This window comes from Bacillus sp. 22190, assembly GCF_052045575.1.
Taxonomy (GTDB): Bacteria; Bacillota; Bacilli; order Bacillales; family Bacillaceae; genus Bacillus; species Bacillus altitudinis.
Genome location: NZ_JBQEPF010000020.1, coordinates 1 through 55,428 on the forward strand (window position 1 = coordinate 1; position 55,428 = coordinate 55,428).

Annotated in this window: 58 protein-coding genes, 2 tRNA genes and 1 pseudogene; 60 read left to right on the forward strand and 1 reads right to left on the reverse strand. The window is 41.6% G+C overall.

Features of this window, described 5'->3' with window-relative positions:
* Positions 1 to 227: 227 nt before the first annotated feature.
* The 13 genes from ACTJKA_RS18070 (at position 228) to rsmI (ending at position 9,366) form a co-directional block, all read left to right on the forward strand.
* Positions 228 to 419 (forward strand): sigma factor G inhibitor Gin, encoded by a 192-nt coding sequence (locus ACTJKA_RS18070; RefSeq protein ID WP_017359334.1) that lies wholly within the window; start codon positions 228 to 230, stop codon positions 417 to 419.
* Between the two features lie 128 nt (positions 420 to 547).
* Positions 548 to 1,162, forward strand: coding sequence for a 5-bromo-4-chloroindolyl phosphate hydrolysis family protein (locus ACTJKA_RS18075; protein ID WP_017359333.1), 615 nt, complete (start codon positions 548 to 550; stop codon positions 1,160 to 1,162).
* A gap of 21 nt (positions 1,163 to 1,183) precedes the next feature.
* Complete coding sequence (locus tag ACTJKA_RS18080; protein WP_440607881.1) at positions 1,184 to 2,245, forward strand: toxic anion resistance protein; 1,062 nt, start codon at positions 1,184 to 1,186, stop codon at positions 2,243 to 2,245.
* A gap of 77 nt (positions 2,246 to 2,322) precedes the next feature.
* Positions 2,323 to 3,729: an aminotransferase class I/II-fold pyridoxal phosphate-dependent enzyme gene (locus ACTJKA_RS18085; protein WP_322536152.1), complete on the forward strand. Its 1,407-nt coding sequence runs from the start codon at positions 2,323 to 2,325 to the stop codon at positions 3,727 to 3,729.
* The gene (gene tmk / locus ACTJKA_RS18090) at positions 3,726 to 4,364 is read left to right on the forward strand and encodes a dTMP kinase (protein ID WP_007496237.1); all 639 of its coding nucleotides are present in this window, start codon (positions 3,726 to 3,728) and stop codon (positions 4,362 to 4,364) included. The genes ACTJKA_RS18085 and tmk overlap by 4 nt, the downstream gene beginning before the upstream one ends.
* A 79-nt stretch (positions 4,365 to 4,443) precedes the next feature.
* Positions 4,444 to 4,773, forward strand: coding sequence for a cyclic-di-AMP receptor (locus ACTJKA_RS18095; RefSeq protein ID WP_012008640.1), 330 nt, complete (start codon positions 4,444 to 4,446; stop codon positions 4,771 to 4,773).
* A gap of 12 nt (positions 4,774 to 4,785) precedes the next feature.
* Positions 4,786 to 5,226: a YaaR family protein gene (locus tag ACTJKA_RS18100; protein WP_035391564.1), complete on the forward strand. Its 441-nt coding sequence runs from the start codon at positions 4,786 to 4,788 to the stop codon at positions 5,224 to 5,226.
* An 11-nt stretch (positions 5,227 to 5,237) separates the two neighbouring features.
* Entirely contained in the window at positions 5,238 to 6,227 is a 990-nt protein-coding gene (holB, locus tag ACTJKA_RS18105) for a DNA polymerase III subunit delta' (protein WP_345911663.1), read from the forward strand.
* A 2-nt stretch (positions 6,228 to 6,229) separates the two neighbouring features.
* On the forward strand, positions 6,230 to 7,057 hold the full coding sequence (locus tag ACTJKA_RS18110) for a PSP1 domain-containing protein (RefSeq protein WP_007496230.1): 828 nt from the start codon (positions 6,230 to 6,232) through the stop codon (positions 7,055 to 7,057).
* A gap of 14 nt (positions 7,058 to 7,071) precedes the next feature.
* Entirely contained in the window at positions 7,072 to 7,425 is a 354-nt protein-coding gene (yabA, locus tag ACTJKA_RS18115) for a DNA replication initiation control protein YabA (RefSeq protein WP_007496228.1), read from the forward strand.
* Positions 7,426 to 7,480: 55 nt separating this feature from the next.
* The gene (locus ACTJKA_RS18120; protein ID WP_039962495.1) at positions 7,481 to 8,224 is read left to right on the forward strand and encodes a tRNA1(Val) (adenine(37)-N6)-methyltransferase; all 744 of its coding nucleotides are present in this window, start codon (positions 7,481 to 7,483) and stop codon (positions 8,222 to 8,224) included.
* Positions 8,211 to 8,510 (forward strand): GIY-YIG nuclease family protein, encoded by a 300-nt coding sequence (locus ACTJKA_RS18125; protein WP_019744059.1) that lies wholly within the window; start codon positions 8,211 to 8,213, stop codon positions 8,508 to 8,510. Before ACTJKA_RS18120 ends, ACTJKA_RS18125 begins: the two co-directional genes overlap by 14 nt.
* Positions 8,485 to 9,366 carry a 16S rRNA (cytidine(1402)-2'-O)-methyltransferase gene (gene rsmI, locus ACTJKA_RS18130; protein WP_008341890.1) on the forward strand — a complete coding sequence of 294 codons (882 nt, stop codon included), beginning with the start codon at positions 8,485 to 8,487 and terminating at the stop codon, positions 9,364 to 9,366. Before ACTJKA_RS18125 ends, rsmI begins: the two co-directional genes overlap by 26 nt.
* A gap of 44 nt (positions 9,367 to 9,410) precedes the next feature.
* Here rsmI and ACTJKA_RS18135 read toward each other — a convergent pair whose 3' ends face one another.
* Positions 9,411 to 9,701 carry an AbrB/MazE/SpoVT family DNA-binding domain-containing protein gene (locus ACTJKA_RS18135; protein ID WP_087975202.1) on the reverse strand — a complete coding sequence of 97 codons (291 nt, stop codon included), beginning with the start codon at positions 9,699 to 9,701 and terminating at the stop codon, positions 9,411 to 9,413.
* A 519-nt stretch (positions 9,702 to 10,220) separates the two neighbouring features.
* Between ACTJKA_RS18135 and metG the strand changes: the two genes are divergently transcribed.
* From metG to lysS, 47 genes and pseudogenes are all read left to right on the forward strand, one after another.
* Positions 10,221 to 12,221, forward strand: coding sequence for a methionine--tRNA ligase (gene metG, locus ACTJKA_RS18140; protein ID WP_322536154.1), 2,001 nt, complete (start codon positions 10,221 to 10,223; stop codon positions 12,219 to 12,221).
* An 81-nt stretch (positions 12,222 to 12,302) separates the two neighbouring features.
* A complete protein-coding gene (locus ACTJKA_RS18145; RefSeq protein WP_217816660.1) occupies positions 12,303 to 13,070 on the forward strand; it encodes a TatD family hydrolase in 768 nt (255 codons plus the stop codon).
* A 244-nt stretch (positions 13,071 to 13,314) separates the two neighbouring features.
* Entirely contained in the window at positions 13,315 to 14,517 is a 1,203-nt protein-coding gene (locus tag ACTJKA_RS18150; protein WP_322536155.1) for a ubiquitin-like domain-containing protein, read from the forward strand.
* Positions 14,518 to 14,677: 160 nt separating this feature from the next.
* Positions 14,678 to 15,238: a ribonuclease M5 gene (rnmV, locus tag ACTJKA_RS18155; RefSeq protein WP_008341876.1), complete on the forward strand. Its 561-nt coding sequence runs from the start codon at positions 14,678 to 14,680 to the stop codon at positions 15,236 to 15,238.
* Positions 15,231 to 16,109, forward strand: a complete 879-nt coding sequence (rsmA, locus tag ACTJKA_RS18160; protein WP_008341873.1) for a 16S rRNA (adenine(1518)-N(6)/adenine(1519)-N(6))-dimethyltransferase RsmA — start codon at positions 15,231 to 15,233, stop codon at positions 16,107 to 16,109. The genes rnmV and rsmA overlap by 8 nt, the downstream gene beginning before the upstream one ends.
* 287 nt (positions 16,110 to 16,396) lie before the next feature.
* Positions 16,397 to 17,281, forward strand: a complete 885-nt coding sequence (yabG, locus tag ACTJKA_RS18165; protein WP_007496216.1) for a sporulation peptidase YabG — start codon at positions 16,397 to 16,399, stop codon at positions 17,279 to 17,281.
* A gap of 213 nt (positions 17,282 to 17,494) precedes the next feature.
* Entirely contained in the window at positions 17,495 to 17,752 is a 258-nt protein-coding gene (gene veg, locus ACTJKA_RS18170) for a biofilm formation stimulator Veg (protein WP_003217979.1), read from the forward strand.
* Positions 17,753 to 17,914: 162 nt separating this feature from the next.
* Positions 17,915 to 18,100 (forward strand): small, acid-soluble spore protein, alpha/beta type, encoded by a 186-nt coding sequence (locus ACTJKA_RS18175; RefSeq protein WP_017366434.1) that lies wholly within the window; start codon positions 17,915 to 17,917, stop codon positions 18,098 to 18,100.
* 147 nt (positions 18,101 to 18,247) lie between these two features.
* On the forward strand, positions 18,248 to 19,117 hold the full coding sequence (gene ispE, locus ACTJKA_RS18180) for a 4-(cytidine 5'-diphospho)-2-C-methyl-D-erythritol kinase (RefSeq protein ID WP_440607882.1): 870 nt from the start codon (positions 18,248 to 18,250) through the stop codon (positions 19,115 to 19,117).
* A gap of 55 nt (positions 19,118 to 19,172) precedes the next feature.
* Positions 19,173 to 20,006, forward strand: coding sequence for a pur operon repressor (gene purR, locus ACTJKA_RS18185; RefSeq protein WP_007496210.1), 834 nt, complete (start codon positions 19,173 to 19,175; stop codon positions 20,004 to 20,006).
* Positions 20,007 to 20,044: 38 nt separating this feature from the next.
* A complete protein-coding gene (ridA, locus tag ACTJKA_RS18190) occupies positions 20,045 to 20,422 on the forward strand; it encodes a 2-iminobutanoate/2-iminopropanoate deaminase (protein WP_008341860.1) in 378 nt (125 codons plus the stop codon).
* Between the two features lie 224 nt (positions 20,423 to 20,646).
* Entirely contained in the window at positions 20,647 to 20,943 is a 297-nt protein-coding gene (gene spoVG / locus ACTJKA_RS18195; RefSeq protein WP_008357439.1) for a septation regulator SpoVG, read from the forward strand.
* A 198-nt stretch (positions 20,944 to 21,141) separates the two neighbouring features.
* Positions 21,142 to 22,512 (forward strand): bifunctional UDP-N-acetylglucosamine diphosphorylase/glucosamine-1-phosphate N-acetyltransferase GlmU, encoded by a 1,371-nt coding sequence (gene glmU / locus ACTJKA_RS18200; RefSeq protein WP_061417624.1) that lies wholly within the window; start codon positions 21,142 to 21,144, stop codon positions 22,510 to 22,512.
* A gap of 22 nt (positions 22,513 to 22,534) precedes the next feature.
* The gene (locus tag ACTJKA_RS18205) at positions 22,535 to 23,488 is read left to right on the forward strand and encodes a ribose-phosphate diphosphokinase (protein ID WP_003217907.1); all 954 of its coding nucleotides are present in this window, start codon (positions 22,535 to 22,537) and stop codon (positions 23,486 to 23,488) included.
* Between the two features lie 138 nt (positions 23,489 to 23,626).
* Positions 23,627 to 24,253: a 50S ribosomal protein L25/general stress protein Ctc gene (locus tag ACTJKA_RS18210; RefSeq protein ID WP_008341853.1), complete on the forward strand. Its 627-nt coding sequence runs from the start codon at positions 23,627 to 23,629 to the stop codon at positions 24,251 to 24,253.
* 140 nt (positions 24,254 to 24,393) lie between these two features.
* Entirely contained in the window at positions 24,394 to 24,960 is a 567-nt protein-coding gene (gene pth, locus ACTJKA_RS18215; protein ID WP_007496201.1) for an aminoacyl-tRNA hydrolase, read from the forward strand.
* 55 nt (positions 24,961 to 25,015) lie between these two features.
* On the forward strand, positions 25,016 to 25,246 hold the full coding sequence (locus ACTJKA_RS18220) for an anti-sigma-F factor Fin family protein (protein WP_003217967.1): 231 nt from the start codon (positions 25,016 to 25,018) through the stop codon (positions 25,244 to 25,246).
* Between the two features lie 67 nt (positions 25,247 to 25,313).
* A complete protein-coding gene (mfd, locus tag ACTJKA_RS18225) occupies positions 25,314 to 28,847 on the forward strand; it encodes a transcription-repair coupling factor (RefSeq protein WP_019743557.1) in 3,534 nt (1,177 codons plus the stop codon).
* Between the two features lie 139 nt (positions 28,848 to 28,986).
* Positions 28,987 to 29,523 carry a stage V sporulation protein T gene (spoVT, locus tag ACTJKA_RS18230; RefSeq protein ID WP_007496196.1) on the forward strand — a complete coding sequence of 179 codons (537 nt, stop codon included), beginning with the start codon at positions 28,987 to 28,989 and terminating at the stop codon, positions 29,521 to 29,523.
* A gap of 204 nt (positions 29,524 to 29,727) precedes the next feature.
* On the forward strand, positions 29,728 to 31,332 hold the full coding sequence (locus ACTJKA_RS18235; protein WP_440607883.1) for a putative polysaccharide biosynthesis protein: 1,605 nt from the start codon (positions 29,728 to 29,730) through the stop codon (positions 31,330 to 31,332).
* Positions 31,322 to 32,806, forward strand: a complete 1,485-nt coding sequence (mazG, locus tag ACTJKA_RS18240) for a nucleoside triphosphate pyrophosphohydrolase (protein ID WP_440607884.1) — start codon at positions 31,322 to 31,324, stop codon at positions 32,804 to 32,806. Before ACTJKA_RS18235 ends, mazG begins: the two co-directional genes overlap by 11 nt.
* Positions 32,803 to 33,063 (forward strand): RNA-binding S4 domain-containing protein, encoded by a 261-nt coding sequence (locus ACTJKA_RS18245; RefSeq protein ID WP_099496229.1) that lies wholly within the window; start codon positions 32,803 to 32,805, stop codon positions 33,061 to 33,063. Before mazG ends, ACTJKA_RS18245 begins: the two co-directional genes overlap by 4 nt.
* A gap of 74 nt (positions 33,064 to 33,137) precedes the next feature.
* Entirely contained in the window at positions 33,138 to 33,446 is a 309-nt protein-coding gene (gene yabP, locus ACTJKA_RS18250; protein WP_007496190.1) for a sporulation protein YabP, read from the forward strand.
* Positions 33,443 to 34,081 (forward strand): spore cortex biosynthesis protein YabQ, encoded by a 639-nt coding sequence (yabQ, locus tag ACTJKA_RS18255; RefSeq protein WP_007496188.1) that lies wholly within the window; start codon positions 33,443 to 33,445, stop codon positions 34,079 to 34,081. The genes yabP and yabQ overlap by 4 nt, the downstream gene beginning before the upstream one ends.
* An 18-nt stretch (positions 34,082 to 34,099) precedes the next feature.
* Positions 34,100 to 34,474, forward strand: coding sequence for an FtsB family cell division protein (locus tag ACTJKA_RS18260; protein ID WP_007496186.1), 375 nt, complete (start codon positions 34,100 to 34,102; stop codon positions 34,472 to 34,474).
* 82 nt (positions 34,475 to 34,556) lie between these two features.
* Positions 34,557 to 34,955, forward strand: coding sequence for a S1 domain-containing RNA-binding protein (locus ACTJKA_RS18265; RefSeq protein ID WP_003217901.1), 399 nt, complete (start codon positions 34,557 to 34,559; stop codon positions 34,953 to 34,955).
* Between the two features lie 179 nt (positions 34,956 to 35,134).
* Positions 35,135 to 35,208 (forward strand) — tRNA-Met (locus ACTJKA_RS18270).
* Between the two features lie 25 nt (positions 35,209 to 35,233).
* A tRNA-Glu gene (locus tag ACTJKA_RS18275) sits at positions 35,234 to 35,305 on the forward strand.
* 203 nt (positions 35,306 to 35,508) lie between these two features.
* A complete protein-coding gene (spoIIE, locus tag ACTJKA_RS18280) occupies positions 35,509 to 37,992 on the forward strand; it encodes a stage II sporulation protein E (RefSeq protein ID WP_108611679.1) in 2,484 nt (827 codons plus the stop codon).
* 76 nt (positions 37,993 to 38,068) lie between these two features.
* On the forward strand, positions 38,069 to 38,803 hold the full coding sequence (locus ACTJKA_RS18285; RefSeq protein WP_008341829.1) for a vWA domain-containing protein: 735 nt from the start codon (positions 38,069 to 38,071) through the stop codon (positions 38,801 to 38,803).
* Positions 38,787 to 39,797, forward strand: coding sequence for a protein kinase domain-containing protein (locus ACTJKA_RS18290; RefSeq protein WP_138824871.1), 1,011 nt, complete (start codon positions 38,787 to 38,789; stop codon positions 39,795 to 39,797). Before ACTJKA_RS18285 ends, ACTJKA_RS18290 begins: the two co-directional genes overlap by 17 nt.
* A 96-nt stretch (positions 39,798 to 39,893) precedes the next feature.
* Positions 39,894 to 41,316, forward strand: a pseudogene (gene tilS, locus ACTJKA_RS18295) (tRNA lysidine(34) synthetase TilS).
* Positions 41,313 to 41,852 carry a hypoxanthine phosphoribosyltransferase gene (gene hpt, locus ACTJKA_RS18300; RefSeq protein WP_007496175.1) on the forward strand — a complete coding sequence of 180 codons (540 nt, stop codon included), beginning with the start codon at positions 41,313 to 41,315 and terminating at the stop codon, positions 41,850 to 41,852. Before tilS ends, hpt begins: the two are co-directional and overlap by 4 nt.
* A 95-nt stretch (positions 41,853 to 41,947) precedes the next feature.
* Positions 41,948 to 43,852, forward strand: coding sequence for an ATP-dependent zinc metalloprotease FtsH (ftsH, locus tag ACTJKA_RS18305; RefSeq protein WP_440607885.1), 1,905 nt, complete (start codon positions 41,948 to 41,950; stop codon positions 43,850 to 43,852).
* Positions 43,853 to 44,015: 163 nt separating this feature from the next.
* Positions 44,016 to 44,792 carry a type III pantothenate kinase gene (locus ACTJKA_RS18310; RefSeq protein WP_008341820.1) on the forward strand — a complete coding sequence of 259 codons (777 nt, stop codon included), beginning with the start codon at positions 44,016 to 44,018 and terminating at the stop codon, positions 44,790 to 44,792.
* A 15-nt stretch (positions 44,793 to 44,807) separates the two neighbouring features.
* On the forward strand, positions 44,808 to 45,683 hold the full coding sequence (gene hslO, locus ACTJKA_RS18315) for an Hsp33 family molecular chaperone HslO (protein WP_007496169.1): 876 nt from the start codon (positions 44,808 to 44,810) through the stop codon (positions 45,681 to 45,683).
* Between the two features lie 52 nt (positions 45,684 to 45,735).
* Complete coding sequence (locus tag ACTJKA_RS18320) at positions 45,736 to 46,638, forward strand: peptidyl-prolyl cis-trans isomerase (protein ID WP_025206605.1); 903 nt, start codon at positions 45,736 to 45,738, stop codon at positions 46,636 to 46,638.
* Positions 46,639 to 46,715: 77 nt separating this feature from the next.
* On the forward strand, positions 46,716 to 47,639 hold the full coding sequence (gene cysK / locus ACTJKA_RS18325; RefSeq protein ID WP_008341814.1) for a cysteine synthase A: 924 nt from the start codon (positions 46,716 to 46,718) through the stop codon (positions 47,637 to 47,639).
* A gap of 124 nt (positions 47,640 to 47,763) precedes the next feature.
* Positions 47,764 to 49,182, forward strand: a complete 1,419-nt coding sequence (locus ACTJKA_RS18330) for an anthranilate synthase component I family protein (RefSeq protein WP_345911687.1) — start codon at positions 47,764 to 47,766, stop codon at positions 49,180 to 49,182.
* Between the two features lie 13 nt (positions 49,183 to 49,195).
* A complete protein-coding gene (gene pabA, locus ACTJKA_RS18335) occupies positions 49,196 to 49,789 on the forward strand; it encodes an aminodeoxychorismate/anthranilate synthase component II (RefSeq protein WP_008341810.1) in 594 nt (197 codons plus the stop codon).
* The gene (gene pabC, locus ACTJKA_RS18340; RefSeq protein ID WP_440607886.1) at positions 49,786 to 50,634 is read left to right on the forward strand and encodes an aminodeoxychorismate lyase; all 849 of its coding nucleotides are present in this window, start codon (positions 49,786 to 49,788) and stop codon (positions 50,632 to 50,634) included. Before pabA ends, pabC begins: the two co-directional genes overlap by 4 nt.
* 9 nt (positions 50,635 to 50,643) lie before the next feature.
* A complete protein-coding gene (gene folP / locus ACTJKA_RS18345; RefSeq protein ID WP_440607887.1) occupies positions 50,644 to 51,501 on the forward strand; it encodes a dihydropteroate synthase in 858 nt (285 codons plus the stop codon).
* Positions 51,494 to 51,856, forward strand: a complete 363-nt coding sequence (gene folB / locus ACTJKA_RS18350) for a dihydroneopterin aldolase (protein ID WP_024719372.1) — start codon at positions 51,494 to 51,496, stop codon at positions 51,854 to 51,856. Before folP ends, folB begins: the two co-directional genes overlap by 8 nt.
* Positions 51,853 to 52,356 carry a 2-amino-4-hydroxy-6-hydroxymethyldihydropteridine diphosphokinase gene (gene folK, locus ACTJKA_RS18355; protein ID WP_007496156.1) on the forward strand — a complete coding sequence of 168 codons (504 nt, stop codon included), beginning with the start codon at positions 51,853 to 51,855 and terminating at the stop codon, positions 52,354 to 52,356. The genes folB and folK overlap by 4 nt, the downstream gene beginning before the upstream one ends.
* Positions 52,308 to 52,541 carry a helix-turn-helix domain-containing protein gene (locus tag ACTJKA_RS18360; RefSeq protein WP_017366448.1) on the forward strand — a complete coding sequence of 78 codons (234 nt, stop codon included), beginning with the start codon at positions 52,308 to 52,310 and terminating at the stop codon, positions 52,539 to 52,541. The genes folK and ACTJKA_RS18360 overlap by 49 nt, the downstream gene beginning before the upstream one ends.
* The gene (gene dusB, locus ACTJKA_RS18365; RefSeq protein WP_008341796.1) at positions 52,534 to 53,535 is read left to right on the forward strand and encodes a tRNA dihydrouridine synthase DusB; all 1,002 of its coding nucleotides are present in this window, start codon (positions 52,534 to 52,536) and stop codon (positions 53,533 to 53,535) included. Before ACTJKA_RS18360 ends, dusB begins: the two co-directional genes overlap by 8 nt.
* A 90-nt stretch (positions 53,536 to 53,625) precedes the next feature.
* Positions 53,626 to 55,125, forward strand: a complete 1,500-nt coding sequence (gene lysS, locus ACTJKA_RS18370; RefSeq protein WP_017366450.1) for a lysine--tRNA ligase — start codon at positions 53,626 to 53,628, stop codon at positions 55,123 to 55,125.
* The last annotated feature ends 303 nt before the right edge of the window (positions 55,126 to 55,428 follow it).

Genomic DNA, 55,428 nt, shown 5'->3' on the forward strand with positions numbered 1-55,428 from the left:
CTTCAGCGCCGATGGTAGTTGGGGGTTTCCCCCTGTGAGAGTAGGACGCCGCCAAGCTTTTCAAAGGATCAGTTCCAATCGGAACTGGTCTTTTTTGTATTTTAAAAAAGGAACAAACACTCGATCTGGCATGGATACATATACTAAACTATCATCTAAAACATTCTTAATTTTGTATACAATTGAAAGCGCTAGGGCATACTGAAGCTATAAGTGGAGGTGTCACAATGAGCAAAAAAGAGCGAGAAGCAATTTGTTTGATTTGTGAAGAGAAAAAAACAAAGGGAATTTATTTATATCATCAGTTTTTATGCCGAGATTGTGAACGGAAGTTAATTTCTACATCAACCTCGGATCCTAGTTATGCTGATTATGTAAGAAAGCTTAAAAATCTTCATACGCCGCCTTTGTATTCATAGACCATTAGATGGTCTTTTTTTATGGGCAATCGGGGATTGGGCCTGTTTTTTGGAACTTAGTTTGGACATCAACCGTAATAAATAATAAGATAAACAGAGAGCCTGATTATTCATAGGAGTCGATGAACATGAAATCAATTTTTTACACATTTGTATGGGCCGTTCTCTCTACTCTTTTTTCGCTGGTGATTTTAACTGTCAGTATTGGTGTTTTCCATCATCATGTTGGATTGTCGATACTGTATGCGATGATTGGGTGGGGTGTGATGTTTGCAGGAAGCCGATGGGCTGCCTTCCAGTTGTTTTTGAAGAAACACGGACTGTCTCGCAGTGATTATGTATATATTAAACAGCATTTAAAAGAAGCCGGGCAAAAGCTGGTTCGTTTGAAGAAAGCTTTATTTGCTGTGAAGAACGTACAGACGATCAAGCATAATTATGAAATTCTTCGGCTTGCACGACGCATCTATACGATAACAAAAAAGGAACCGAACCGGTTTTATGATGCACAGCGGTTTTATTTTGAGAGTTTGGATTCTGTTGTTGAATTAACTGAGAAATATGCACTGCTGTATAATCAGCCGAATCGTAGCCATGAGCTTGAAATGACATTAAGCCAAACTCGAGTCACGCTGACTGAACTGCAAAAGCAATTAACGAATGATTTACAGCAAGTTTTAGGAAGAGATATAGAAGCACTTCATATTGAACTTGAAGTGGCCGATAAAATGATTAAAAAATAGACATGAAAGGAGTCAAACTCGATGAAACCAGAAGATCCAGTCATACCACCAGCCCCATCTACTACAGATCTTCCGTTTCGGGTGTTTGATACCTTATCTGATGAGGAAAAGCAGGAGGCGCTACAGCGAGCTGAGAAGATCCCTGGCCATCCACAAAAACTGCTTTTCTATGGCACACGTGTGCAGGAACGATTGTTAGAACAATCAAAACAAATGATGCAATATGTGGAGAAAAAAGATATTGAGCAAATCGGAGATGTTCTCGAGTCCTTTTTACAGCAACTGCATTTAGTGGAGCCAGAGGATTTATTGCCAAAGAAGCGGGGCTTTTTTTCAAGGTTGTTTCAGCGAGAAAAGCGTTCGACTCAGGAGATCATATCTCGTTTTAAACAAGCGGAAGCACAGATAGAAAGATTGTCAGCAAGGCTTCGTTACGCAAGAGGCGTGTTAATTTCGGACCATAAGTTATTGGAGCGTTTATTTGAAGAAAATCAATCATACTTTCAAGAGATGACGTTACAGGTTGCAGCAGTTGAAGCAAAATTGTCGCTGTTAGAGCAAAATGCCCTAACAGAATCACAGTCACATGATCGGACATTAGAGGAACAATTGATGAGTCGGGAAGTCGATGAAGAAGAATATATGGAGAGATTAAAAGAACGGAAGTATGATTTGTTGTTGAGCCGTCAAATCGCACTGCAATGTAATGCCCAAATTCGAATGATTCAGCATACAAACCATACATTAGCCAATCATATTCAATCAACTGTTTCCGCATCAATTCCTTTATGGATCAACCAAATGTCGATTGCGTTCAATCATATTCAGCAGCGAGCCAATTCAGCGCTTGAGCAGCGTATCCAGCAAACATATGAACAGGTATCGAAGCAGCAAGGACAGCTGCTTGAAGATGCATCCTTAACGCCTATAGATACGTTGAAAAAGGTTCAGCGTCAATTGGCCGAAACATTGCAGGAAACGTTGCAGGTAAAAGAACATGGGAGCCAAGAACGAGCTCAATTAAAAAGTAGCATGCATGAGGCAGAGCAGAAGCTGGTGAATCATAAACCAATAAAGGAATGAGAATCCATCTTTCAGTTCACTTGTTTGAACGTTATAATAGATATAAGATATCGTTTAAGTGAAAAGGGTCGATTTGTTTGAAAACACCTTTATATACAGCATTATCACAACATGCGGAAAAGAAGCCCTATTCTTTTCACGTTCCGGGACATCACAATGGAGATGTCTTTTTTGATGAGGCACGGTCCTATTATGCATCCATTCTTCAGCTGGATGTGACAGAACTTGAAGGTCTAGATGATCTTCACCATCCGACTGGGGTGATTCAAGAGGCAGAGGATTTATTGGCAAAGCTATATGGAGCTAAACAAAGTTTTTTCCTTGTGAATGGCACAACCGTTGGCAATTTGGCAATGGTGATGTCTGCGTGTCAGGCTGGGGAGGGCATTTTCGTTCAGCGAAATTGTCATAAGTCTGTGTTCCATGCGATTGAGCTTGCGGGAGCGACGCCTATTATGTTAGAAACTGAGAGTGATCCGTACTTGCACGTCCCAACCCATGTGACGGAGGAAACAGTCAAACAAGCTATGGAGACACATCCTAACTGTCGGGCAATCGTTTTGACATATCCGAACTACTACGGACATGCAGCTGATTTATCAGGGCTCATTCAAATGTGTCATGAAGCTGGCATCATTGTATTAGTTGATGAGGCACATGGTGCTCATTTTGTATTAGGCGGTGCCTTTCCTCCATCTGCCCTTTCCTATGGAGCAGACGTGGTGGTACAATCAGCACATAAAACCCTTCCGGCAATGACGATGGGGTCTTATCTCCATCTTCAAGGAGACCGAATGGATGTGAAGCGGATAAAGACGTTATTAACGATGCTTCAAAGCAGTTCACCTTCCTATCCAATTATGGCTTCGTTAGATGTGGCGAGAGCTTATGTGGAGGAGTTGAAGGGAAAAGGGTTAATGGACGAAATCATGAGAGACTTGGCAAAGCTGAAAGCACAGTTCAATATGATCTCCAATCTCGAAGTGGTTGAGTCTGACTCTTTACCTATGGATCCATTAAAATGTGTCATTCGTTCAACAAAAGGGCTGACAGGCTATGAACTCAAAAAGGTGCTTGAGTCGGTGGAGGTTCACCCAGAACTTGCGGATGAACATCAAGTGTTACTCGTTTTTGGTCTAAGACAGACAAAGGACATTCCTTATACAGCTATAGAGCAGGCTCTTCAGCAAAGTGATTCATTGCTTGTAAAAAAAGAGCCTCAAACGGGATCGCTCTTCTTAGAGGACGATCAGCAAAAGCGAGATGTAGAAGCTGTTCCATTCGAAAAAGCAGTTGGCCGGATTAGTGCAGAATCGGTCATTCCCTATCCGCCCGGCATTCCTTTGATGATTAAAGGAGAACCGATTGAATCAGATCAAATTGCGACGTTAAGCCGTTTGCTTGGGCATCAAGTTCATGTGCAAGCAAGTCAGGTGATTCACCAGAGAAAATTATATGTTTATATAGAAGAGGAGACACTATGAGCGGTATGTTTATTACGTTTGAAGGACCTGAGGGTGCTGGAAAAACGACAGTGATTCGAAAAGTGTACGAAGAAATGGAACGTCAAGGCTATGCAGTGATGGCGACACGTGAGCCCGGAGGCATTGACATTGCAGAGCAAATTCGTGAAGTCATTTTAAATGAAAAAAATACAAAAATGGACGCAAAAACAGAGGCATTGCTTTATGCAGCAGCTAGAAGGCAGCATTTGGCTGAGAAAGTAGAACCGGCATTGAAGCGGGGGGAAACTGTTTTATGTGATCGTTTTGTCGACAGCTCCCTTGCTTATCAGGGCTATGCGAGAGGGCTTGGGATTGAAGAAGTCAAATCCATTAATGATTTTGCCATTGATGGCACGATGCCGCAAATGACCATTTACTTTTCCATTACACCAGAGGAAGGTCTAAAGCGAATTGATGCCAATCAAGGAAGAGAAAAAAATCGATTAGACATGGAAACACTGAATTTTCATCAAATGGTCAGAGAAGGATATGAGCTTCTGATTGCGCAATCACCAGAACGATTCCGTGTAGTAGATGCGTCTCAGCCTGTACAGGATGTCTTTAATGAAGTGTTTCAACTGATTCAGGACACATTAAAGAAAAATCAAATATGACCTCATTCCCAATCGTTGTTATAATATAGAGGAAGACATCGGCATGTCACCTGTGCCTAAAATGAAGGAGGCCATTCAAATGAAATTAATTGTTGCCGTTGTACAGGATCAAGATAGCAGCAAGTTATTGAAAATATTGACCGAACATCAATTCGGCGTGACAAAATTAGCTTCGACTGGTGGATTTCTAAAGTCTGGGAATACGACTTTTATCATTGGTTGCGATGATGTCCGAGTGGATAAAGCGTTACAGCTAATCAAGGAAAATTGCCGTAAACGTGATCAAATGATCGCGCCTGTATCACCAATGGGTGGAAATGCAGATTCATATGTACCATACCCTGTTGAGGTTGAAGTTGGTGGAGCTACCGTCTTTATTCTGCCAGTTGAACAATTTCATCAATTTTAAGGATGGGTTGCTGTGAAAATTAATCAAGATATGCGGCTGCTTTTAGAAAAGCGTGAACTTCAAGCGATGAAAGGAAGCCAAACTTCAGCATCGTTTAAATCATCGATGGAGACACAAAGCGGTAAACTGCGTTTAGAGCAGCTGACAGTCATGCTGAGCGATATCGAAGTCTTCGGCAAGAAACTGACAAAGTCACGAAACCTTAAAGATTTGGCTAGGTTTAAAGGACTTGTGAAACGCTTTGTAAAAGAAACAGTCGATAATGGATTAAATATAGAGACATCAAGGAGCTTTGACATTTATGGCAACACGCGAACACTCGCTTTAGTCAAAGCATTAGATGAAAAGCTGATTGAGTTAACAGAGGATATGATGAATCAGGAGAAACCCTCGATTGATTTGCTTGAACGTATTGGAGAAATAAAAGGTTTATTGATTAACCTTTACACATAGAGAGTGATAACATGGCAATTAGCTGGGATGACATGAATGAGTTGCAGCCGCGCGTCATGCGGCTGATTTTTAATAGTATTGATAAAGACCGACTGGCTCATGCTTATTTATTTGAAGGAAAAAAAGGGACAGGAAAGCTAGATGCTGCGATGCTTTTAGCGAAGAGCTTTTTTTGTTTGGAAGCAGGAGTGAAACCATGTGAGTCCTGTCAAAACTGCAAAAGAATTCAGTCTGGCAACCATCCAGATTTACATCTAGTGCAGCCTGACGGTCAATCAATTAAGAAGGCACAAGTGCAGGCTTTGCAGGAGGAATTTACAAAAGCAGGCGTAGAATCGCATCGGAAAATGTATATCATTCTCCATGCGGACAAAATGACGGTCAATGCTGCGAACAGTTTATTAAAGTTCCTAGAGGAGCCCAACCGGGAAACGATGGCAGTTTTAATCACTGAACAATCGCATAAAATGCTGGATACGATTATTTCAAGATGTCAGATGCTTAGCTTTAAGCTGCTGCAGCCGCAATCTTTGGAGCAGCAGCTTTTACAAGAAGGCGTGTCTCAGGATCTTGCAAGGCTTTTGTCGAATTTAACCAATAATTTAGCAGAAGCACTCGAATTAAGTCGAAATGATCAGTTTGCAGAGTCTAGAGCGAAAGTGATAAAATTGTATGAAGTCTTACACCAGCGAAAAGAACATGCATTTTTTTATATACAAGATCAATGGATGCCTTTTTTCAAAGAGAAAGACCTTCAAGAAACTGGTCTTGATATGCTTTTATTTATATATCGTGATGTATTGTCGATTCAAATAGGAAATGAAGATAAAGTCATTTATCAAGACTTATTCCAGACAATGAAGCAGCACGCGCTGCATTCCACACAGCAGATGGTGACGAATCAGATCCTTGCTGTATTAGAAGCGAAAAAGAGACTTCAATCCAACGTGAATGCCCAAGGGCTAATGGAGCAATTGGTGTTGATGTTGCAGGAGGGATAAGCTTGTACAACGTAATTGGTGTTCGCTTTAAAAAAGCGGGCAAAATCTATTATTTCGATCCTAATGGATTTCATATAGAAAATGATAGTTGTGTCATTGTAGAAACAGTCAGAGGTGTTGAGTACGGGCAAGTGGTCATCGCCAATAAAAAAGTAGATGAACACGATGTGGTTCTCCCTTTGCGTAAGGTGATTCGCGTCGCAGACGAACGAGACCGGCTCATCGTTGAGGAGAACAAAGAAGCAGCGATGGCAGCCTTTGACACATGTCTTCAGAAAGTAAGTGAACACGGCCTGGAAATGAAGCTGGTCGATGTCGAATTTACATTCGACCGCAACAAGGTCATCTTCTATTTTACAGCGGATGGCAGAGTAGATTTCCGTGAGCTGGTCAAGGATCTTGCATCTATTTTTAAGACGAGAATTGAACTTCGTCAAATCGGTGTAAGAGACGAGGCAAAAATGCTAGGCGGCATTGGTCCATGTGGACGTATGCTTTGCTGTTCAACTTTCTTAGGAGATTTTGAACCTGTGTCCATTAAAATGGCAAAAGATCAAAACCTCTCGTTAAACCCTACCAAAATTTCAGGGCTTTGCGGCCGTTTAATGTGCTGCTTGAAATATGAGAATGATGAGTACGAAACAGCAAAAGAACAATTACCGGACATCGGTGAAACGATTCAGACGTCTAATGGCTCTGCAAAGGTAGTAGGGCTTAATATTTTAGAACGAATTTTGCAAGTTGAATTAACCGGGCAAGAAAAAGTGATAGAATATACTTGGGAAGAATTATTACAAGAAGGCGTTGTATCTGCACAAACAACTGAGTAACGAGGTGTGCCACCTTGGATAAAAAGGAACTATTTGATACGGTGATTAATTTAGAAGAACAAATCGGTTCTCTTTATCGCCAGCTAGGTGATTTGAAAAATCATATCGGTGAAGTGATTGAAGAAAATCATCAGCTGCAGATGGAGAATCAGCACTTGCGTGAACGTCTGGATCAATCCGATCGAGATAAATCGTCTGAGGCAGAGCATGATTCTGCCCAGAAGCCAAGTCATTCTGATATAGGAGAAGGTCATGATAACCTAGCTCGTTTATATCAGGAGGGCTTCCATATTTGTAATGTACATTATGGGAGCATTCGGAAAGAGGGAGACTGTTTGTTCTGTCTGTCATTTTTAAATAAAAAATGAGAAAAGGCTTCCGCTGAATCGGGAGCCTTTTTCACAGGAAAAGAAAGGATACATCATGGTTTCGTTAAGAGAAGATGAACGTTTAGACTACTTGCTTGCAGAAGATATGAAAATTATTCAAAGTAAAACGGTGTTCGCCTTTTCATTGGATGCAGTGTTATTAGCAAAATTTGCGTATGTGCCGATTCAAAAAGGGGAGATTATTGATCTTTGTACGGGAAATGGCATCGTTCCATTGCTGCTTTCGACGAGATCTAAAGCCTCTATTACAGGGGTTGAAATTCAAGAACGCCTGTTTGATATGGCAAAGAGAAGTGTGGCGCATAATCAACTGGAGCAGCAGATTGAGCTCATCCATGGTGATTTAAATGATATGCCTAAACGGTACGGAAACCACAAAGTAGACGTGATTACTTGTAATCCGCCATATTTTAAGACTCCTTCTAAGGATGAAATCAATGAAAATGAGTATTTGGCGATCGCACGTCATGAGATTCATTGTACATTAGAAGATGTCATTCGTGTTTCTTCCACTTTGCTAAAGCAAGGAGGCAAACTGGCAATGGTTCACCGCCCTGGGCGTTTGCTTGAGATAATTGAAATGATGAAGAAATACCGAATTGAGCCAAAACGAATTCAATTTGTATATCCGAAACAAGGAAAAGAAGCGAATACCATTTTAGTGGAAGGGATGAAAGATGGAAAGCCGGATTTGAAAATCCTCCCGCCGCTTTTTGTTTATGGAGAAGACCAAGAGTATACAAAAGAAATCAGGACGATACTGTATGGAGAAGCATAGTCATTATTTCTATGTATTGAAATGTGCAGATGGCAGTTTGTACGCTGGGTATACAAATGACTTACAAAAAAGGCTGACTGCCCATAATAGTGGGAAGGGTGCAAAGTATACGAGAGCTAGACGGCCGGTGGAACTCTATTACCACGAATGCTTTTTAACCAAAAGAGAAGCCATGCAACAGGAATATCGTTTCAAAACGTGGACACGTCGAAAAAAGGACATGTATATAGAAGAAAAGCGAATCAAAAAGGAGGCGGCACATGAAAAAGACACAGAAAAGCTTTGATGGTCAATCAGAAATGGGTATTCTTTATCTCGTACCAACCCCGATTGGAAACTTAGAAGATATGACATTTCGAGCGATACAAACGTTAAAAGATGTAGACTATATTGCCGCAGAAGATACGAGACAAACGAAAAAGCTTTGTCATGTCTATGAAATTGATACCCCATTAACGAGTTATCATGAACATAACAAAGATAGCAGTGGTCACAAGTTAATCGAATGGTTAAAAGAAGGAAAGAACATTGCACTCGTGAGCGATGCCGGTTTACCGACGATCTCTGATCCAGGAGCCGAAGTGGTTCGAGACTTTACGAACATCGGAGGCTATGTCATTCCGTTACCTGGTGCAAACGCAGCACTTACGGCGCTCATTGCGTCAGGAATCGCACCACAGCCATTTTTCTTTTACGGTTTTCTTGATCGTCAAAAAAAGGAAAAGAAAAAACAGCTGGAAGCATTGAAGAAACGCCAAGAAACAATTATTTTCTATGAAGCGCCCCATCGGTTAAAGGAAACGCTGACTGTGATGAAAGAAGTGTGGGGGAACCGGAATATTGCCATTACGAGAGAACTGACAAAGAAATTTGAAGAGTTTATTCGTGGAGATTTAGAATACGCGCTGACTTGGGTGACAGAACAACAAATCCGTGGTGAGTTCTGTCTCGTCGTACAAGGAAATGATCAGGATGAAGAAGAACTGAATGAAGAAGCTTGGTGGAATTCTTTATCTGAAAAAGAGCACGTGATCCATTACATAGAGGAAGGGTTAACGTCAAAAGAGGCTATTAAACGTACTGCGGTCGAACGTGGTGTGCCAAAGCGGACGATCTATGATGCGTATCATATTGAACAATAAAGAAAGGTTCTTGCAAACGGTGCAAGAACCTTTTTATATAAAACTTATTTTTGTGATTGAAGTTGGTTTTGGATTTCGTTAATGATTTGCTCTGCACCTTCACGGCTAAGAACTAATTTACCATTAGCAAGTTTAAGGTTATCGTCTGATACTTCACCTGTTACTTGGCAAGTCATGTTTGGTTTATATTTTTTTAGGATAATTTTTTCATCATCAACATAAATTTCCAAAGCGTCTTTTTCTGCGATTCCTAACGTACGGCGAAGCTCGATTGGAATCACCACGCGTCCTAATTCGTCAACTTTACGTACAATACCTGTAGATTTCATCTTCATTCTCCTCCCAAAAAGTTCTTATTCTTAATATAATATTATCTTCGTCATTATTCGACAAATTCCTTACATTCCTAGCATAACAAGGTTTCCATAAATCGTCAATCATTTTGTTTACTATTGTTTGTAAAATATGACTCTTAAAGTCAAAGGACCTTGAAACTACCGGTGTATAAGGATTTTTCAGAATTTATCTATAAAAATATGAAAAATGACGATAACAGATTAACAAGACTTTTGCCCTAATTTAGCCAATTGTAAATCTGGAAATAGATTTCATACGACAATATTCGACAAAATGTCGAGCGGTTTGTCGTTTTTTTCGAAAAACTCATCTTTTTCGTTCATTTCAATCTGTTCTATGTATATATGCTTGATCTTAAAGGCTAAGATGGTATCATAGAGAAAGCACAAGTGCAAAACATAATGAAATGATCTGACACATTTTAATGAAGTATGATGACCGCTCTCGTCCATTGGGCGGGAGTTTTTGACATTTACACACAAGCAGGAGGTTCCGACATGCCGGAAAAGAAAAAAACGTTTTATCTGACTACACCAATTTACTATCCGAGCGGAAAATTACATATTGGACATGCTTATACGACAGTGGCAGGGGATGCCATGGCTCGATATAAACGTCTGCAAGGCTATGATGTGATGTATTTAACGGGTACAGATGAGCACGGACAAAAAATTCAGCAAAAAGCTGAAGAACAAAATATTACACCGATTGAGTATTTAGATCCGGTCGTTGCTGACATTAAATCATTATGGAAGAAACTCGACATTTCCAACGATGATTTCATTCGTACAACGGAAAAAAGACATACGAAAATCATTGAACAAGTCTTTCAAAAGCTGCTTGATCAAGGAGATATTTATTTAGATCAATATGAGGGATGGTACAGTATTCCTGATGAAACATTCTATACGGAAACACAGCTTGTTGATGTTGAGCGAAATGAGAAAGGGGAAGTCATTGGAGGGAAAAGCCCAGATAGTGGACACCCTGTTGAATTGATTAAAGAGGAATCATATTTCTTCCGTATGAGTAAGTATGCTGATCGCTTACTAGACTATTACGAAAAGAACCCGTCGTTCATTCAGCCTGAATCAAGAAAGAATGAAATGATTAATAACTTCATTAAACCGGGGTTAGAGGATTTAGCTGTATCAAGAACAACCTTTGATTGGGGCATTAAAGTACCTAATAATCCGAAGCACGTCATCTATGTATGGATTGATGCGTTATTCAACTACTTAACAGCGATTGGCTACGGAACCGATCAAGATGAAAAATATAAAAAATATTGGCCTGCCAACGTACATCTAGTTGGGAAAGAAATTGTACGATTCCATACAATTTACTGGCCAATTATGCTGATGGCACTTGATCTGCCGTTGCCAAAACAAATTTTTGCACATGGCTGGCTACTCATGAAAGATGGCAAAATGTCTAAATCAAAAGGGAACGTAGTAGATCCTGTTACGTTAATTGATCGCTATGGTCTTGATGCTCTTCGTTATTACCTGCTACGCGAAGTACCATTTGGTGCAGACGGTGTGTTTACACCAGAAGGATTCGTGGAACGTGTAAACTATGACCTTGCCAATGATTTAGGAAACTTGCTTAATCGTACAGTGGCGATGGTGCAAAAATACTTCGACGGTACATTAAGCAGCTATAAGGGACCAGTCAATGAGTTTGATGAGGAACTAAAAGCTGTAGCTGAACAAACGGTGAAAGCCTATGAAGAAGCGATGGAAAACCTCGAATTCTCGGTGGCTCTTTCAAATGTTTGGACATTAATCAGCAGAACGAATAAATATATTGATCAAACAGCTCCTTGGGTGTTAGCAAAGGATGAAACAAAACGAAAAGAACTGCATTCTGTGATGTACCATTTAGCAGAATCACTTCGAATCACAGCTGTATTGTTAACACCATTCTTAACAAAAACACCTGAGAAAATCTTCTTCCAGCTTGGAATTGAAGAAGAGAAACTCAAAAGCTGGGAAAGTATTCTTTCTTACGGTGCGATCCAAAAAGCGACGGTACAAAAAGGTGAGCCATTGTTCCCTCGTTTAGAGGTTGAAGAAGAAGTGGCATACATTAAAGAGAAGATGCAGGGAAGTGCGCCTAAGGTAGAAGAAGAGACAGTTGAAATAGAAGAAACTGAATTACCTGAGCTGGGTGCCGAAATCGCCTTCGATGATTTTTCGAAAGTTGACCTTCGTGTAGCACAAGTATTGGAAGCAGCACCAGTGAAAAAAGCTGACCGTCTCTTAAAGCTTCAGCTTGATTTTGGATTTGAAAAGAGACAAATTGTCTCAGGGATTGCCAAGCACTATCAACCAGAAGAATTGGTAGGGAAGAAGCTCGTCTGCGTAGCGAATCTCACACCAGTTAAACTAAGAGGGGAAATTTCCCAGGGAATGATTTTAACTGGAGAAACTAGTGGTAAATTGCAGGTTCTTGAAGTAGATCAATCTCTAGCAAATGGAACGAAAATTTTATAATTTAACAAAGGTGTTCCACGTGTAACATTTCGTCGAACACCTTTTGTTTTTCAGAAGAATTGTCGAAAGGAGCAATCAACCATGTTATTTGACACACATGCCCATTTAAATGCTGAACAATATAATGAAGACTTAGAGCAGGTGATTGAAAGAGCCAAAAGTGAAAAGGTAGAGAAGATTGTGGTGGTCGGGTTTGATCGTCCAACCATTACGAGAGCGATGGAGCTAATTGAAGCATATGATTTTATGTATGCGGCCATCGGCTGGCATCCTGTTGATGCCATAGATATGACAGATGAAGATTTGGCTTGGATCAAAGAATTATCTCAGCATGAAAAGGTTGTTGCCATTGGAGAAATGGGTCTAGATTACTATTGGGACAAGTCGCCAAAAGATGTGCAAAAAGAAGTCTTTAGACGTCAAATTGCTCTTGCAAAAGAAGTGAATCTGCCAATCATCATTCATAACCGTGACGCTACGGAAGATGTAGTGACGATCTTAAAAGAAGAAGGAGCGGCAGAAGTCGGAGGAATTATGCACTGCTTTACTGGCAGCCTCGAAATTGCAAAAGCGTGTATGGAAATGAACTTTTATATCTCATTCGGTGGACCTGTGACATTTAAAAATGCGAAAAAACCGAAAGAAGTTGTAAAGGATATTCCAAGTGATCGTCTTCTGATTGAGACAGACTGCCCGTATTTAACTCCAGCGCCATTTAGAGGGAAACGAAATGAGCCGAGCTATGTGAAATATATCGCAGAACAAATTGCTGAATTGCGAGAAATGAGCTTTGAAGAGCTTGCTGAATTGACAACAGAAAATGCGAAAAAAGTTTTCCGTATAAACTGACAGTATATGATGTCAATCCTTGTTTAAGCTTGTCCAATTGTGAAACATAACGAAAAAGTTCTACACGTTTGCGCCTCCTCATAGGATAAGTTGTCGATAAGTCTTTCTTCCCTTCCTTCCAAAAATCTCCCATAATAGGTTTACAATCGAGCATTTTTGTACAGTGGGTGGAAGGGTTGACAGGTTTTGAGATACTCTATATAATCTCTCCGAGGAGAAGGAGGCGTTTTTCATCGTACAAAAAATGAAAAATCTGTTTTCTGTCAAGCTAGGAAAAGGCAAGGTTTTATTTCTAGTCGCTTGCTTGCTTTTAGCTGGAACTGGGACGGCTTACGGTGCGCATGAGCTCACCAAGCAGTCTATTACCATTTCAATCAATGGCAAAGAGAAGACAATTCGTACACATGAAGAGACAGTAGCACAGCTGCTTTCAGACCTTGGAATAAGTACCAGGGCGGAGGATCATATCTCTCCAAGTCTAAATACAAAGATTCAAGACAACATGAACATTGTGTATGATGCGGCTATACCGGTTCATCTCACCCTAGATGGGAAAGAGAAAACGATATGGACAACAGATCAGACGGTTGGAGCATTATTGAAGAATGAGAAGATAGATATTGGGAAGCACGATCAAGTAACTCCAGGAAAGAATGACAAGATTAAAAAGAATATGGATCTTGTGGTTCAGCAGGCCTTCCAGGTCAGCTTAAACGATGGAGGAAAGGATAAGAAAGTGTGGACCACTTCGACTACGGTCGTTGACTTTTTAAAGCAACAAGAGCTGAAGCTCAAGAAGCACGATAAGATCAAACCTGCGTTACATAGTCACCTTTCTAAAAAAAGCGCAGATGTGAAGATCACTCGGGTGGAAAAAGTCACCGATGTAGTGGAAGAGAAAATTGCTTTTGATACCAAACATAAAAAGGATCGATCTCTTGAAAAAGGAAAAGAGAAGGTGCTTGAAAAAGGTGAAGAAGGTAAATTAAAGAAGCACTATGCCATTGTGAAAGAAAACGGCAAAGTGGTGTCTAAAGAATTAATTAAAGAGGTTACTGCAAAAGACAGCAAGGATCGTTTAGTGGCAGTTGGTACACAAGTGTCCAAGAAGGAACCTAAAGCGTCACCTGCGGTTTCAAGAAGTAATGAATCGTCAGGAAAAGAGTTCTATGTGACGTCTACAGCCTATACAGCGAGCTGTGCTGGATGTACAGGTAGAACGTCTACAGGCTTTAATTTAAAAGCAAATCCGGGTGCAAAGGTCATAGCAGTAGATCCGAGTGTCATTCCGCTGGGCTCTAAAGTGTATGTGGAAGGCTATGGGTATGCCGTTGCATCAGACACTGGATCTGCTATAAAAGGGAATAAAATTGATGTGTTCGTCCCAAGTAAGTCAGCAGCTTATCAATGGGGAAATAAACGAGTGAAAATTAGAGTGCTCAAATAAACACATCAAATCATTTATATGAACAGAGGGCTTTGCGCACCCTCTGTTTTTTTGGTTATAATAGAAGCACTGTTTTCTAATTAATTAGACGCAAAAACAGCATGGAAGGTTTCATTTTTTGACAAAAAAATGTAGATTGTTTTTGCAAGCGGAGGAATACATGAAAATCAAAGAAATCATTGTGGTGGAGGGTCGTGACGACACTGCTAGAGTAAAAATGGCAGTTGATGCAGATACGATTGAAACGAATGGATCTGCCATTGGCGATACAGTCATTCAACAAGTGCGTCTTGCTCAGGAGACGAGGGGGGTTATCATTTTAACTGATCCTGATTTCCCTGGGGAAAAGATCCGTAAAACCATCGCAGAGGCTGTCCCTGGCTGTAAGCACGCCTTTTTACCAAAACACCTTGCGAAAGCGAAGCGGGACAAAGGAATTGGTGTCGAGCATGCTTCCTTGGATAGTATTCGAGAATGCCTTGCACATGTCCATGAGGAAATGGAAGAATCAGAAAGCGAGATTACGTTAGACGATTTATTTGACGCAGGCCTTATCGGAGGCGAAGCATCAAAACGCCGCCGCGAACGATTAGGTGTGCTTTTAAATATAGGATATACAAATGCGAAGCAGCTGCAAAAGCGTCTTCACATGTTCCAAATAACGAAAGAGGATTTTATTGCGGCCTTAAAGACCGTCATGCAGGAGGAAGCCGATGAATAAAGATATTGCGACGCCCATCAGAACGAAGGAAATACTGAAGAAGTACGGTTTCTCTTTTAAAAAGAGCTTAGGGCAAAACTTTTTAATTGATACGAATATTTTAGATCGCATTGTTGATCATGCAGAGATTACGGATGAGACAGGTGTGATTGAAATTGGCCCTGGTATCGGTGCGTTGACTGAACAGCTCGCCAAAAGGGCAAAGAAAGTCACGGCTTTTGAAATCGACCAGCGCCTATTGCCGATTTTAAACGATACGCTATCTCCATATGATAATGTTACCATTATTCATCAAGACGTATTGAAGGCAGATGTAAGAAAGGTGATTGAAGAACAATTTGCTGACTGTAAAGAGGTAATGGTCGTAGCAAACCTTCCTTATTATGTGACGACACCAATTATTATGAAATTGCTTGAAGAAAACCTTCCATTGAAAGGAATCGTTGTCATGCTTCAAAAAGAAGTAGCAGATCGCATGGCTGCTGTTCCTTCATCAAAAGAATACAACTCTTTGTCGATTGCAGTGCAATTTTATACAGAAGCGAAGACGGTCATGGTTGTGCCGAAAACGGTTTTCGTCCCACAACCAAATGTGGATTCAGCGGTAATCAAACTAACTGTTCGTGAAACGCCTGCGGTCTCAGTAGACAATGATACGTTTTTCTTTCAACTGATTCGTGCGAGTTTTGGCCAGCGCCGGAAGACATTGATGAATAATTTGATGAACAATCTGCCAGATGGCAAGAAACATAAAGCCATCATTGAAGAAGCCCTTGTAACAGCTGAGGTTGATGGGAAACGCCGTGGTGAATCATTATCAATCGATGAATTTGCCCGTTTGTCCAATGTTTTACACAAAGCCCTTTCATAAGGGCTTTTCAGCGTGTAGACAAACCCTCGCATTCTTTGTCAGTCCTGCGCTCTGGTGCTCACGAATGCCAAATTCGCTCCGCTCCAGTGCTCGTCCTTCCTAGACTGCAAAGGTTTTCTATCACGCTGAAAAGAAGACAAAGCCCTTTCATAAGGGCTTTTTTCTTTTGGTTTTCACCACTTCACCTGTTCAGGCATAGGCTAGAAAGAACAACACACCTGAAAGAAGAACAAGTGTAGCGTAAGACGATACCAACAGGATAAGAGCCTGATTGTGGAGTGAAAAGCATGCAATTTCAAATAGGAGATATGGTGACGAGGGCATCCTATCAGATGGATATTATGTTTCGTATCATTCGAATTGATGAGACAGACCAGCACGAAGCCACCGCCATTTTGCATGGGAATGAAGTGAGGCTGATCGCCGATGCGAAGATGTCAGATTTGGTCTTGATTCAAAAAGAGGAGCAACTGACAAGAGAGAAAGACGATGAACGGAAAATTAACGAATCGCTCGACTTACTCAGGCAAGATTATCAGCTGCTTCGTGAAAAACAAGAGTATTATACGTCTGGACAATATCAGCATCAGGAGCAGTATTTTCATATGCCCGGAAAGGTTCTGCATTTAGATGGAGATGCTTCATACTTAAAGAAATGCTTAGATGTATATGAAAGAATTGGTGTACCTGTGTATGGTGTGCATTGCCACGAGAAGAAAATGCCAAGCATGATTGATTCATTAATTGATCAATACCGGCCTGATATTTTGGTCATCACAGGACATGATGCGTATTCTAAACAAAAGGGCGGTGTACACGATATCGGTGCATATCGTCATTCTCGTCATTTCGTTGAAACGGTTCAAAAGGCAAGAAGGAAGGTTCCGCATTTAGATCAGCTCGTGATCTTTGCAGGTGCCTGCCAATCTCATTTTGAATCATTAATTCAAGCAGGTGCTAATTTTGCAAGCTCACCCTCACGTGTCAACATTCATGCACTTGACCCCGTCTATATTGTTGCCAAGATCAGCTTCACTCCATTTGTAGATCGAATCAACGTGTGGGATGTGCTCCGAAATACACTGACGAGAGAAAAAGGTCTCGGAGGGATTGAAACAAGGGGTGTTTTAAGGGTAGGTATGCCATATAAAAGAGACCATGAATCGACATAACCCGACTGATTTCAGTCTGGTTTTTTTTATGCTCAAAAAGAAATTTCATATGAATACATAATTCACCGGAATTTGAGAAAAATAGGGAGGAGAAAAGGTAGAAGTTTGTCAAAATTATTTTGTTGACAATGGCTCGTGTTGGTTGATATAATTTAATTTTTATTTGACAAAAATGGGCCGTTGTTGTATAATTATCTCAGTGAGGTGGATGCAATGGCGAAGACTTTGTCCGACATCAAAAGATCGCTTGATGGTAACTTAGGTAAACGTTTGACGTTAAAGGCTAACGGAGGCCGCCGAAAAACAATTGAGCGTTCGGGCATTTTAGCTGAAACGTACCCTTCTGTTTTTGTGATTCAATTAGATCAAGATGAGAATTCGTTTGAAAGAGTTTCTTACAGTTATGCAGATATACTGACTGAGACGGTCGAATTAACGTTCGATGATACCGCTAGCTCAGTCGCCTATTAATGGGCAGTGAACTTTTTGTTTACTGCTTTTTGTTTTGCCTTTTTTTCTGTATGGGAGGCTGTCCATTATTTGAAAGGGGTAAAAGGCGGGAATCGATGCAAAATAAGAAAGCCACAAAGGAGTGGCGATGATTCGAATTCTCGACCAAAGGGGCTGTTTCGTTTGGGTAGACGCCGAGGCATTATGTCAGATGAGTTCAAATACGAGCTGGCGAAGGATCTTGGATTTTATGATACCGTCAAAAATGGAGGCTGGGGAGAGATTCGTGCGCGTGACGCAGGAAATATGGTCAAACGTGCCATTGAATTAGCTCAACAGCACATGGCTCAAGAAGAGAATCAACGATAAAGAAATGATCAGGGATACCTCGGGTGTCTCTGGTCTTTTTTGCTTGAAAAAGTGAGTGTGCTGGGGGCAAAAGCCAATATTCATCAGATCCATCAAATGTGATACAATATTGATACTTATGTTTAGATGGAGAAGTAGGTGAAATGTTTGCGTATTTTAGAAAAAGCACCGGCAAAAATTAATCTCTCACTTGATGTTCATGGAAAAAGACCGGATGGATACCACGAAGTGGAGATGGTGATGACAACAATAGATCTTGCAGATCGACTAGAGCTGACGGAGCTGGACAAAGACGAAATCCGTGTATCATCTCATAATCGTTTTGTGCCAGATGATCAACGGAATTTGGCTTATCAGGCAGCTAAATTATTAAAAACAAGATTCGGTATTCAAAAAGGCGTATCGATTGTCATCACAAAAGCAGTTCCCGTCGCAGCAGGTTTAGCTGGAGGCAGCAGTGATGCCGCAGCAGCGCTTCGCGGCTTAAACCGTTTGTGGAAGTTAAATCTCACGTTAGATGAACTAGCTGAGCTTGGAGCGGAGATCGGCTCAGATGTCTCTTTTTGTGTACACGGAGGGACGGCGCTAGCGACAGGACGTGGAGAGAAACTAAAGCATATTGCGACACCGCCGCATTGCTGGGTGATTTTAGCGAAGCCGGTGATAGGGGTATCTACAGCTGAGGTCTACAGACAATATGACGCAAGCAAAGTAGAACACCCAAATGTACAGCGTATGATTGAAGCAATTGAAGCGAAAGATTATAAAGAGATGTGCGGCTCACTCGGTAACGTGTTGGAATCTGTGACATTAAAGATGTATCCGGAAGTCGATATGATTAAGAGACAGATGAAGCGTTTCGGAGCAGATGCTGTATTAATGAGCGGCAGCGGGCCAACTGTATTTGGCTTGATTCAATATGAATCGAAGGTACAAAGAATATATAACGGACTGAGAGGATTTTGTGATCAGGTTTACGCTGTCCGCATGATCGGCGAACAAAATACCCTTGATTAAATCCGTATATTAAGTTATATTATTCATAAATTATTCGGGTTCTGGGGGTAAGTTCATGAAGTTTCGTCGAAGCGGCAGATTGGTGGACTTAACAAATTATTTGTTAACCCACCCGCACGTACTAGTACCTTTAACTTTTTTTGCAGAGCGATATCAATCTGCGAAGTCCTCTATTAGTGAAGACTTAACGATTATCAAACAGACCTTCGAACAGCAGGGAATAGGGACTTTACTTACTGTACCTGGCGCTGCTGGCGGAGTGAAATATATTCCAAAGATTCATCTAAAAGAAGCAGACGAAGTCGTCAACGATATCGGAGAGGCATTATCAACTCCTGAACGTGTGCTTCCTGGCGGTTATTTATATTTAACTGATGTTTTAGGCAATCCATCGATTCTTGCGAAAATCGGTAAGCTTTTTGCGACCATTTTTTCGGATCGACCGATTGATGTTGTCATGACTGTTGCGACGAAAGGTATTCCGATTGCCTATTCTGTTGCAGGTTATTTAAATGTGCCTGTTGTGATCGTTAGAAAAGATAATAAGGTAACTGAAGGATCAACTGTGAGTATTAATTATGCATCAGGTTCTTCTAACCGAATTCAAACCATGTCACTTGCAAAGCGGAGCTTAGATAAAGGATCCAATGTGTTGATTATTGATGACTTTATGAAAGCAGGCGGAACCATTAATGGCATGATGAATCTTCTAGAGGAATTTAATGCAAATGTTGCAGGGATCGGTGTTTTATTAGAAGATGAAGGCGTAGATGAACGTCTTGTCGATGAATATGTATCACTTTTAAAGCTTTCAACCATTGATATGAAGCAGAAAATCATTGAGATTAATGAAGGCAATTTCCACGAGTTTTTTCATTCGAAAGCTTAAGCTTTGATCAAACATGTATTTGAATGGGAGAGATTGATATGACAAAAGTTGTTCAAACCAAAAACGCGCCAGCAGCCATTGGACCTTACTCTCAAGGGATTATCGTCAATAACATGTTTTACAGCTCAGGGCAGATTCCGTTAACGCCAGCTGGAGATTTTGTGAATGGAGATATTAAAGAACAAACACATCAAGTGTTTCATAATCTTAAAGCCGTCCTTGAAGCAGCGGGTGCTTCCTTTGAAACAGTCGTGAAAGCAACGGTTTTCATTAAAGATATGGAACAATTCGCTGAAGTGAATGAAGTGTATGGTGAATACTTCCATACACATAAGCCAGCTCGTTCATGTGTAGAAGTAGCCAGACTTCCAAAAGATGCACTTGTAGAAATTGAAGTTGTGGCATTAGTGAAATAAACAGGCCATCTCTTTGGAGACCGTTTGGTTTCATTATATGTATGAAAAGGCATCGTCATGATGTCTTTTTTCACGCAACCGATGTAAGCGTCGTCATTAAAATGACAAAAAATGTATAAATATCCCGATATTTCAAAAAAAGTTTAAAAAAAGAGCAGGAGAATCACCACAATCGTTGAATACCTAATTAATGCTTTTATATTGGGAAAAGGTGGTGAACTACTGTGGAAGTTACTGACGTAAGATTACGCCGCGTGAATACCGATGGTCGCATGAGGGCGATTGCATCCATCACGCTGGACCACGAATTTGTTGTTCATGATATTCGTGTGATTGATGGAAACAATGGCTTGTTTGTTGCAATGCCTAGCAAACGTACGCCTGATGGAGAGTTTCGCGACATTGCACATCCAATTAATTCAAGCACTCGGGGTAAAATCCAAGATGCTGTTTTAAATGAGTATCATCGCTTAGGCGAAGAGGAAGAGACAATTGAATATGAAGAAGCTGGAGCTTCTTAAAGATATGTGAACCTAAAAAGACAGCTTTAAGAGAAAATGAATGTTTTCTTTTAAATGCTGTCTTTTTTGCGTTTTTTCTCTTGTTCCTTATGTCTCCCGTTCATTAGAAAATTAATGCACTTCCTCTTGTATCCTTGAAATCAGTCCTTATTTAGGATATATTTTTCTATGGATAATAGGGATATTGGAGGCCAATCAATGGATAAGCGGTTCGCAGTGATTTTAGCAGCGGGAAAAGGAACAAGAATGAAGTCAAAGTTATACAAAGTACTTCATCCAGTTTGCGGAAAGCCAATGGTCGAGCATGTGGCAGATCAAGCGTTAAAGCTATCTTTAGCCAAGCTTGTGACGATTGTCGGTCATGGAGCAGAGGACGTCAAGAAGCAGCTTGGGGACAGAAGTGAATATGCACTTCAAGAAGAACAGCTGGGAACAGCACATGCCGTCAAACAAGCCAAATCGTTCCTCGCGCAGGAAAAGGGAACAACCATTGTCATTTGTGGAGATACACCATTATTGACAGCGGAAACAATGGAAGCCATGTTAAGCGAGCATCAAAAACAAGAAGCGAAAGTGACGATTTTGACAGCACACGCGGATGATCCAACAGGTTATGGACGTATTATTCGTGATGAAACAGGTGCTGTAGTAAAAATCGTCGAGCATAAAGATGCAAATGATGCTGAACGTCAAGTGAATGAAATTAATACTGGAACCTATTGCTTTTCAAATGAAGATCTCTTCCGTGTGATTGAGCAAGTGTCAAATGAAAATGCACAAGGTGAATACTATTTGCCGGATGTCATTGAAATTCTAAAGAATGAAGGACAGACGGTTGCAGCGTATCAAACACCACATTTTGAAGAAACACTTGGAGTCAATGATCGTATCGCTCTATCACAAGCAGAGCAATTCATGAAGCGACGTATTAATCATCAGCATATGAAGAATGGTGTAACCTTGATTGATCCTGAGAACACGTATATCTCGCCCGATGCAGTCATCGGTGAAGATACAATGATTTATCCTGGGACGGTCATCAAAGGGAATGTAAAGATTGGTGCAGATGCCACAATCGGTCCGAACACTGAAATTGTTGATAGCGTAATTGGAGATCGGACAGTCATTAAGCAGTCTGTTGTCTGCGATAGTGAAGTTGGGGTAGATGTGACAATTGGACCGTTTGCTCATATTCGCCCATTGTCGAAAATTGGCGATGAAGTGAAGATCGGGAATTTTGTCGAAATCAAGAAAACAGTTTTCGGTGACCGAAGCAAAGCGTCTCATCTCAGCTATATTGGAGATGCAGAGGTCGGAGCGGATGTAAACCTTGGTTGTGGATCTATTACAGTTAATTATGATGGGAAGAACAAATTCTTAACGAAGATTGAAGATGGCGCATTTATTGGCTGTAATTCAAATCTCGTTGCACCAGTCACTGTCGGAAAAGGGGCATATGTTGCAGCCGGTTCAACGGTTACAGAAGATGTACCGCAGGATGCATTGTCTATTGCTAGAGCAAGACAAGTCAATAAAGAAGATTATGTGAAAAATATTCATAAAAAATAATCCAAATACCCGGAGGTTTACCATGTCTAATCGTTATGCTGATGCGAATTTAAAGATATTCTCTTTGAATTCAAACCCTGAACTTGCCAAAGAAATTGCCGATCGTATCGGAGTTGATGTAGGAAAGAGCTCTGTTAAACGTTTTAGTGACGGTGAAGTCCAAATCAATATTGAAGAAAGTATCCGTGGCTGTGATTGTTATGTTATTCAATCTACTAGTGCGCCAGTCAATGAGCACATTATGGAGCTACTCATTATGGTAGATGCACTAAAACGCGCTTCTGCGAAAACGGTCAATATTGTCATCCCTTATTACGGATATGCACGTCAAGATCGTAAGGCGAAACCTCGTGAGCCAATCACGGCGAAGCTTTTTGCGAACTTACTTGAAACAGCAGGTGCTACACGTGTCATTGCACTTGACCTTCATGCGCCGCAAATCCAAGGTTTCTTTGATATTCCAATCGATAACTTAATGGCTGTGCCAATCTTAACAAACTATTTTGAACAGAAAAACTTGAATGATATCGTTGTTGTGTCTCCTGACCACGGTGGTGTTACGCGTGCGCGCAAAATGGCGGACCGCCTGAAAGCACCAATCGCCATTATCGACAAACGTCGTCCGAAGCCGAACGTGGCTGAAGTGATGAACATCATTGGGAACATTGAAGGCAAAACGGCGATTCTCATCGATGATATCATTGATACAGCTGGTACGATTACACTTGCTGCAAATGCACTTGTGGAAAATGGAGCGGCTGAAGTCTATGCTTGTTGTACTCACCCAGTATTGTCTGGACCAGCAGTAGAACGTATTACAAACTCTAAAATTAAAGAATTAGTTGTGACAAACAGTATTCACTTAACAGATGACAAGAAAGTTGGAAAATTCATTCCGCTTTCAGTTGGGCCTTTGCTTGCAGAAGCCATCATCCGTGTACATGAAGAAGAATCTGTGAGCTACCTTTTCAGCTAATTTTCTGATTGAAAAAGGCCCTAGGCATCAGCTTGGGGTCTTTTTGCTGTGATAAATGAAAGTCAAACATGTTTAAAATGATTCAGTTATGGGTATTTATGAAAGTAGTGACAAAAAAGAAATAGGATGGTGCTGAATATGGCAACTTTAAAAGCAAATAAAAGAACTGATTTCAAACGTTCCACACTGCAAAAAATCCGTCATTCAGGACACGTTCCTGGTGTCATATACGGAAAAAATACAGACAACCTTGCTGTTTCATTAGACAGTATTGATTTATTAAAGACATTACGTGATGAAGGAAAAAACACAATCATCACATTAGACGTTGGCGGTGAAACAAAATCTGTGATGGTAACAGAACTGCAAACAGATCCGTTGAAAAATGAGCTAGTCCACGCTGATTTCCAAGTGGTCGACTTACAGCGAGAAATTGACGCAGATGTACCTGTACAACTCATTGGCGAATCCAAAGGTGTAAAGGATGGCGGTGTGCTTCAGCAGCCACTATTTGAGCTATCCATTACAGCGAAACCAAAGGATATCCCGCAAAATATTGAAGCTGATATTACAAACTTAGAAGTAAATGACGTACTAACAGTTGGTGATCTGTCTGTTCAGTCTACGTATCAAATTAATAATGATCCAGAAGAAGTTGTTGCTTCGATCTTACCGCCTCAGCAATCAGAGGTTCCAGAGCCAGATAGTGAAGAGGAAACGCAAGAGCCTGAGGCCATTAAAGAAAAAGATGACAGCGAAGAATAACTGGTCAATTAGAGACGTAACCCTCCCGCGGTTACGTCTTTTGTGCTAGAATGAAAAGAATTCATACGTTTTGCATGAGGCAATCACATTGGCTCATTTTTTAGGCGTGTGCATGTGCGACAAAGGAGGTTATTGGTTTCATGATTGCGTTCGTTGGATTGGGTAATCCAGGAAAAGAATATGAAAAAACAAGACATAACGTCGGGTTTATGACAATAGATGAACTATCAAAAAAATGGGACATCCCATTAAATCAATCAAAATTCCATGGACAATATGGAACTGGGTTTGTTTCGGGGCAAAAGGTTCTACTTGTGAAGCCTCTTACATATATGAACTTATCAGGGGAATGTGTGCGTCCGCTGATGGATTACTATGATATTCCCCTTGAACATTTGAAGGTCATTTATGATGATCTTGATTTGCCAACGGGCCGGATTCGTTTGCGTACTAAAGGAAGTGCAGGCGGACATAACGGAATCAAATCGTTGATTCAGCATTTAGGTTCACCTGAGTTTGACCGATTCCGTATCGGCATCGGCCGTCCACAAAACGGCATGAAGGTCGTCGATTACGTACTAGGACGCTTCTCAGAGGAAGAACAGCCTGATATCTCATCTGCTATTCAAGCATCTGTTGAAGCTTGTGAAGCGGCTTTAACAAAGCCATTTTTAGAAGTGATGAATGATTTTAACAAGAAGGTATAAGAATGATAAGCAAAGCACATACTGATCATAAAATCTCAGCATGGGAGGATCACGTATGGCTTTGCACTATTACTGCCGGCACTGTGGTGTAAAGGTTGGCAGTCTAGATGAATCCGCTGTCCAAAGTGAAGCACTTGGATTTCATCACTTAACAAATGAGGAAAGAAACGATATGATTTCTTATAGGGAAAATGGTGATTTACATGTACAAACCATTTGTGAGGATTGCCAAGAGGCGCTCGAAAGAAATCCTGATTACCATCAGTATCATACCTTTATTCAATAAAAAGCTTTGGTGTAGATAATAGACCAAAGCGTTTTTCTGTTTTAAACAAGCAGGGAGGAGGAGCCAAATGAAAAATATACAATCATTTATCAAACAAAGTGATGATTTTCAGTCCATTTTTAATGGGCTAAAGGAAGGTTTAAAAGAACAACTGCTCGCCGGACTATCAGGCTCCGTCAGATCTTTATTTACAGCCGCCATATCAGACGAATTAAAGCGGCCGATGTTTATTGTGACACACAACTTATATCAAGCGCAGAAGGTCACAGATGATCTAGCAAGTGTGATGCCAGATCGCTCGGTTCTTCTTTATCCTGTCAATGAACTCATTGCATCTGAAATTGCTGTGGCAAGCCCGGAGCTTAGAGCGCAGCGTCTTGATGTATTGAATCGTCTCGCGAATGGAGAAAATCCGATTGTCGTGACCCCAGCAGCTGCAGTGCGTAGAATGCTTCCTCCTGTTGAGCTCTGGAAGGAGAGTCAGATCCATTTAAAGGTTGGTGAAGAAATTGATTTGGAGGCGTTTTCAAAACAACTCGTGCAAATCGGTTATGACCGGACGTCCATGGTCGCTGCGCCCGGAGACTTTAGTGTGCGCGGAGGAATCATTGACATTTATGCGTTAACGGAAGACCACCCGATCCGTATTGAGCTGTTTGATACAGAAGTGGATTCTATTCGGTCCTTCCACTCTGACACGCAGCGTTCATTGGAAACACTTCAAGAAATCAAGATTGGCCCGGCGAAAGAGCTGATTGTAAGAGGGCCTGAACGAGTGAGAGCGATTGAACAGCTTGACGAAGGTCTTGCCAGTAGCTTAAAGAAATTCAACTCGGATAAACAAAAAGAACTGCTCCATCAGAATATTTCTGCTGATCGTGAGAAGCTGCTAGAAGGTATTGTGACACAAGAAATGACGAAGTATCTGTCCTATTTCTATGAAAAGCCTGCTAGTTTGCTAGATTATACATCGCAGGATACGATAATCATTCTAGATGAAATCAGCAGAATTCAGGAGATGGAAGAACAGCTTGAACAGGAAGAAGCAGATTGGACAATTAGTCTGCTGGAAGAAGGGAATATCCTGCATGATCTAGCCCTTTCCTTCCCATTTCAAGAGCTGTTCAATCAGCAATCGAGATCGATTCTGTACTATTCCTTATTTTTGAGACATGTTCAGCAGACCAATCCGCAAAATATCGTCAATGTATCTAGTAAGCAAATGCAGAATTTCCACGGGCAGATGAATGTGCTTGCAAGTGAAATTGAACGCTACAAAAAGCAGAATTATACGGTTGTCTTTTTAGGTGCGGATGAAGAGCGGACAGAGAAGCTGTCATCTGTCTTGCATGATTATGACATTGAAGCAGCTCTTGCTAAACCTGATGCTGAGCTTGTCAGCGGGCAAGTATATATTTTACAAGGTGAGCTTCAAACCGGTTTTGAACTACCTTTATCCAAGATTGCTGTCATTACAGAGGGTGAACTTTTCAAGAAACGTGTGAAGAAGCAGGCACGTAAGCAAAAGCTGACAAACGCAGAGCGAATCAAAAGCTATTCAGAACTGCAAGTGGGCGATTATGTGGTGCACATTAACCACGGGATCGGTAAGTATTTAGGAATTGAAACGCTTGAAATTGGCGGCATTCATAAAGATTATTTAAATATTCATTATCAAGGAAGCGACAAGCTTTATGTCCCTGTTGAACAAATTGATCAGGTGCAGAAGTATGTAGGGTCAGAAGGAAAAGAACCAAAGCTATATAAACTAGGCGGCAGCGACTGGAAACGTGTGAAGAAAAAAGTAGAATCATCTGTGCAGGACATTGCAGATGATCTGATTAAGCTGTACGCAGAACGTGAAGCAAGCAAAGGGTATGCCTTCTCACCTGACCATGAGATGCAGCGCCAGTTTGAATCGGCATTCCCTTACCAAGAAACAGACGATCAAATTCGCTCGATTCATGAAATCAAGCAAGACATGGAGCGGGAGCGCCCGATGGATCGTCTGCTTTGTGGAGATGTGGGCTATGGAAAAACAGAGGTGGCGATTCGAGCGGCCTTCAAAGCCATTGCTGACGGGAAGCAGGTGGCACTGCTTGTACCAACAACGATCTTAGCGCAGCAGCATTTTGACACGATTATGGACAGATTCCAAGACTATCCTGTTAAAATCGCTCAGCTTAGCCGCTTCCGTACACGAAAAGAAACAACAGAAACCTTAAAAGGGCTGAAAAATGGAACGATTGATATGGTCATTGGGACGCATCGTCTTCTTTCAAAAGACATTGTGTACAAGGATTTAGGACTGTTAATTATCGATGAAGAGCAGCGCTTCGGTGTAACGCATAAAGAGAAAATTAAGCAAATGAAAGCCAATATTGATGTGCTGACGTTAACGGCAACGCCAATTCCTCGTACGCTTCATATGTCGATGCTTGGTGTACGTGACTTATCTGTTATTGAAACACCACCTGAGAACCGTTTCCCAGTTCAAACCTATGTTGTCGAGTACAATGGTGCGTTAGTTAGAGAAGCCATTGAGCGAGAACTGGCAAGAGGTGGTCAAGTGTACTTCCTTTATAACCGAGTGGAGGATATTGAACGAAAAGCAGATGAAATCTCGATGCTTGTTCCAGACGCAAAAGTAAGCTACGCACACGGGAAAATGAGTGAGAACGAGCTGGAATCCGTGATGATTAATTTCCTAGAAGGTGAATCGGATGTACTCGTTAGTACAACCATTATCGAAACGGGCGTAGACATTCCAAATGTGAACACGCTCATTGTTCATGATGCTGATAAAATGGGGCTTTCGCAGCTGTACCAGTTAAGAGGACGAGTTGGGCGCTCGAATCGTGTGGCCTATGCTTATTTCACTTATCGAAAAGATAAAGTGCTTTCTGAAGTAGCTGAGAAAAGACTTCAAGCCATTAAAGAATTCACTGAGCTTGGGTCAGGCTTTAAAATTGCGATGCGTGACTTAACGATTCGAGGAGCAGGGAATTTACTTGGTGCACAGCAGCATGGATTTATTGATTCTGTTGGCTTCGACCTTTACTCTCAAATGCTGAAAGAAGCCATTGAAGAAAGAAGAGGCGATACGACTGCTCAAGAAAAATTTGAGCCGGAAATTGATCTCCAAATTGATGCCTACATTCCAGATAGCTATATTTCTGACGGCAAACAAAAGATCGAGATGTATAAACAGTTTAGAGCGATTGGATCTATAGAAGAGCGGAAAGAGCTTCAAGATGAAATGATTGACCGATTCGGAGAATATCCGCAAGAAGTAGCTGATTTGTTCACGATTGCGACGATGAAGGTGTACGCTGTGCAGGAACGTGTCGAGTTGATCAAGATGGAGAAAGGCATTGTCAGACTCACTCTTGATGAAAAAGCAAGCAGCGACATCGATGGTCAAAAATTATTTGAGCTTGGCAGTCAATATGGACGTGATATCGGTCTTGGCATGGAAGGCAGCAAGCTGATTATTTCTGTCCAAACAAAAGGCAAGAAAACGGAGGAGTGGCTTGAAGTCGTTCTTCGTATGCTTCGAGGTCTTCAAGATGTGAAAAAAGAAACCATTCCATCTTCATAAAATTTTGTTGGTCTCTCGTGTATATTACGTTTGATGTGACAGATACTAAACTCAGGGTCAAGTGGTGAATGTTGCATAAAGTGGACGCTTTTGTTCCATTCACCCAACACATCATCAAACGAAAGAGAGGCAGCAGTGAATGAAAGCAACTGGAATTGTACGCCGCATCGATGATCTAGGTAGAGTGGTTATACCGAAGGAGATTCGCAGAACATTGCGCATCCGGGAAGGAGATCCACTTGAGATTTTTGTCGACCGCGATGGAGAAGTCATTTTGAAGAAGTATTCACCGATTAGTGAGCTAGGAGACTTTGCGAAGGAATATGCTGATGCATTATTCGACAGTTTGGGTCATTCTATCCTCATCTGTGATCGTGATACGTATATTGCTGTATCCGGTAGTTCAAAAAAAGAGTATTTAAACAAATCCATTAGTGATTTACTTGAACGAACAATGGATCAGCGTAATTCTGTATTAGAGGACAGCAAGAAAGAAATTCAGCTTGTGGATGGTATTGATGATGATGTATCAGCTTATACCATTGCACCTATTGTTGCAAACGGAGATCCAATTGGCGCCGTCGTCTTATTTTCTAAAGAGCGTTCAATGGGAGAAGTGGAGCATAAAGCGGCAGAAACGGCAGCTGGCTTCTTAGCCCGTCAAATGGAACATTAGGTCTAATAAATCTATATCATTTTGATAAAACGAAAGAATGCCGATGAAATCATCTGATTTTGTCGGCGTTTTTTATATGGGATGAAACAATATAATGAATGTATCGTCTACTCCTTAGAAAGAAACGGCTTGCCAGTCACGTATGATATAATGAGTGCGTTTAAATGCAGGTTTATTTTTTGATTGAACATAAAGGAGTCATCCATGAAAAATGCTGTGAATCAGCCGCATTGGCTTTTCCAAGGTGCGGTGATTTTAACCATCGCAGGCTTGTTATCAAAGGTACTGAGTGCCGTATATCGTGTCCCTTTTCAAAATATCGTAGGAGACACAGGTTTTTATATTTATCAGCAGGTCTATCCCTTTCTTGGCATTGCAATCATGCTCGGCACCACTGGTTTTCCTGTAATGGTGTCCAAGCTTCTGAGCGAGCATGGTGAGGAGAATCGCCGAATCATTACAAAGGTATCCTTGGTGTATATCACTTTGCTGAGCTTGGTCTTATTTCTTTGTTTATACATAGGAGCAGGCACAATTGCGAATCTCATGGCGGACAGTCAATTAATGTTGCTCATCCAGATGAGTTCGTTTGTGTTTTTATTTCTGCCGCTTACCGTGATGCTGAGGGGTGTTTTTCAGAGTGATGGGCTGATGCTCCCCACTGCGGTCTCTCAATTGGCTGAGCAACTCATCAGAGTAGGCGTCCTGCTTGTTTTATCTTTCTATTTTGTGAGACATGGCTATTCGCTTTATGAAACAGGAGCGGGTGCGGTGTTCTCTTCTATAGCTGGAAGTGCGGCTTCACTCATTTTGCTTCTTTTCCTTTGGCTGACCTATCGGAAGCGGTCGGCAGCGAGCAAGACATTAAAACAGGCTACACTGCGGAAAAAAGATGTGCTGAAGAGTTTGTTGCTGTATACATTGACGATTTGTGTGAGTGGATTGCTGATTCTATGGATGCAAATGATCGATGCTTTTCACTTGTATGCGCTACTGCGCAGTGAGGGACTGAGTGAAGCAGCTGCAAAGGCGGCAAAAGGTGTATATGACCGAGGTCAGCCGTTCCTGCAGCTCGGGACGGTGTTTGCAATTAGTATTGGGACGTCTCTTGTTCCGTTTTTGTCGTCGGCCTTAAGAAAAGGGCAGCATGAAGCAATTCGTGAAAAAGTACGTACATCGTTTAAGGCAACATCGGTGCTGGGGATTGGTTCAGCTGTCGGGCTTATATGTATTTTATCGTCTGTGAACATTATGCTTTTTCGTAATGACTTAGGGACAGATGCGCTGCAAATATTTTGCATATCCATTGCCTTCACATCAATGGCGATTACGCAAACCGCTTTACTTCAGGGTCTGGGACATACCGTGTATCCGGCTGTCGTGGTCCTGATTAGTGTACTGGTGAAATGGGGGCTGACGCTGGCTCTTGTCCCGTTATTCGGCATTTATGGAGCCGCATGGTCGACTGTTTGTGGGTTTCTCGCCGCCGCTGCGCTCAATGCGGTGTATTTGAAGCATAAAGGGTGGATTTCAATAAGAGAGCTATTCCCAGTGAAAATTCTTTTATCAGCAGCATTCATGGCTGTCGTTTTAATTGGATATCAGGCATTGTTTTCTTGGGTCATTCCCTTTGAGAAACGTCCGTTTTCTGTTTTAGAGAGCCTGACTTCAGTTTTTATTGGTGGTTTCGCCTTTTTATATAGTATTCTTAAGCTAGACGTATTTACGGAAGAGGAATGGAGACTCATTCCATTAGGAGAAAAGATTTTATATTTTAAACAGATGAGAGGGAATCGAAATGGCAGGTAAGATTACAGTCGTTGGTCTTGGGGCAGGCGACATGGATCAGCTAACGCTCGGTGTATATAAGCAGCTGAAGCAGGCGAAAGAAGTATACATGAGAACGCAGGATCATCCACTCACCGCAGAATTGATGCAGGAGGTCCCGTCTCTGACCTTTTTTGATGAGATATATGAAAAGCATGATCAGTTTAATGCAGTGTATGAGGAAATCACAGACATTCTCTTCCAAGAGGCTGAGGAGAAAGATATTGTGTATGCAGTACCAGGTCACCCGTTTGTAGCTGAAAAGACAGTGCAGCTTCTTGTTTCACAACAGAAGGAGCGCGGGATTGAGGTGTACGTGGCTGGTGGACAAAGCTTTTTGGATGCGACGTTTAATTCCTTACAAATTGACCCAATTGAAGGGCTGCAATTCGTTGACGCAGAGGATATGAGAGCGGATGATCTGAAGTTGACCCAGCATGTGCTGATCTGTCAGGTATATGATCAGATGACAGCCTCGAATGTGAAGCTGACCCTCATGGAAAAGCTACCTGACGATTATGAAGTCTTTATCGTAACGGCAGCTGGAAGCAGTCAGGAGCAGATTACAGGTGTTCCTTTATTTGAACTTGATCGAGATGTGTCGATAAATAACTTAACGAGTGTTTATGTGCCTCCAATCCAAGATGAAAAGCTACTCTATCAGCAATTTGACACTTTCCGCGAAGTCATTCGTACATTAAGAGGTCCTGGCGGCTGTCCTTGGGATCAAAAACAAACGAATGAGTCGCTCAAACCATATTTAATTGAAGAATGTTATGAGCTGCTGGAAGCCATAGATGAAGACGATCCAGATCATATGGTTGAAGAACTCGGAGATGTACTGCTTCAAGTTTTACTCCATGCCCAAATTGGTGAAGATGATGGTTATTTCTCAATGGATGACGTCATTCAGCATGTGACAGAAAAAATGATTCGACGACATCCGCATGTGTTTGGTGATACGGATGTGTCTGAAGCATCAGATGTCGTCGCCAACTGGGAAAAAATCAAGCAGCAGGAAAAACCGGAGCGTGCAGCTTCTATTTTGCAATCCATTCCAACGACTCTTCCAGCTTTAACAAAAGCCTATAAGCTCCAAAAGAAAGCAGCAAAAGTGGGCTTCGACTGGACAGAAGTAGAGGATATTTGGAACAAATACGAAGAAGAAAAGCAGGAATTCCTTGTGGAAGTGGCAGATAAGACGGGTGAAGGTGCAACAAAGCAAATGAAGGATGAATTTGGGGATCTTTTGTTTGTTCTCGTCAACATTGGAAGATTTTATCATCTAGAGCCTGAAACCGCCCTCTCTTCTGCAAACACAAAATTCATGCGGCGCTTTCAGCATATTGAACAAAAAGCAAAGGACATAGGGCGTTCACTAGAGGACTTGACCTTAGAAGAAATGGACGATCTGTGGAACGATGCCAAACGTATAGAAAGAGGTGAACATACATGAGACTAGATAAATTCTTAAAAGTGTCTCGTTTAATCAAAAGAAGAACATTGGCAAAAGAAGTAGCTGATCAAGGGAGAATTTCCATTAATGGCACGCAGGCGAAAGCCAGCTCTGACGTGAAAGAAGGGGACGAGCTTCAAATTCGCTTTGGTCAAAAGCGTGTGACTGTTCAAGTCAACGAGTTAAAAGACACCACCAAAAAAGAAGAAGCTGCTGGCATGTATACCGTGCTAAAAGAAGAAAAAACAGCAGAATAGGGCTTGTTCTAAATGTCCCGCCTGTCACATACAATGCAGTAACAATGCAAGTATGAGATATGGGGGATGTATAAATGAATCAATATTATAATCAACCTCAAGGCACGAAGTTGTCATCAGAAGCCGAGCATCATGTCACAATGCGCAACAGAAAGCATTTAGATATTACCGGGGTCAAACAGGTCGAGAGCTTTGATAATGAAGAATTTCTGCTTGAGACTGTCATGGGAGTCCTCGCCATTCGCGGAGAAAATCTGCAAATGAAAAACTTAGATGTAGAAAAGGGCGTTGTGTCCATTAAAGGGCGTGTCTTTGACTTAATCTATGTAGATGAGCAGCACGGGGAGAAAGCTAAAGGATTTTTTAGCAAGCTGTTTAAATGACACTGACGGTCCAGTTTTATACGATGCTTTCGATGGCGGCGATGGGCATCTGGCTGGGCGCATCGCTGGATACGTACAAGCTGTTTGTGAACCGGGAAAAAACAGCAAAATGGCTGCTGGTCATTCACGACCTCCTTTTTTGGGTGGTGCAGGGTCTCTTATTCTTTTATGTCCTGCTGCTGACCAATGAGGGAGAATTCAGGCTTTATATTTTTCTAGCTGTTGCTCTAGGTTTCTCGATGTACCAGGCATTGATGAAACAGCTGTATATGAACATCCTCAAGTTTGTGATGAGGTGTATTTATCAGACTGTTCTCTTCCTGAAAAGGCTGATCATGTCGATGGTTTTCCAGCCCATTCGCTGGATCGTTGGTTTGATCATAAGTGCTCTTCTGTTCTTGTTCCACTCGCTCTTACGCCTTGTTCGTTTTGCGTTTCGACTCGTGTGGAAGGTGCTGTATATTGTTTGTTATCCGCTTATTTGGTTACTCAATGTGACCATTATTCATCGAATTCCCGAAAAATGGCGAACATCAATGAGGTTGTTTTTCTCAAAAGGAGCAGGAATTTTACAAGGGATCAAGAAATTATCTCGTACCATGAAAACGAAATGGAAACAATTCTGGACAAAGTAAGAGAGGAGGCCTTCATCCTTGAACGAGAGAAAAAGAAATATCGCACAAATTCAAAATGATTATCAAAAACAAATGGAACAGCAAGCGCAGCGCCTAAAACGCAAACGCCGGGGACTCCTTAGAAGGCTTACCGTGTTTGGAGTCATTGTGCTCATGTTTGCTGTTTTGGTAACAAGTGCCCTCTGGTCGCAATCGTCTGCATTGAAAGAAAAAGAAGAGAAGAAGGTTGCGCTTGAAAAAGAATTGAAGCAATTACAAACAAAGCAGGAAGATATTTCTGATGAAATCAAAAAGCTGAAAAGCAAAGAATACGTACTCGAACTGGCACGACGGGACTATTATATGTCTAAAAAAGGCGAAAAAATCTTTGATGTGGGCAATAAGAGCGATTAGCCTTGTTGACACTTAAAATTCAGTTTATGTATAATTGAACAAATGAGATTTTTTTATAAGTCTAAGGAGGAGCACTTTTTTTATGTCGATTGAAGTTGGCAGCAAGTTACAAGGGAAAGTTACGGGCATTACAAATTTTGGAGCTTTTGTGGAGTTGCCAGGCGGTTCAACTGGTCTCGTTCATATCAGTGAGGTAGCCGATAACTATGTAAAAGATATTAATGAGCATTTAAAAGTCGGTGAACAAGTTGAAGTGAAAGTGATTAACGTTGAAAAAGACGGTAAAATCGGCTTGTCCATTAAAAAAGCAAAAGATCGTCCTCAACAACAACAATCAAGACCGAGCAGAAATGATTTCCGTCCGAAGGAATCGTTTGAGCAAAAAATGAACAAATTCTTAAAAGATAGCGAAGATCGCTTAACATCTTTAAAACGTAACACGGAATCAAAACGTGGGGGGCGCGGAGCAAGAAGAGGTTAACTTGTTGCTGCTTTCTATATATTTTTCACAACAAAGCATCTGCTGTTTAGCGGGTGCTTTTTTTTAATACAAATTCAACGTTTTTTGTGCATTTGCCATTTAATTTAAAACTTTCTATTGACGGACAAGCGAATCCTTTGTATTATAGTTCTTGTGCTTCTTAGCGCATTTTACATTATGGCGGTGTAGCTCAGCTGGCTAGAGCGTACGGTTCATACCCGTGAGGTCGGGGGTTCGATCCCCTCCGCCGCTATCCTTTTAAAAAGAACGATAAGCAAGGCCCGTTGGTCAAGCGGTTAAGACACCGCCCTTTCACGGCGGTAACACGGGTTCGAATCCCGTACGGGTCATCTTCAAAACAGCTTTCTATAGGAAAGCTGTTTTTTTGTGCTTTCGTAAAATTCTGATGAAAGACATCGACTTTCAAGAAAGTATGCCTTTTTGGCAAATAAAGCGTCGAACGTTTTATGGAAACGACAACTTCTTTTGACAAAATTTCTTTTTCACCTTCGCTATAATGACAAGCAACGAATATCAGGTGGGGGATGAAAAGATGGAAAAACTAGAAAGAAGAACTGATTTAACGGGAGCCGGGTTTGAAAGAATCAGTGCAGGGTTAAAAAAGATGAAAAACCTGTTTCTTCATCATACGCATTCTCTTTTTTTCTATAAAGGGTTTATTTATGTTGTTCTGGGCTTTTTATTGGGACGAGCCTTTATCTTATCTGAAATTATGCCGTTTGCATTGCCTTTCTTTGGGTCCATGCTGCTCATTAAAAGGGATAAAGCGATGCTTGCTTGTCTTGCTTTACTCGCTGGAGCGATGACGATATCACCTCAAAATGCATTATTCGTATTTGCGTCATTGATCGTGTTCCTCCTCATGTCAAAGGTCGTTTCTTTTATCATCAAAGACCCGTTGAAAACATTACCGGTTGTGATTGTGCTCTCAATGCTGATGACCAGGGGAGCTTTTGTATACCTCGAGCAGGGTGCGGTTCAAAGTTATGACTATGTGATGGCGGGGGTTGAAGCTGGACTTGCCTTCATTCTGACACTAATTTTTCTTCAAAGTTTGCCGATTTTTACAGTCAGGAAAATCAAACACTCCTTAAAGGTTGAAGAAATTATTTGCTTTATGATATTAATCGCTTCAGTTTTAACAGGTCTGGCTGGGATCACATTTCAAGGAATGCAGGCAGAGCATATTTTGTCACGATATGTAGTGCTGAGCTTTGCCTTTATTGGAGGAGCGAGTATTGGTTGTACAGTGGGTGTTGTAACTGGATTAATTCTTGGTCTCGCCAACATCGGCAACCTTTATCAGATGAGTCTGCTTGCCTTTTCGGGCTTATTAGGCGGATTACTAAAAGAGGGGAAAAAAGCAGGAGCCGCCATCGGCTTGATTGTGGGTTCTTTACTAATCTCCCTCTACGGTGAAGGGTCAGCAGGGCTAATGACCACGCTATATGAATCACTCATCGCAGTTGCACTGTTTTTGCTCACGCCACAGTCAGTAACGTCTAAGGTGGCAAAATATATTCCTGGTACGGTAGAGCATGTACAGGAACAGCAGCAATATGCTAGAAAAGTACGAGACGTGACAGCAAAAAAGGTAGATCAATTCTCTAATGTATTTCATGCGCTGTCTGAGAGTTTTGCGACATTTTACGAATCCATTCCTGAGGAGAAGAAGCAGGAAGAGGATGTAGATCTTTTTTTAAGTACGATCACAGAACGTTCCTGTCAAACGTGCTATAAGAAAAATAAATGCTGGGTGCAGAACTTTGATACAACCTATGAACTCATGAAACAAGTTATGCATGAATCTGATGAAAAAACGTACGAGCATAACCGGAAGTTGAAAAAGAAATTCAGTCAGCACTGCTCAAAATCAAAGCATGTAGAAGAATTGATTGAAGAGGAGATAGCTTACTATAAAGCAAATCAGACCTTAAAGAAAAAGGTCCAAGACAGCAGGCGCCTTGTGGCCGAACAACTGATGGGTGTTTCGCAAGTCATGGAGGATTTTTCCCGGGAAATAAAACGAGAAAGAGAGCAGCATTTTATTCAGGAAGAGCAGATGATAGAAGCACTTCAGAACTTTGGAATTGAAATTCAGCAAGTTGAAATTTATAGCTTAGAACAGGGAAATGTTGATATAGAGATGAGAATTCCCTATTGCCAAGGTCATGGGGAATGCGAAAAAATCATCGCTCCAATGCTCTCGGATATTTTAGAAGAACAAGTTTTAGTCAAAGCAGAGCAGTGTGCGGAGCATCCAACAGGTTATTGTCATGTTGTATTCGGTTCTGCAAAATCGTATCGAGTGTCTACAGGTGTAGCACATGCAGCGAAAGGCGGAGGATTAGTATCTGGAGACAGCTACAGCATGATGGAGCTGGGTGCAGGTAAATATGCCGCAGCTATTAGTGATGGGATGGGAAATGGAGCAAGAGCCCATTTTGAAAGCAATGAAACGATCAAGCTGTTAGAAAAAATCTTGGCGTCTGGTATTGATGAAAAAGTAGCGATTAAAACGATTAATAGCATTTTATCTTTACGGACAACAGATGAAGTCTATTCCACATTAGACTTATCCATCATTGATTTACAGGATGCGAGCTGTAAGTTCCTCAAGATTGGCTCCACCCCAAGTTTTATTAAACGTGGTGATCAAGTGATGAAGGTACAGGCCAGCAACTTGCCTATTGGCATTATTGATGAATTTGAAGTAGAAGTGGTGAGTGAACAGATGAAGGCAGGAGATCTCCTCATCATGATGAGCGACGGTATCTTTGAAGGACCAAAGCATATCGAAAATCATGATTTATGGGTCAAACGAAAAATGAAGAGCTTTAAAACAGAAGATCCGCAAGAGATTGCTGATTTATTAATGGAGGAGGTCATTCGCACAAGAGCAGGTCAAATCGATGACGATATGACGGTTGTCGTCATTAGGCTCGACCACAATACACCAAAATGGGCATCCATTCCGACAGGTACATTCTATCTTCAGAAACAAGAGATTTCTTGAAATATCGTATAATATGAATTTCTTCTGGCGATGATGGGGATATAAGCATTCAGTTACAATCCCAGGAGGAATGAAGATGCGAAAAGGTCACGTAAACCAAATCTTACTGATTACAGATGGCTGCTCAAATCATGGGGAAGACCCACTTGCGATTGCCGCATTGGCAAAAGAGCAAGGGATCACAGTCAATGTCATTGGCATTATGGAAGAGAACAGACACGATCATGAAGCGATGAAAGAAGTAGAGGGGATTGCTTTAGCAGGCGGAGGCATTCATCAGGTTGTCTACGTTCAGCAATTGTCTCAAACCGTACAAATGGTTACAAAAAAGGCGATGACGCAAACGTTACAAGGTGTTGTGAATAAAGAATTGCAGCAAATTCTTGGCAAAGATACTGAAATTGAAGAACTTCCCCCAGATAAGCGTGGAGAAGTGATGGAGGTTGTGGACGAGCTCGGTGAGACGGTTCATCTTCAAGTGCTTGTGCTTGTGGATACGAGTGCAAGTATGAAACCGAAGCTGCCAACGGTCAAAGAAGCACTCATCGATCTCTCTATTAGTCTAAATTCGAGAATTGGTGAAAATCAGTTTGGGATGTGTGTATTTCCCGGGAAAAACTCAGATGCAGAAATTGTGTTGAACTGGACGCCTCGGTTCGATTCGTTATCATCGATTTTCCCGAAGCTGACAACAGGAGGAATTACACCGACTGGACCAGCAATTCGAGAAGCACTCCAGCATTTCAAATCAGTTCGTTCACGAAAAGGGCTGCTTGAAGCGAAGGAAGAACATGATGAATTCGGCTTCTAACATCCCATTAGGTACAATGATAAAAGGAAAATGGCATCACCAACATTACCGCATTGTAAAAGAGCTGGGAAAAGGGGCGAACGGTGTGGTCTATCTGGCCGAATCGCCAAAGGGGCAAGTGGCCCTTAAAGTGAGTGATGACAGTATGCTCATTGCATCTGAAGTCAATGTATTAAAATCCTTTTCAAAGGCTCCTGTGAAAACCATGGGGCCTTCTTTTTATGATATGGATGATGCTCTTTATCCTGGTATGTCAGAGAAACGGTCGTTTTATGTCATGGAGTATGTCAGAGGACCATTGCTACTTGAATTTGTCAAACAAAAAGGCGATGAATGGATCGTCGTTCTCATGATTCAACTTTTGTCTAACCTTGGTCACTTACATAAGGAAGGCTGGATCTTCGGGGACTTGAAGCCTGATAATCTCATCGTTTCAGGCCCCCCAGCTACGATTCGATGTATTGATGTTGGAGGAACAACGAAGGCAGGAAGGGCGATTAAGGAATACACCGAGTTTTTTGACCGCGGCTACTGGGGCTTCGGTACAAGAAAAGCAGAACCTTCTTATGATTTATTTGCCTTAAGTATGGTCATGGTGAACTGTGCCTATAAAAAAGAATTTAAAAAAGGGGCAGAACCAGAAAAGCAGCTTTATCGAGCGATTGAAGGACATCCTTTATTAAAGCGATATGAGAGGGTGTTAAAAGCGGCTCTCCAAGGCAAATATCAATCAGCGTCAGACATGAAAAGCGCGATGCTGAAAGAAGGACAATTGCTTGCTTCAAGAAAATCACGACAGAAGAAGCCATCACAGCAAAATAGGCAAAAGCCAGCTGTTCCCCAACATCAACAGGCCGCACCTTCACGATCAAGAGTTGCTGCTGCGAAAAGAACATCAGTACGCAAAAAATCAGGCGGGCTTTTTGAAACCATTCTCATCTTATGCAGTGTGCTCGCTCTTTACTGTGCGTATGTGGTTTTATTCCTATTATAGAGCTGTAAAAAAGCAGGCTTCTTCTTTGCTTGGAGCTAATGAAAGTGATAGGATATGTATATCTTTAAATTACCTGCTCTTTGTGAGGAGGAAGTTGTGAATAGAATTGAATCTTTTTTGAAAAAACATGATGTTTTCCTTGAAAATACGACAGTCATTGTCGGGGTTTCTGGCGGACCAGATTCTATGCTCTTGCTGCATGAACTAAACAAACGTCGAAAAGGTTCCTTTCAGCTGATTGCAGCCCATGTAGATCACATGTTCAGAGGAGAAGAATCCTTTGCTGATTTGGCATTTGTTGAAGCGTATTGTAAAGAGCATGAGATCCTTTTTGAATCGGCTCGTATACAGGTCACCCAATATGCAAAAGAAAACCGCTTAAACAAACAGGCAGCTGCAAGAGAGTGCAGATATGCTTTCTTTCGTCAATTGATGGAACAGTACAGCGCTCAATTTATAGCGCTTGCACATCATGGAGACGATCAAGTAGAAACAATGGTGATGAGGCTGACAAGAGGGACTGTTGGAATAGGACTCGCAGGTATGCAAGCAAAGCGCCCTTTTCAAGAAGGGTGGCTGATTCGTCCGCTGATTGGATATTCTAAGGATGATGTACTCGCTGCTTGCGAAAAAGAACAAGTTCCTTATGTCATTGATCAAAGCAATCACACCGATGACTACTTGAGAAACCGGATCAGAAGACACGTTCTTCCCGTGTTAAAAGAAGAGGCACCTCATGTGCATGAAAGCTTTCAGTTTGTAAGTGACATGCTGACTGAGGATGAGCAGTACTTGCAGGCATTAACAAAGGATCAAATGCATCAAGTCATTACGAATCAAACGCCAAAGCAAATTGAGATCAAAACGAAGCCTTTGCTTGACCTGCCTTTGCCTTTACAAAGAAGAGGCATTCAACTAATATTAAACTATCTTTATGAAAACACTCAATCAGCGTTTTCAAACCAGCATATTCTAGGGACTTTGGACTGGTTATCTCATACTGATCAACCGTCTGGATCATTAGATTTGCCAAAAGGTTTACAAGCTGTCAAATCTTATGATCACTGTATGTTTACCTTTGAACGATCGCTTGTCATAGATCAGTCATATACTCATCATTTAAAAGGTGAGCTTGGCGAGGAACTTTTTCTCCCGAATGGACAGTCTATCTTGGTATCAAATCATGTTCCGAAGGATGCACGGAACGGAAACCATTTTTTCTTGCTTCAAAAAGATCATGTTCGTCTTCCTTTGATCATTCGCTCACGAAAAAACGGTGATCGAATCAAACTTAAAGGGATGAATGGATCAAAAAAGGTGAAAGATATATTTATTGATAAAAAAGTGCCTCTTGCAGAAAGAGACAGCTGGCCGATCGTCACTGACTCGGATCATCAAATCATCTGGATCCCAGGTCTGAAAAAATCCGTTTTTGAAGAAATTGATATGACAAACAGCGATCTCATTGTATTACAATATAGACAGCACGAAAATTTGTAGGGGGCAAGCAAAAGCATGAAACAAGATATTGAAAAGATTTTGATCTCAGAAGAAGAGATCCAGCTAAAAGTGAAGGAACTGGGTGCAACATTAACCAGCGATTATGATGGTAAATTTCCCCTGGCTATTGGTGTTTTGAAAGGGGCTCTTCCATTCATGGCAGACCTGATCAAACACATTGATACATATTTAGAGCTTGATTTTATGGATGTATCTAGCTACGGAAAGTCTACCGTATCTTCTGGAGAAGTGAAGATCATCAAAGATCTAGATACTTCTGTTGAAGGAAGAGATATTCTAATTATGGAAGATATCATCGACAGTGGGTTAACTTTGAGTTATCTGGTAGAGCTTTTCCGATACCGTAAAGCAAACTCCATTAAAATTGTGACATTGCTTGATAAACCAAGCGGCCGCAAAGCAGACATCAAAGCAGATTATGTTGGGTTTGAAGTACCAGATGCATTTGTTGTTGGCTATGGATTGGATTTTGCCGAACGTTACCGAAACCTCCCGTATATTGGAGTGTTAAAACCATCTGTTTACGAAGGCTAATGAGCACACGTTTACATGAGGTTATTGGTTGTATTGGAATGATTTTCTATGATACTATTGAACATAGTTGTGCTTACTGTGGGAGGAGGTAAGGAATGAATCGGGTTTTTCGTAATACGATTTTTTATATACTTATTTTATTACTTGTGATAGGGGTTGTCAGTTGGTTAGGATCCCCTAATCAAAAGCCTGAGAACATGTCTTACAGCAAATTTTCGCAAAATTTAAGTGCGGGAAAAGTGGAGAGTATCTCCATTCAGCCTGTAAGAGGGGTTTATGAAATTCGTGGTCAATTAGATGGCGCGAAGAAAGATGAATACTTCATTACCCACGTTCCAGACGGTCAAGGAGTTGACCAAATTTACAGTGCACTGAAGAATACAGATGTAAAAGTAGAACCAGCACCTGAAACAAATGGATGGCTGCAAGTTCTGACAACCATCATTCCATTCATCATCATCTTTATCCTGTTCTTCTTCTTATTGAACCAAGCTCAAGGCGGTGGAAGCCGTGTCATGAACTTTGGTAAGAGTAAGGCGAAGCTTTACACAGAAGAGAAGAAACGTGTGAAATTTAAAGATGTTGCCGGTGCGGATGAAGAAAAACAAGAGCTCGTAGAAGTGGTTGAATTCTTAAAAGATCCACGTAAATTTGCGGAGCTTGGCGCAAGAATCCCTAAAGGGGTTTTACTAGTAGGACCTCCAGGTACAGGTAAAACATTGCTTGCGAGAGCATCTGCAGGAGAAGCAGGCGTTCCTTTCTTCAGCATCAGTGGTTCTGACTTCGTCGAGATGTTCGTCGGTGTCGGTGCATCACGTGTACGTGATTTGTTTGAAAATGCGAAAAAGAATGCACCTTGCTTAATCTTTATTGATGAGATTGATGCAGTGGGTCGTCAGCGTGGAGCAGGTCTTGGCGGTGGTCATGATGAGCGTGAACAAACGCTTAACCAGCTTCTTGTTGAAATGGATGGTTTTAGTGCCAACGAAGGGATTATCATCATTGCTGCAACGAACCGTGCAGATATCCTAGATCCTGCATTGCTGCGTCCGGGACGTTTTGACCGTCAAATTACGGTTGACCGCCCAGATGTCATTGGCCGTGAAGAAGTACTGAAGGTTCATGCGAAAAACAAACCGCTTGATGATACAGTCAACTTGAAAGCCATTGCAAGCAGAACACCAGGTTTCTCTGGGGCAGATCTTGAGAACTTACTAAACGAAGCAGCGCTTGTTGCTGCCCGTCAAAACAAAAAGAAAATTGATATGCGTGATATCGACGAAGCAACTGACCGTGTCATTGCTGGACCGGCTAAGAAAAGCCGTGTCATTTCGAAGAAAGAACGCAATATCGTGGCGTACCATGAAGCAGGTCATACCGTCATTGGGCTTATCCTTGACGAAGCAGACATGGTGCATAAAGTAACGATCGTTCCTCGTGGTCAGGCAGGCGGATATGCGGTCATGCTTCCAAGAGAAGACCGTTATTTCCAAACGAAGCCAGAGCTTCTTGATAAAATCGTCGGCTTGCTTGGCGGTCGTGTTGCAGAGGAAATTACGTTTGGTGAAGTAAGTACAGGCGCTCACAACGACTTCCAGCGTGCAACAGGCATTGCAAGAAGAATGGTCACAGAGTTCGGTATGTCTGATAAACTTGGTCCTCTACAATTCGGTCAATCACAAGGAGGTCAAGTATTCCTTGGCCGTGATTTCAACAATGAGCCGAATTATAGTGAAGCGATCGCTTACGAAATTGACCAAGAAGTTCAGCGCTTCATCAAAGAAAGCTACGAACGTGCGAAACAAATTCTCACTGAGAATAAAGATAAGCTAGAAATCATCGCACAAGCTCTTTTAGAAGTGGAAACATTAGATGCTGAACAAATTAAATCTCTTTACGATACTGGAAAGCTTCCAGAGCGTGTATACGCAGATGACGAAGAGAAAAACGATGATGTGAAAGTGAACATCAAGAAAAAAGAAGAAGACGAGGAGATTTAATCTCCTTCTATAAAAAGCTGTCGGGCTCACCGGCAGCTTTTTTTATTTCGATTCATGAATGGATCGGTTTCGAATTGTTTACAAATGGAACTCAATTCGTGTATGGTATGATAGAAAGTCGAAAAATGCTCTTTTTGAGACACTATTCAAAGTGGTGATGAAGTTGTTACTCGTGATAGATGTAGGAAACACAAATACCGTTTTAGGTGTTTATCATAATGGCGATTTGAACTACCATTGGCGAATTGAAACAAGCCGTCATAAAACAGAAGATGAATTTGGTATGGCAATCCGATCCTTATTTGACTATGTAGGGCTGATGTTTGACCAGATAGAAGGGATTATCATTTCTTCTGTTGTCCCGCCAATGATGTTTGCTCTGGAAAGAATGTGCGAAAAGTATTTTCACATTACTCCTCAAATCGTTGGGCCTGGCATGAAGACTGGATTAAACATTATGTGTGACAATCCAAAGGAAGTCGGCGCTGATCGAATTGTGAACGCAGTGGCAGCCATTCACCTGTATGGGGCCCCTCTCATTGTGGTAGACTTTGGAACAGCCACAACCTACTGCTATATCAATGAACAAAAACAATACATGGGTGGCGCAATTGCACCGGGTATTACCATCTCAACAGAGGCTTTATATACAAGAGCGGCTAAGCTGCCAAGGATTGAAATTGTTCGTCCAGATCATATCGTAGGGAAAAACACGATCAGTGCGATGCAATCAGGTATCCTGTATGGATATGTTGGTCAAGTCGAGGGAATAGTGAAACGGATGAAGCAGCAAGCCAAACAAACACCGAAAGTCATTGCAACAGGCGGTTTGTCTACATTGATTGGAAATGAATCAGACTGTATTGATATTGTCGATCCGTTCCTCACATTAAAAGGACTCCAATTAATTTATGAACGCAATCGTGTCGGTGTATTATAGGAGGGTTTAATCAAAATGGATTATTTAGTTAAAGCGTTAGCATATGACGGGAAAGTCCGTGCGTATGCTGCGAACACAACAGATACAATCAACGAAGCGCAGAGAAGACACCATACGTGGCCAACTGCTTCAGCTGCAATCGGCAGAACCATGACAGCGACTGTCATGATGGGAGCCATGCTGAAAGGCGAGAATAAATTAACTGTCAAAATTGAAGGCGGTGGGCCGATCGGAGCCATCATTGCGGATGGAAACGCAAAAGGTCAGGTGCGCGGATATGTCTCAAACCCACAAGTTCACTTTGATTTAAATGAACATGGGAAGCTGGACGTTAGACGTGCTGTTGGAACATCTGGAACGTTAAGTGTTGTCAAAGATATCGGACTGAAAGACCACTTTACAGGGCAAACAGAAATTGTCTCAGGTGAAATTGGAGATGACTTTACTTATTACCTCGTCTCCTCTGAACAAGTGCCATCCTCTGTAGGTGTGGGTGTTCTTGTCAATCCAGATAACTCGATCCTTGCAGCAGGCGGTTTCATCATTCAATTGCTGCCTGGAACAGAAGATGCAGTCATCGAAAGACTCGAAAAGAGATTATCAACCATTGAACCAATCTCTAAACTGATTGAAAAAGGGATGACTCCTGAAGAAATTTTAGAAGAAGTGCTCGGTGAAAAACCTCAAATTTTAGAAACTGTACCTGTCGAATTTTCTTGTAACTGCTCAAAAGAACGGTTTGCCAACGGTATTATCAGCCTAGGGAAAGCCGAAATTGAGGATATGATTGAACAAGACGGACAAGCAGAAGCTCAATGCCATTTTTGTAACGAAACGTATGTATTTACAAAAGAAGAGCTAGAAGAGCTACGTGAAGAAATAACCCGCTAAGCTCTAAGCAGCGGGTTTTCTTTTTAGAATGGAAAGGAGACGAAAGATGAGACTGAAAGCAAGAGTGGTATGGACATTTATCCTCGTTCTGCTCATGATTAATGCCGTTGTCATTGCATATGTATTAACAAAATCACAAATGTCGCAGGCTTCTTCAAATGGGAAGAGCGGTGAAGAAATTGCTTCTATTGGGAAAGAGAAAGTCACACGTCAAGAATGGTTAAAGAAAATGGAAGACCGCTACGGAAAGGCAACACTTGAACAAATGATCAATCAGAAGGTAGTCAATCAACTTGCGAAAGAAAACAAGCTGGAGGTATCTTCAAAAGAGATCAATCGTGAGCTGCTGATGCTGAAAGCGGTATCTAATAATTTCTACGAAGACGGTCATACAAGCGAAAAGGAATGGAAAGAGCAGATTCGTTATCAAATTTTATTAGAACAGCTTCTAACGAGAGATGCGGTCGTTTCTGAAAAAGAAGCCAAATCCTTTTATGAAAAAAACAAAGACTTGTATCAATATGATGACTCATACCGAATTCGCCACATTGTTGTGAAAACAAAAGACGAGGCACAAAGTGTATTAAAAGATTTAAAGGGCGGATCTAGTTTCGAAGCTGTAGCAGCTGAACGATCCACCGATCGATATACCTCTCCTTACGGCGGAGATCTTGGATTTGTCACAGAAGAGCAAGAAAGCATTCCAGCCCTATACATACAAGAAGCCCAAAAGCTTCAGCCAGATGAATGGACGAAAGAGCCGATCGAGATCAAAAACGGTTATGCCATCATACAATTAAAAGAAAAATTAAATGGCCGCTCCTTCTCTTATGAAGAAGTCAAAGATCAGATCAAAAGGCAGATCGCCATGGAAGATCTGGGTGAAAAGGCGAATGTCAAAACCCTGTGGAAAGAAGCAAAAGTCACATGGTTTTACGATGGAGAGCAGGACTAAAAGCATTGACAAAATTTTTCGAAATTGATAATTTAATATTAATACAATAAAATTACTCGGAGATAGAGGTGTTAGTGATGGCTCGTATTGCAAATTCAGTTTTTGAACTAATAGGAAATACACCAGTCGTTAAATTAAACCGTTTAGTAGATGAAGACAGTGCGGATGTCTACTTGAAACTTGAATATATGAACCCAGGCAGCAGTGTAAAAGATCGTATTGCGTTAGCGATGATCGAAGATGCTGAAGCAAAAGGTACATTAAAAGCTGGTGACACACTCATTGAGCCAACAAGCGGAAACACAGGAATCGGTCTTGCGATGGTCGCGGCTGCAAAAGGAATCAATGCGATTTTAGTTATGCCGGATACAATGAGTCAGGAGCGCCGCAACCTTTTACGGGCTTACGGTGCAGAACTTGTATTAACACCGGGTGCAGAAGGAATGAAAGGTGCCATCAAAAAAGCAGAAGAATTAGCAGAAGAGCACGGATACTTCATGCCTCAGCAGTTCAGCAATGAAGCCAATGCTGAGATTCACCGCCGCACAACAGGGAAAGAGATTCTTGAACAATTCGACGGCGACCTTGATGCATTTATTGCAGGAGTTGGTACTGGCGGTACGATTACAGGTGCTGGTGAAGTCCTGAAAGAAGCCATCCCATCTATTCAGCTCTATGCGGTAGAACCAACAGATTCTCCTGTACTATCAGGCGGGAAACCAGGTCCGCATAAAATTCAAGGCATCGGAGCAGGGTTTGTTCCATCTATCTTGAACACAGAAGTATATGACGGCATTATCCAAGTGAAAAACGAAGATGCATTTGAACTTGCAAGAAAGGCAGCGAAAGAAGAAGGAATCCTTGGTGGTATATCTTCAGGAGCAGCCATTTATGCAGCGCTTCAAACAGCGAAGAAGCTTGGTAAAGGGAAAAAGGTTCTAGCGATTATTCCAAGTAACGGTGAACGTTACCTTAGTACGCCGCTTTATCAATTTGATTAAACAATACACCCCAGCATTTGCTGGGGTTTTTTCATGAATTCTGAAGATGGAAAGCAAATACTATTTTCTAATTAAAATGGATTGCATTACAATAAGATTAATGAAAATAAAAAAGGATGATTACATGACACAACGTAGGCCGATGGGCATCAAAATTCCTTTTACGAAAGATGCATTCTTGAAACGATACGAACAATTAACGGCTCATGAATCACATCACGTCCTTCTTGAAAGTGCACGTGGCGGAGAATACAGTATTGCCGGCATTCATCCGATCGCTAAAGCGAAAGGGAAGGACGGGATGACCACCATCCATTATCAGAATGAGGTGTTGTTCAAAGAGGGAGATCCTTTTAGGGCATTTGCTGATTGGTTTCAAACCCTACGAACCGAAACGAACGATGAATATCCTGACTTCCAAGGTGGAGCGATTGGATTTTTAAGCTATGATTACGCAAGATATATCGAGCATTTTAAAATGCTGTCCATCGATGATTTGAAGACGCCTGATTTGTATTTCCTCGTATTCAATGATGTCGCTGTCTTTGATCATAATAAAGACGTCCTCTGGCTGATGACTCATACAGAAGGAGACGAACCTGTCAGTGAAGTTCATCAAAGACTCGAAGAATTAAAGCAAAGCTGGACAAGCACATCAGAAGAATCAGCACATTCACCTGTCAATGTGTCTTCTTCGGAATGTGTACCTGCTGCACCTTTTACTGAAGAAGCTTTCGGGGAAGCTGTAGAAACGATTAAACAATATATCGCCAGCGGTGACGTGTTCCAAGTGAACCTATCCATTAGACAAGATGAACAGCTTCATACCCACCCATATCATTTATACAAAACATTACGTCACGTGAATCCATCTCCATATATGTCATATCTGCACACGCCAGATTTCCAAATTGTCTGTGGATCTCCAGAGCTGCTTATTAAGAAAAAAGGCATTCAGCTCGAAACAAGACCGATCGCTGGCACAAGATCAAGAGGCAAGGATGATGCGGAAGATCAAGCGCTGGCAAAAGAACTCATTGAAGATGAAAAAGAACGCGCAGAACATGTGATGCTCGTTGATCTTGAGCGGAATGATCTTGGACGAGTGTCTACTTATGGCTCAGTCAAGGTGAACGAGTTTATGGCCATTGAGAAATATTCACACGTGATGCACATTGTATCAAATGTCCAAGGGGAGCTGCGTGATGATTGTGATGCAGTAGATGTCATGAGAGCTGTATTCCCAGGCGGCACAATTACAGGTGCGCCAAAAGTGAGAACAATGGAAATCATAGAAGAGCTTGAGCCGACAAGGCGTGGGCTTTATACTGGATCTATAGGCTGGTTTGGATTCAATCAAGATATGCATTTTAATATCGTCATTCGTACGGCTTATTGTACAGGAGGGAGAGCCTTCATGCAGTCAGGTGCAGGCATTGTCATCGATTCTGTACCAAAGCACGAATACAAAGAATCAATTAAAAAAGCCTATGCAGTGAAAAAAGCATTACAGTTGAGCAAAGAAGAGACTATTTTGAGTTAGAGGTGAGCAGAGTATGATATTAATGATTGATAATTACGATTCATTTACGTACAACCTGGTCCAGTATTTAGGTGAGCTTGGAGAAGAACTGATTGTAAAACGAAACGATCAAGTCACTATTCAAGAAATCGAAGAGCTCAAGCCAGACTTTCTGATGATTTCTCCAGGACCTTGCAGTCCGGATGAAGCAGGAATTAGTATGGAAGCGATCAAACATTTTGCTGGGAAGATTCCGATCTTCGGTGTCTGCTTAGGTCATCAATCCATTGCACAAGTATTTGGTGGAGACGTCATTCGTGCGGAGCGGTTAATGCATGGGAAAACATCAGAGATTGAACACGACGGCAAAGGTGTCTTCACGGGACTCCAAAATCCGCTCGTCGCAACGAGATATCATTCATTAATTGTTAAAGACGAGACGCTGCCGGAGTGCTTTGTCAGAACAGCGAGCACAAAGGAAGGCGAACTCATGGCCATTCGCCATAAAGAACTTCCGATTGAAAGTGTTCAATTCCATCCAGAATCAATTATGACATCCTTCGGTAAGGAAATGCTCAGAAATTTCATTGAAACCTATCGTAAAAAGGGGAATGAAGTAAACGCATGATCATTTACCTGAACGGTCAGTATATAGAGGAGAAAGACGCGACTCTTTCTCCTTTTGATCATGGTTTTCTATATGGCATCGGTGTATTCGAAACATTTACCTCTCTAGCAGGACAAGTCTTCTTGTTAGACTGGCATCTTGAAAGGCTCAATCAATCATTGCGTGACCTTTGCATCGAATCCACAATAGAGAAACCATTTGTACTCGACATCATTCATACATTATTCAATCAAAACCAAATAACGGACGGTCATGCGAGGATCCGCTTCAATGTTTCTGCGGGCAGAGGCAATGGATTTTCTGCAGACCCTTATGAGGAGCCTGTTGTTTTTGTGATGATCTCCCCATTCCGGCCTGAATCAATAGTAGATGAAAAACAGGGAATCATTCTTGATACAAGAAGAAACACACCGGAAGGTCCAAGACGGCTCAAGTCGCATCATTACATGAACAACCTGCTGGCGAAAAGAGAAGTAGGGAACGATCCGTCTGTAGAAGGGATCTTTTTAACAAAAGAAGACGATGTGGCAGAAGGAATTACGTCAAATCTATTTTGGCGAAAAAAAGATGTGATCTATACACCTTCACTTGATACCGGCATTTTAAACGGGGTTACCCGTCGATATTGTATCGAAACGCTGCAATCTTCGGGGATCCCACTAATAGAAGGAAGATATCCACTCTCGCACTTGCTCTCAGCTGATGAGGCGTGGATGACCAATTCGGTTCAGGGAATTGTGCCTTTTAAAAATATCGGAGACACCGTCCTGCAAAACCACAACCGAACGATTTCGACCAAGTTGAGAACAGAATATACAAAAGAACGTCTAGAACATAAAGAGTAGGTGGACACAATGACACAACAATTGATAAAACAGCCTAAAATCATACAAGCCAAGCACCATACCCTTAGTTATGAAGAAAAGACATTGGTCATGGGCATTTTAAATGTCACACCGGACTCTTTTTCAGATGGAGGAAAATTCAATCAAATGGATAAAGCGTTGGCTCATGCAACGCAGCTCATAGAAGATGGGGCGCATATTATTGATATTGGCGGTGAATCGACTCGGCCGGGGGCGGCACTTGTCTCAGAGCAAGAGGAGCTTTCAAGGGTCATTCCTGTCATTGAGAAGATCACAAAAGAGTTGGACATACCTATTTCTATTGATACGTATAAAGCCCATGTCGCAGATGAGGCAGTGAAAGCAGGAGCCTCAATCATTAATGATGTATGGGGGGCGAAAGCTGATCCTCAAATGGCGCATGTGGCAGCGAAGCACAACGTGCCAATCATCTTAATGCACAATCGACCAGAGCGGAATTACACCCATCTGATTTCAGATATGATCGCAGATCTGAAAGAAAGTGTTCACATTGTGAAACAAGCGGGTGTCCGTGATGACATGATCATATTAGATCCTGGTGTAGGATTTGCGAAAAATAAAACTGACAACCTCATGGTCATGAATGAACTTGAACATTTTTGCCACCTAGGGTATCCGCTGCTTCTAGCAACATCACGAAAACGATTCATCGGTGCAGTTTTAGACCTGCCGCCTGAAGAACGTACTGAAGGAACGGGTGCGACGGTCTGTCTTGGGATTCAAAAGGGCAGCGCGATGGTCCGAGTGCACGATGTAAAAGAAATCGCAAGAATGGCAAAAATGATGGATGCCATGCTGAATAAAGGAGGCGCTTATCATCGATAAAGTATATGTAAACGGAATGGAATTTTACGGCTATCACGGTGTATTTGCAGAAGAGAATAAACTAGGCCAGCGCTTTCGTGTGGACCTAACAGCTTCACTTGATTTAAGTAAGGCAGGACAAACGGATGACCTAAATGAGACCATCAACTATGCTGAGCTCTACAACATCTGCAAAAATATTGTAGAAGGGGACCCAGTGAACCTCGTTGAAACGCTGACAGAAAGAATTGCAAACCAAGTGTTAAAGGACTTTCCGACAGTTCAAGAATGTACAGTAAAAGTAATCAAACCAGATCCGCCAATTCCAGGACACTATCAGTCCGTTGCCATTGAAATGACGAGATCACGCGCATGAACAATACAGCATATATCGCTTTAGGCTCAAACATAGGAAAAAAGGAAACCTACTTAAAAGAAGCTGTCAAAAAACTTCACGAACATCCAGGTGTTCAAGTTGAATCCATTTCATCTATATATGAGACAACACCTGTAGGTTACGAGAATCAGGATGACTTCTTGAACATGGCTGTGAAGATTTCCACCTCGCTTCGTCCCGAAGAACTTCTATCACTGACTCAGAACATTGAGCAGGAGTTAGGCAGAACAAGAGAAGTGAGGTGGGGTCCACGGACAGCTGACCTTGACATTTTACTTTATAATCGTGAAAATATTGAAACAGAACAACTTGTAGTGCCGCATCCTAGAATGTACGAACGTTTATTCGTTCTTGTTCCGATGAGTGAGATTTGCCCAGAAATCGGCGAAGCCCAGATAAACGCCGTAACAGACCAAGAAGGTGTAAGCATATGGAAAAAGACATGTGGGGTAGAAGAATTCGTGCATACCGAAAGCTAAAAGGGTATACTCAGGAAGGGTTCGCCAAAAGACTGGGCATCTCTGTCTCTGTCTTAGGGGAAATTGAGCGAGGCAATCGATTACCAACAAACCAAATGGTTGGTCAAATAGCAGATGCTTTAAATATAACGGTGGAAGAACTTTCACCAATACTTGAAGAGGAAAGGAGGGGACTAGATGTTTAAAATCGGAGATATCGAAATTAAAAACAAAGTAGTGCTCGCACCAATGGCTGGTGTGTGTAACTCTGCTTTCAGACTCACTGTGAAAGAGTTTGGAGCGGGCTTAGTCTGCGCTGAAATGGTCAGTGACAAAGCGATCTTGATTAATAATGCCAGAACGATGGGCATGCTGTACATTGATGAGCGTGAAAAACCGTTGAGCCTTCAGATATTTGGGGGAGAAAAGGACACGCTCGTAGAAGCGGCCAAGTTTGTAGACCAGAATACAACGGCGGACATTATTGATATTAATATGGGATGTCCTGTACCAAAGATCACGAAGTGTGACGCAGGAGCGAAATGGCTGCTGGATCCAAACAAGATTTACGAAATGGTATCCGCAGTCGTAGAAGCTGTAGATAAACCTGTTACTGTGAAAATGAGAATGGGTTGGGACGAAGACCATATTTTCGCTATCGACAATGCCCGTGCTGTTGAACGAGCAGGTGGACAAGCGGTTGCGCTTCACGGACGGACACGTGTGCAGATGTACGAGGGAACAGCGAATTGGGATATTATAAAAGAGGTCAAACAATCTGTTTCCATTCCAGTCATCGGCAATGGAGATGTCAAAACCCCTCAGGATGCAAAACGTATGCTTGATGAAACGGGTGCAGATGCTGTCATGATCGGAAGAGCCGCACTAGGAAACCCGTGGATGATTTACCGGACGGTTCATTATTTAGAAACGGGTGAACTAAAAGAAGAGCCTAATGTGCGTGAGAAAATGTCTGTGTGCAAACTTCACTTAGACAGACTCATAGACCTGAAAGGCGAGCATGTGGCTGTCAGAGAAATGAGAAAACATGCAGCATGGTACTTAAAAGGTGTCCGGGGCAATGCAGATGTAAGAAACCAAATCAATCAAAGTGAAACGAGAGCGGAGCTTGTAAAAGTTCTAGATGACTTTACGATCGAAGCCGAGGCAAAAGAGCTTCAAAGAATAAAAGTAGGATAAGACTATCTTTCTTTTTGTAGCTCACTGCTAGTGCACGTACTGGCAGTTTTTCTGCTTTTCTCTGCAAAATACATTATTGGAGTGATATAAATGAGTAATGAAGGGCTTAATAACGAAGAATTAAATGATCAATTCCAAGTAAGACGTGACAAAATGAATAAAATGAGAGAAGAGGGTATCGATCCATTCGGTGAACGATATGACCGTTCTCATCAATCCGCACAAATTATTGCTGAATATGACGAGTTTTCAAAAGAAGACTTAGAAGAAAAAGCAGCTCAAGTAACAATTGCTGGCCGTATGATGACAAAACGCGGAAAAGGGAAAGCTGGCTTTGCACACATTCAAGACTTAGAAGGACAAATTCAAATCTATGTACGTAAAGATAGTGTAGGAGAAGAAGCTTACGAATTATTCAAAAGCTCGGACCTAGGCGATATTATCGGTGTGACGGGAACCGTATTTAAAACGAATGTAGGAGAACTTTCAATTAAAGCGACTAGCTTTGAGGTTCTTACAAAAGCACTTCGCCCGCTCCCTGATAAATATCACGGACTAAAAGATGTAGAACAACGCTATCGTCAGCGTTACCTTGACTTGATTGTCAATCCAGAAAGTAAGCAGACGTTCATCATGCGCAGCAAAATCATTCAATCAATGAGAAGATACTTAGATTCAAAAGGATACCTAGAAGTTGAAACACCAACAATGCATAGCATCCCTGGTGGTGCATCAGCTCGTCCTTTCATTACTCATCACAATGCACTTGATATGCCACTTTATATGCGTATTGCGATCGAGCTGCATTTAAAACGTCTAATTGTCGGTGGTCTAGAGAAAGTATACGAGATTGGTCGCGTATTCCGTAATGAAGGAGTCTCAACTCGTCATAACCCGGAATTTACTATGATTGAGCTGTATGAAGCATATGCAGACTATAAAGACATCATGAACCTAACGGAAAACTTGATTGCTCATATTGCCCAAGAGGTGCTGGGAACAACAACAATTCAATATGGAGAAGATGAAATTGATCTAAAACCTGAATGGAAGAGACTCCATATGGTTGAAGCAGTCAAACAAGCGACAGGTGTAGACTTCTGGCAAGAGATGTCTGTAGAAGAAGCAAAACAGCATGCTGCTGATCACGGTGTTGAAATCACAAAAAACATGACAGTAGGTCATATTATCAATGAGTTCTTCGAGCAAAAAGTAGAAGAAACACTGGTTCAGCCTACTTTTATTTACGGGCACCCAGTCGAGATTTCTCCATTAGCTAAGAAAAATCCTGAAGACCCGCGCTTCACGGACCGCTTTGAGCTATTCATCGTGCGTCGCGAGCATGCAAATGCATTCACCGAGCTGAATGATCCAATCGACCAAAGAGAACGTTTTGAAGCTCAATTAAAAGAACGTGAAGAAGGAAATGACGAAGCGCATCTCATGGATGACGATTTTGTTGAAGCATTAGAATATGGCATGCCGCCAACAGGCGGACTAGGAATCGGTATCGACCGATTAATCATGCTACTAACAAATTCTCCATCAATCAGAGATGTACTGCTTTTCCCGCAAATGAGAAACCGTTAATACATCAACAAAAGCGCCATTTGATCTGTGGCGCTTTTTATTTTTCATAAAATGAAACTTTTTTTAAAAAAACTATTGCAAGAAAAGAATCCAGATGGTATATTATTATTCGTTGCCGCAAAACAGCAACGAGGTTGAAAAAAGAAAATGAAAAAAGTTCTTGACTTCAACCGAAGAAAAATGTTAAGATATTAAAGTCGCTTACGAGCGATAACGAAGATGATCTTTGAAAACTAAACAAGACAAAACGTACCTGTTAATTCGAGTTTTTATAAAAAAATCCTATGATACATCATAGGTAGT

Bases quoted from the DNA above. Each gene is read 5' to 3' on its own strand.
- ACTJKA_RS18070 (WP_017359334.1), top strand. From the start codon at position 228: ATGAGCAAAAAAGAGCGAGAAGCAATTTGTTTGATTTGTGAAGAGAAA.
- ACTJKA_RS18075 (WP_017359333.1), top strand. From the start codon at position 548: ATGAAATCAATTTTTTACACATTTGTATGGGCCGTTCTCTCTACTCTT.
- ACTJKA_RS18080 (WP_440607881.1), top strand. From the start codon at position 1,184: ATGAAACCAGAAGATCCAGTCATACCACCAGCCCCATCTACTACAGAT.
- tmk (WP_007496237.1), top strand. From the start codon at position 3,726: ATGAGCGGTATGTTTATTACGTTTGAAGGACCTGAGGGTGCTGGAAAA.
- ACTJKA_RS18095 (WP_012008640.1), top strand. From the start codon at position 4,444: ATGAAATTAATTGTTGCCGTTGTACAGGATCAAGATAGCAGCAAGTTA.
- holB (WP_345911663.1), top strand. From the start codon at position 5,238: ATGGCAATTAGCTGGGATGACATGAATGAGTTGCAGCCGCGCGTCATG.
- ACTJKA_RS18120 (WP_039962495.1), top strand. From the start codon at position 7,481: ATGGTTTCGTTAAGAGAAGATGAACGTTTAGACTACTTGCTTGCAGAA.
- ACTJKA_RS18125 (WP_019744059.1), top strand. From the start codon at position 8,211: ATGGAGAAGCATAGTCATTATTTCTATGTATTGAAATGTGCAGATGGC.
- rsmI (WP_008341890.1), top strand. From the start codon at position 8,485: ATGAAAAAGACACAGAAAAGCTTTGATGGTCAATCAGAAATGGGTATT.
- ACTJKA_RS18135 (WP_087975202.1), bottom strand. From the start codon at position 9,701: ATGAAGATGAAATCTACAGGTATTGTACGTAAAGTTGACGAATTAGGA.
- metG (WP_322536154.1), top strand. From the start codon at position 10,221: ATGCCGGAAAAGAAAAAAACGTTTTATCTGACTACACCAATTTACTAT.
- ACTJKA_RS18145 (WP_217816660.1), top strand. From the start codon at position 12,303: ATGTTATTTGACACACATGCCCATTTAAATGCTGAACAATATAATGAA.
- ACTJKA_RS18150 (WP_322536155.1), top strand. From the start codon at position 13,315: ATGAAAAATCTGTTTTCTGTCAAGCTAGGAAAAGGCAAGGTTTTATTT.
- rnmV (WP_008341876.1), top strand. From the start codon at position 14,678: ATGAAAATCAAAGAAATCATTGTGGTGGAGGGTCGTGACGACACTGCT.
- rsmA (WP_008341873.1), top strand. From the start codon at position 15,231: ATGAATAAAGATATTGCGACGCCCATCAGAACGAAGGAAATACTGAAG.
- yabG (WP_007496216.1), top strand. From the start codon at position 16,397: ATGCAATTTCAAATAGGAGATATGGTGACGAGGGCATCCTATCAGATG.
- veg (WP_003217979.1), top strand. From the start codon at position 17,495: ATGGCGAAGACTTTGTCCGACATCAAAAGATCGCTTGATGGTAACTTA.
- purR (WP_007496210.1), top strand. From the start codon at position 19,173: ATGAAGTTTCGTCGAAGCGGCAGATTGGTGGACTTAACAAATTATTTG.
- ridA (WP_008341860.1), top strand. From the start codon at position 20,045: ATGACAAAAGTTGTTCAAACCAAAAACGCGCCAGCAGCCATTGGACCT.
- glmU (WP_061417624.1), top strand. From the start codon at position 21,142: ATGGATAAGCGGTTCGCAGTGATTTTAGCAGCGGGAAAAGGAACAAGA.
- ACTJKA_RS18205 (WP_003217907.1), top strand. From the start codon at position 22,535: ATGTCTAATCGTTATGCTGATGCGAATTTAAAGATATTCTCTTTGAAT.
- ACTJKA_RS18210 (WP_008341853.1), top strand. From the start codon at position 23,627: ATGGCAACTTTAAAAGCAAATAAAAGAACTGATTTCAAACGTTCCACA.
- pth (WP_007496201.1), top strand. From the start codon at position 24,394: ATGATTGCGTTCGTTGGATTGGGTAATCCAGGAAAAGAATATGAAAAA.
- ACTJKA_RS18220 (WP_003217967.1), top strand. From the start codon at position 25,016: ATGGCTTTGCACTATTACTGCCGGCACTGTGGTGTAAAGGTTGGCAGT.
- mfd (WP_019743557.1), top strand. From the start codon at position 25,314: ATGAAAAATATACAATCATTTATCAAACAAAGTGATGATTTTCAGTCC.
- spoVT (WP_007496196.1), top strand. From the start codon at position 28,987: ATGAAAGCAACTGGAATTGTACGCCGCATCGATGATCTAGGTAGAGTG.
- ACTJKA_RS18235 (WP_440607883.1), top strand. From the start codon at position 29,728: ATGAAAAATGCTGTGAATCAGCCGCATTGGCTTTTCCAAGGTGCGGTG.
- mazG (WP_440607884.1), top strand. From the start codon at position 31,322: ATGGCAGGTAAGATTACAGTCGTTGGTCTTGGGGCAGGCGACATGGAT.
- ACTJKA_RS18245 (WP_099496229.1), top strand. From the start codon at position 32,803: ATGAGACTAGATAAATTCTTAAAAGTGTCTCGTTTAATCAAAAGAAGA.
- yabP (WP_007496190.1), top strand. From the start codon at position 33,138: ATGAATCAATATTATAATCAACCTCAAGGCACGAAGTTGTCATCAGAA.
- yabQ (WP_007496188.1), top strand. From the start codon at position 33,443: ATGACACTGACGGTCCAGTTTTATACGATGCTTTCGATGGCGGCGATG.
- ACTJKA_RS18265 (WP_003217901.1), top strand. From the start codon at position 34,557: ATGTCGATTGAAGTTGGCAGCAAGTTACAAGGGAAAGTTACGGGCATT.
- spoIIE (WP_108611679.1), top strand. From the start codon at position 35,509: ATGGAAAAACTAGAAAGAAGAACTGATTTAACGGGAGCCGGGTTTGAA.
- ACTJKA_RS18285 (WP_008341829.1), top strand. From the start codon at position 38,069: ATGCGAAAAGGTCACGTAAACCAAATCTTACTGATTACAGATGGCTGC.
- ACTJKA_RS18290 (WP_138824871.1), top strand. From the start codon at position 38,787: ATGAATTCGGCTTCTAACATCCCATTAGGTACAATGATAAAAGGAAAA.
- hpt (WP_007496175.1), top strand. From the start codon at position 41,313: ATGAAACAAGATATTGAAAAGATTTTGATCTCAGAAGAAGAGATCCAG.
- ftsH (WP_440607885.1), top strand. From the start codon at position 41,948: ATGAATCGGGTTTTTCGTAATACGATTTTTTATATACTTATTTTATTA.
- hslO (WP_007496169.1), top strand. From the start codon at position 44,808: ATGGATTATTTAGTTAAAGCGTTAGCATATGACGGGAAAGTCCGTGCG.
- cysK (WP_008341814.1), top strand. From the start codon at position 46,716: ATGGCTCGTATTGCAAATTCAGTTTTTGAACTAATAGGAAATACACCA.
- ACTJKA_RS18330 (WP_345911687.1), top strand. From the start codon at position 47,764: ATGACACAACGTAGGCCGATGGGCATCAAAATTCCTTTTACGAAAGAT.
- pabA (WP_008341810.1), top strand. From the start codon at position 49,196: ATGATATTAATGATTGATAATTACGATTCATTTACGTACAACCTGGTC.
- pabC (WP_440607886.1), top strand. From the start codon at position 49,786: ATGATCATTTACCTGAACGGTCAGTATATAGAGGAGAAAGACGCGACT.
- folP (WP_440607887.1), top strand. From the start codon at position 50,644: ATGACACAACAATTGATAAAACAGCCTAAAATCATACAAGCCAAGCAC.
- folK (WP_007496156.1), top strand. From the start codon at position 51,853: ATGAACAATACAGCATATATCGCTTTAGGCTCAAACATAGGAAAAAAG.
- ACTJKA_RS18360 (WP_017366448.1), top strand. From the start codon at position 52,308: ATGGAAAAAGACATGTGGGGTAGAAGAATTCGTGCATACCGAAAGCTA.
- dusB (WP_008341796.1), top strand. From the start codon at position 52,534: ATGTTTAAAATCGGAGATATCGAAATTAAAAACAAAGTAGTGCTCGCA.
- lysS (WP_017366450.1), top strand. From the start codon at position 53,626: ATGAGTAATGAAGGGCTTAATAACGAAGAATTAAATGATCAATTCCAA.